Source organism: Lederbergia lenta NBRC 16444, assembly GCF_001591545.1.
Classification (GTDB): Bacteria; Bacillota; Bacilli; order Bacillales; family Bacillaceae_C; genus Lederbergia; species Lederbergia lenta.
The window spans coordinates 576,712-634,382 of sequence record NZ_BCVC01000001.1 but is presented as its reverse complement, the minus strand read 5'-3'; the positions used below and the strand labels follow the sequence as shown (position 1 = coordinate 634,382).

The following is a 57,671-nucleotide window of genomic DNA, read 5'->3' as shown; positions in this document are numbered from 1 at the left end:
TCTCTTGAATACTTTCATTAAATACACTATTATCAATCTCAGCCAAAAGCACTCCTTTGCTATTAGCAACTTCTCTTCCTAAAAACACAGCATGCCCTGTCTCACTTTCTTCATTTGGTATGGATAGCCAAACAACAGTACCCTTAGCAGTATGTATTTGATCCAACATTTCTTTCATTTCTGGTGATTCAGTATTGATACTAAATTCATTCTTCTCACCATATATTTCTTTTTCGGAAACAATTATTAAACTCTTAATATCATTACTCGTAACAGATTGATGTCCTAAATATTGATCTAGTGTATTTTTTTGTAAAATATATTCGTAGGAACCTTCTTCACTTCCAAACGTATCTAATCCATCACTAACATTTTTAGATGTAGCGATATTTAAAGTGATTCTCTCCATTTCAGCTACTTTTTGTTCATAATTTCTCGCTACTTGAGTAATCAATTCCTGTGTAACATCACTTACTTTGTCACGAATAAGCGATGATGACACCTCATAAGAAAAAAAGCCAATGAAAATAATTGGAATCATTGAAAATAATAACAGATTAACAAGTAATCGCTTTCCAATTGATGGACGCAAAAATACATTTCTAAAGTTTATTCTACTTCTCATACCTAACCATCCTTTAATATAAAATATGCTAAATAATAATTGTGGTTCTTATGTTGTCCCCTATAAGTAAATTTCCTTTTAACCAATCATATTAATTTTCCATATACATAAACTCCATTCTTCTTTCATACAACGCTTACATTTTTCGGTATTAAAATATCCATAAATCTCATACTTGATTTGAAGCATTATGGTTAGTGAATTTTCAGAATATTTTTCGGATTATATCTTTGAAATTAATTTTCCTGTACTTTTATCCATACTTTCCAAAATCTAAGAAAACAACACTTAAAATCCATTTTACTAGTAAGATATCACAAATACAAGTACTATTGTCACAGGTATTAAGAATCAGCCGTTTTTGATGATTATTGTTTAAATTTTGTCTTTACTCTAACTATTTTCTTAATCATATAAATCATTCTTCACACAAAAAGACTGCCGTAACTTTTCACGACAGTCTGACTGCTCCCTTATAGAAGAGCTATTCTTTATTAAAATAAACCTTGCGTATCCATAGCTACAGGTCTTTCACAAGTGCTTTCCATTGTATAAACTTTTTTTTCTTTTGAGGAGAGTAAGAATCCATACATTGATTCCAATACATGATAACCAATCTTTCCATTTGCTCTATTTTGTCGTTTATCACGGATTGCATGAGCTAATTCTGCCACTCCTAATCCTCTTCCCGAATCCGCATATGGATGAGAGTGTGGTACTTCCTTCCATTCAGGATTATCTTTTCGACTTAGTTGAACATAACCGTCAAAATAATTTGGATCGGGAACACGAATCGTACCTTCACTTCCGTAAATTTCTATATTCGGTAAATGGTGACCGCCAAATACATCAAAACTCATAACCATCGTTGCTAGTGCTCCATTTAAGAATTGTAAATTACCTGCAATATGAGTTGGTGTTTCTACATTAATTTCTGTACCATATTTAGGTTTGCTCGTAATTAATCTTTTTTCAAAGCCCTTCTTAGCCGTTGCAGTAATTGATTCAATTGGCCCAAGTAATTGAATTAAAGATGTTATGTAATATGGACCCATGTCAAATAGGGGGCCGGCTCCTTCTTTATAGAAAAAATCAGGATCTGGATGCCATGATTCTGGACCTTTCCCCATCATAAATGCAGTAGCTGATAACGGTGTTCCAATCCATCCATCGTCAATTAATTTTCTAGCTGTTTGAACCCCTGCTCCTAAAACTGTGTCAGGAGCACAACCAACATACAATCCTTTTCTATTCGCAACATCAAGTACTTTTTTTGCATCTTGCATACCAATTGCTAGTGGTTTTTCTACATAAACGTGCTTTCCATGTTCCAATGCTAAAATACTAACATCTGCATGTGCAGCAGGAATAGTTAAATTAATAATGATATCTATCTGCGGATCAGCTAATATTTGTTCAACAGTGAGCGCTTTCGGAATAGAGTACTCCTCTGCTCTAGCTTTAGCCTTTTCGATATCAATATCTGAACAAGCTACAACATCTAGAATATTGAATGTTTGGCAATACTTTAAATATTGACTGCTAATATTACCACAGCCTATTATACCAATTCCTATCTTTTCAGACATAATAAACCTCCATACTCTTCTATTCTTTAGAAAATAAACGTTTACCAATACTATCAATATTATTATATCTTATTCTAGTTATATTTTTAAAGTTTGTATTGTTTAACTTAATTTATCCCTTTACCGCTCCCCCGGTAAGTCCCTTCACCACTTTTTCTTGAGAAAATAGATATATTACTAGTAATGGGAGACTTGCTAATGTTAAAGCTGCCATAAGGCCTGGTACATTTACTGAGAACTCTCCTTTAAATGCTTGTAGACCAAGAGGTAGTGTCATACTTTCTGGGCTTGATATTAGCACAAGTGCAAATATAAATTCATTCCATAAAGATATTGCATTATAAATAATTACTGCCATCAAAGCTGGCGTTAGCATGGGTAAAATGACATGTCGAAAAATTCCTAAATGGTTACAGCCATCAATTTTAGCCGCTTCTTCTAATGATTTTGGAATATCTCTCATGAACTGGGTTAAAATAAAGATAGAAATTGGTAAACTAAAAGCAATATAGGGTCCGATCAAAGCAAGTAGGGTATCATAGACTCCCATACTCTCAGATAGTTTGAAAATCGGGATAAGGGTAGCATGAATAGGAAGCATCATTCCTGAGATAAACAATAGAAATAAGGCTCTGTTAAATCGAAAGTTCATTCTACTTATTGGATAACTTGCTAATGCAGCAACTATTACGACTGTTCCGACCGATATAACTGTTACTACAATACTATTAGAAAAATATTTAGTTAATCCTAATTGAAAAACGTTCACGAAGTTCTCTATATTAAAGGAAGTAAACATGGAAAAGGGCTTTTCAAAAAAATCACTTTGAGTTTTTAGTGCAGTAGATATCATATATATAAAAGGGTACCCAGAAATAATTAGTAACAGTAGTCCTACTAAATAAAGTGGTGTCTTTTTTACTGTATTCATTTAAATCATCTCCCCTTTCTTTTGTCTGAAATAATCTAGTAGTTGGATCAAAATCGTAACTACTAAAGCGATTAAAAACATGATGAACGCTATTGCACTTGCGTAACCCATATTAAAGTTAACAAAAGCTTGCTTAAACATGTAAGTTCCCATTAATTCAGTAGCATGATTCGGTCCTCCACCAGTCATCACATAAAAAATATCAAATGCTTTTAGAGATCCTACAATCGCCAAAATAGAAGAGGTTACGATTGTTGGAAATAAAAGTGGCAAAGTAATATGAACAAATCTATGAAGCGGATTTGCTCCATCTATTTTTGCAGCTTCATATAATTCTTCAGGTATGCCTACAATGGCAGCACGAAATAAAATCATATAAAACGGTGCAAAGTTCCACACTATTACCAACAAAACAGCAATCATTGCTGTGCCTTTTTCACTAAGCCAAGCGATATTTTCAAAGCCTAGTAAATTAAGCAATTGATTAATCGAACCATTAATTGGATCGTACATATATACCCATAAAATTCCGATTGCTACGGTTGACATTAAATAAGGAAAAAAATAGACACTACTCATTAATCGAATTCCTCTGATTGGTGCAAACAACATTAAAGCCATAATTAAGCCTATAGGAATTTGTACGAATACCGAAGTTATAGTAATCCAAATATTATTCTTTAAAGCGGCCCAAAAAGTTGGATCTTGAAAAAGTCTGAAATAATTTTGCAGACCAACAAAAGTACTTTCGGCCCCGCCCCGCCAATCAAAAAGACTATAATTCAAAGTAGCAATAATCGGATAAATAACATATAACGCATAAATAAATAAAGCTGGGGAAACAAAGAGTGCAATCGTTAAGACATCTTTCATTTTGTTTTTATCGACAATTGTTTTTACATTCAGCATTGTTCTCGATTCCGTTTTCGATGTGCTTACGTCCTGCATAGTAGTTCCTCCTCTATATAAAGGAGGGGAGTCTCCCCTCCCTACTATCTATTACTCTAATGTTTCTTTAGCCATTTTCTCCATTTGTTCGGCTGCTTCTTCTGGTGTAATAGTAAGTCCAAATATAGCCTGAGTAGTATCTTTATGTAACTCAGCTAATTCGGCCGGAAGTGTCTGATCATAAGGCATTTGCAAGTAATTGGCATCTTGAGCCACTTTATATATTCTACTAATCAATTCATCTTCCGGTTCAACACCATTTATCGCTGATAAGGAACCAGTCTTATGCGTATATGCTTGAGCTGTTTCCACGCTTGTTAACTCTTTAATAAGCTCTGTGGCTAAATCTGGATTTTTACTTTTGGCTGACACTGACCAGACAGGCGCCGTTGAAGCTCCATGATCCTCTAGACTGCCAGCCCCTCCATCAATTTTAGGAAAAACAAAGAAATCTAGTTTTTTCTCAAAATCAGGTGCTTCTGTTTTTGTATTGTTAACAAGAGAAACAGACATATCCATCATGGCGGCCTGTCCTGAATATAATAACTGTCTACCTTGTCCCTCATCATAAGGCACACCATTAAAACCATGGTTGAAAGCTTCCATTTCTACTAATTCCTGAATATATTTACCTGCCTCTATATACGCCTCATCATCAAAGCCTCTCCCATCACGAGCGAATGCTTCATTAAATAATTCAGGTCCCCCGATGCGGCTTGCAAAATTCATTAGGTAGTAAGCTCCCGGCCATTTTGTCTGGTTTGCTAAAGCAATTGGAATCACATCATTTTCCTTTAATGTTTTAATGATTTCTACCCATTCTTTATATGTTTCTGGAGCAGTAAGTCCATATTCGTTAAAAATTTCCTTGTTGTAAAATAGTAAATCTAGAGATATCCCTAGAGGAAGCCCATAAACCTTATCTTCAAATGTACTATTATTTAAAGCTAGTTCATTAAAATGTTCCTTGTCAGTTTTACTTGTTACATCCAATACTTGATTCTGATCAACAAATTCTTTTAGCCATCCGCCTCCCCAGCTATGGAAAACATCAGGTGGCGTACCTCCGGACATCGCAACAACAAGTTTTTGTTTATAGGCATCATTTGCTGTTCGAAGCATTTTCACTTCCACATCAGGATTTTTTTCTTCAAACCTCTTAACAGCTTCCTGATAAACAACTTCTTTTTCACCCGGATCAATGTACCAAAATTCTAAAGTTTGTTTGTCGGGCGTTAATTTCCCTTTAGATTTAGCCTCACCTGATGAGGAATTACCTCCTGGTGCACAACCACCAATTATCAAAGCAAACAAAAATATACAAAGCAACAACGGTCGTTTCATAAATTTTTCCCACCTTTTTAATATGTTAGTTATCTAATTTCTTAGGAATTTTTATAATCCCTTTTAAGTATCCATTTTAAATGTAATCGTTTACATTATTTTCGAACTTATTACTTCTTTGCCCCACACGATTCTCTAATAATTAAATTAGTTTGCAACATTATCCTCTCTTTTCGATATTCTGTTCCTTTCATACTTTTAAGTAGTAATTCCATCGCTTTATTGCCCATCTCAGTCATTGGCTGGGCAATGGTTGTGATCCCAGGATCAAAAACGGAAGAAAAACCAATATTATCAAATCCTACTACTGCTAAATCTTCTGGAACTCTTACACCATACACTTTTGCAGCCTTGATTGCCCCAATTGCCATTACGTCGTTTGCCGCAAATAAAGCAGAAAAAGGTTTATTTGAATTCAACAAAGCAATTGTTTGATCGAATCCTGATTCTAAAGTAAAGGCTCCCTCTTTAATTAAATCACTGTCTACTTCTAATCCTTGTTGAATGATGGCTTGCTTATATCCTTTAAAACGATCTTTACTCAGATAGTTACTAAGTGGACCGGATATATGTGCAACTTGCTTATGACCTAATCTAAGCAAATGCCTTGTTGCCATTATTCCACTCTTAATATTATCGATTGTTACCATAGCTGCATTTACGGACTCTTTGTATTCAGATGCAATTACTACCGAATATTCTTTTACAAGTTCGTTCAAAGTGTCACTATCCATTTGGGCAGATAATAAAATCATTCCATCTACTTGTCTTTGTTTTAGGACATTTAAAAAGTCATATTCCTTATTAATATCTTTGTTTGAATTGCCTAATATAACACGAAAATTATTTTTACTAGCAGTGTGTTCTATTCCCCCCACAATATGCGAAAAGACAGTATTTAATATATTTGGAACGACTACTAGGATTGTATTTGTCTTATTTTTTCTAAGATGTCTAGCCAACACATTTGGCTGATAATTTAACTGCTTAATACTACTTAAAACTCTTTTTCTAGTTTCTTCTTTCACTTCTTCAGGATTCTGTAATACTCTTGAAACAGTTGCTGTCGATACATTAGCTAATTGAGCTACATCTATCATTTTAACGATAGTATCTTCCTCCCTCCTAACCTTAATTTGTAATCGGTTACATTCAGTATACAAAGGTCCCTTCGCAATTGCAACACTATTTCGATTTGTTTGAATTTATTATTTTGACTTTATACAATATGATTAAATATAAATTCATTTTCATATGGGAAAGCCGGATTCCCCTTGGAAGCCGGCTTTTATATCAATTAAATTAAAATCAATGTTCTCTCTCTTGCAATTAGCACATTCCAATCAGTCTCATAGCTAATCCAACCAAACTTTCTGGCAGCCTCCTTAACCCCTTTTTCGTTTCTACCACAGATAGCTTGTCTTATCTGTTTTACTTCTAAATCAAAAAAGAAGGGAGCATCTCGGTATGCATGAAATTGAGCCATTCCCATAAATTTATAACCAACCATCCCTAAACTAAGTTCTTTTTTATGCCCACCATAAATCCTTTGCTCCATCTTCAATAAGAATATCTTTTAAAAATGAAACTGCCTTTGTAAAGCCTTCATTCACTCCCATTAAACCATCTTCATGTTCGATACTTACAGCGCCTTGATATTCGATTGTTTGAAGAGCACTAATAATATCTCTCCATACATCTTCCCCATGACCATACCCTACAGTTCTAAATACCCATGACCGATTTGCAATGTCACGATATGACTTCGTATCAAGCACACCATTAAGAGAGTTATTCTGAGAATCAATTCTAGTATCTTTTGCGTGAAAATGGAATAATGCATCCCCTAGAGCTCTAATGCTATTTACTGGATCCATCCCTTGCCAAAAGTAATGACTTGGGTCAAAGTTTGCCCCAATTTTTTCTCCACATTCACTTCTCAAGCGTAGAATAGTTTCTGTATTATAAACAACAAAACCTGGGTGTGGCTCAATTGCAGCTCTTACATTATATTCATCTAATAGTTCTGTTTGTTTCTTCCAATAAGGAATTACTTTATTTTCCCATTGCCACTCTACTACGGTTGAAAAGTCATCTGGCCACGGGCATGTTATCCAGACTGGATGTTTAGAATAGTCGGATTCGCCAGGACAACCCGAAAATGTAACTACATTTTCAACACCTAATTTTGCTGCAAGCTTAACTGTATTTACAAAAGCTTCATGATGTTCTGTGGCAATTTCTTCATTAGGATGTAGTGAATTACCATGACAACTTAATGCACTAATTTCAATCCCTCTAGATTCAAAAGCCTGCATAAATTTTTCTAATTTACTTTCATCTGCTAACAACTCTTTTGGATCACAGTGTGCATTACCAACGTAGCCCCCCGTGCCAATTTCTATCGTATTTAACCCACTTTTCTTTACATAGTCCAACATTTCTTCTAACGACATTTTTGAAAATAATACTGCGAATACACCTAGTTTCATTCTCCATCTCTCCCATTCTATTATTTTTCTGAACCTGCTGTAATTCCACTTACGATATATTTTTGAAGCAATAAGAATATAATAATAATCGGCGCTGCTGCAATTGTAGAAACTGACATTAAGTTATCCCATTGCGTGCCGTATTGCCCTATGAACTTCGTCAAGCCCATCGTTAATGGTCTAATTTTTTCTTCGGTCGCCAACGTTAGGGCAAAGATCAAATCTCCCCATGCAAATAGGAAACTAAATGTACCAACAGTTAAAACAGTTGGCTTTGTCAACGGTAAAATTATTCTAATAAAAGCTGTAAAAGCATTACATCCATCTACTACAGCCGCGTCTTCCAAACCTTTTGGAATAGATAAAAAGAATGGCCTCATAACTACAATTGCAAACGGAAGTGCAGTTGTCGTATTTCCTATAATTAATGCTAGATAACTATTTAACAGCTCTAACTTACTAAATAATATAAATAGTGGCATTGCCATCATAATTCCTGGAATCATCTGTGTGATCAATAAGATCAATATTAAAATCGATGCTCCTTTAAGACGAAATCTTGCTAAGGCATAGGCACAAGGAAGCGCAATCACCAAAGTGAATATCGCTGTTCCCGTTGCAATAATAAACGAGTTTTTCAAGTATGGCAGTAGACTTTGATCTTCAATTAAATTTTTTGCATAGGCATCAAATTGAATACTCTCTGGAATAATCATCGGTGGTGTTGCAAAAACGTCTTGTATTGGTTTAATCGAAGTTGTAATCATCCAATATATAGGAAATAAAAATACAATGGTAAATACGATAGCAACTAGGAGTAGCATGTACTGTTTAGCTGAATATTTCCTCATGCCGACTCCTCCTTTTTAATCATATAAAGATATACAAGTGAAATACACATTAAGATTAATAGGATGATTGTTGCTACCGCACCACTCGTTCCAAAGTTAAAATTAACAAATGCTTGTTCATATCCAAAGAAAGGAAGCACTTGCGTCGCATTAACTGGACCACCACCAGTCATAATTAAAATAATATCGAATACTTTAAATGTATAAATTATCCCTAATACTAAGATGACAAATAGTGTTGGTTTCATAAGTGGCATTGTAATCTTTGTAAAAGTCTGAAGCTTATTTGCTCCGTCAATTTTGGCAGCTTCATATACTTCACCTGGCAACGCTTGAAGTGCAGATAAGATTAAAATCATATTAAATGGAATACCTACCCATATATTCGTAATAATAACTGCTGCCAAAGCCGTACTCTCCTGTCCAAGCCAGTTTATTGGATTGTCAATAACATGAATATTCATTAGAATATAATTGATCACACCATAGTCAACATCAAATAACCATTTAAATAATGTTCCTGTGATCACGAGAGGCGTCATCCACGCCAACAAAAGTATAGAACGGAAAAAATTTCTAAATGGAAAATCTTGATTAAAAAACAATGCCAATAAATAACCAATTACAACTTGAAAAAAAATACATGTAATTGTATATATAAAAGTGTTTTTAAAGGCAACAAGAAACTTTTCAGATTGAAAGATTTCTATATAATTCTGTAAACCGATAAACGGGCCACCACTATTTAAATTACTAATCTTTAAATCTTGAAAACTAACAACTATATTATAAATGATGGGATAGATCATAAAACATATTACAAAAAGGACTGCGGGTAGCACAAAAAGATAGAGTGGTAAGCTTTTCTTCGGTGAATCATACATATTAAAAACCTCCTTTATAGAAAAGCGTAGTCGCCCGCTAATCTACGTACTTCCTAACGGGGTTCTAATAACGCAAAGGATACACCGTAAGCCGACAAGGTAAGCTGATGTTTACTTTTATCGTTATAAGAAACCTGAAGTTTGCTGAGCGACAGAGTTTTTATAAATAACTCTTTTAAAAATCGGACCATAAATACCTTTAATTTCTGGTGATCTTTTTAAATAGGAGAGAAAATCTCTCCTATTATTACGGCAATAAGGGCTCAATCTTTTTAGCTGCATCATCCATTACTTTATCAACTTCCTCGCCAGTTATCGCACGTTGTATTGCCTCTTGCACATTGCTAGAAATTTCCGGATATTTTGTACCATAAGCTCGAGGTTTAGCGGATTTTAATTGCTCCATAAAGACACTTACGTTTTCATCTTTTTGCCAAATATATTGCGAATCTGAACCAAGGTCTTCTCTACTTGGCAACCTCCCGCCGAGTTCGTGCATTGGCCCTAGAATATCCGGTTTCTGTGTCCATTTTAAGAAATCCCATGCTTCTTTTTTATTTTCTGAGTCGGCTGTGATTGCCCAGTTTTCGCCGCCTAAAACGGAAGCAGCATTTTTATCTTGAGGCATTAAGAACACGCCCCAATCCAAATCTGGAGAATCTTTTTCTAAAATCGGAATTTGCCAAGGTCCATTCTCCATCATAGCGGCTTTTTGTGTTTGAAATTGTACTAATACGTCCGATTGATCCCAGTTAATCATGTTTTTTGATAATGATCCTTCATTAACAAGATTTTGAATCAATTTCAAAGCCTTTTTAGCTTCAGAACTATCGAATGAATCTAAATCAGCTCCAGACTGCCATATGTAAGGCAAAAATTGAAAAGTACTTTCTTCACTTTTTTTCCCTGCCATTGCAAATCCTTTCACATCTCCATCCGTTAATTTCTTTGCTGTTTCAGCAAACTCATCCCAATTTTGAGGTGTTTTTGTAATACTAGCTTGTTCGAACATTTTTTTGTTATAATATATCGCTAATGCATTACTGTTATTTGGAATTCCGTAATATTTCCCCTCAAGCTTCGCAGAATCCATTGCCCCTGGATAATATTTATCGGCTTGTCCCCATTCTTCCACTTCTTTCGTAATATCAGCAAATACTCCCGCTTCGATAAAAGATTGGTGATCTGGATTATCAATAACCACAATATCTGGAAGGGAATTTCCAGCTATCCCTTGAAGTAGTTTTGTCTTTAAATCTGCAAATGGGATATAGGTTCTTTCAAACTTAATGTTAGGGTTTTCACTTTCATACTGTTTAATTAGAGCCTTTTGTTCTTCATCAGATGAAGAATCTGGTGCTAAATAATCCCAAATTGTAATCACAACTTGCCCATCTGCATTTTTATTATCAGTCGATTTTTCTGAATCTGAATTATTGCATGCTGCCAGAAAAACTAAACAAAGCACACTTACTAAAATCAACAGTCTTTTTTTCATATTTGACTAACCCCTTCCCTTTAGCACAGATGTTATTTCTATTTCTTTTTCCTGTTTAATTGATTCTAGAGCAGCGCCTACAATTGCAAAACTATTAATATTGTCTGCTATGTCGGTTATCGGTTTTCTATTCTCTTTAATTGCTTCTGTCATTTCATACAGAGAATACTCTCTGTCTTCAAATTCCATTGGAACTGGCAATAGCTCTTTAAACATACCATCTGCGAATGTAATGGAAGGACAATCATCATTTAATTCGATAACTCCCTTTTCCCCTACTAGTTTAAACTCTCCATTCCAAGGTGTTTCTTTCCCTCTTGTTACCCAACTCCCAAAGTAATTAATAAGTACGTTTTCAAAATTCATGATGACAGTGGCTGTACTTTTTCCATTAAACCAACTCCAAGATGGCTTCATGCTCTTTGCAAAAACCGTCGATGGTTCAACTCCCAGAATATGACGCATAAGATCAAAATGGTGGATACTCATATCTTCAATCAAAATTTCCTCATATTGATCTCTCCATCCACCAAACTTTGTAGCCCGCCTAAAGTTCCATTCAACATATTCAATCTTTCCGATCTTTTCTTTTTGAACTGCCTGTTTAACTGCTTCTATTTCAGGTCTCCAGCGATAGTTTTGACTTATCATCACAAATTTCCGGTACTGTTTTGACTTTTCCAGTAATTCTAATGCGTCTTCCAAAGTATGTGCTATGGGTTTTTCCATAAAAACATTTAAATTATTTTCTAAAGCATCTAATGCTAATCTTTTATGTGTTTGTGGGGGAGTGATGATGACCGCTATATCTGCCTTTATTTTTGAAAAGGCTTCTAAATGATCCGTAAAATATTCGACTTTATTATTTTTAATAAATTCTTTAGCGTTTAGGAGATTTTTATGATTTACATCTACAACTCCGACTAATTCTATGGCTTCAAAATTATCGATTATTTCTAACCAAGATGTCCCAAACCCCCCCGTTCCTACTTGAATCACTTTTAGTTTACTCATAATAAATCCCCTTTCTGACTCTTCAAAATATTGATGTACGTATGTCATTTCTCCTTAAAAAAATAAGAAAACCTCTTTTTTACTCTTTTCAGATAAGTAAGCGCTTTACTTTTATAGCTTAATAGATTTCTTGATGTACGTCAATCATTTTTCTTTTTTTAAAAATTTATTGATGAATATAATAACTTGCATTTGACGGTGTAACGATTTCAAGTTTAATAATTGTTTCTAGTATTTCACTTCTTTCTCCTAGTAATAGATAGTTATAGACATTCTTTACAGTAATCATAGCTTGACTAGATGGATCTTGACATATGGTAGATTTAATTATTTTCTGCTGTAGATATTTATTAATCTTTTCACTCATGTCATGACCAATTAATATTTTGTAATCCTCATATTTTTCTTCGTGTATGTGTTCAGCTATATCACCTAGAATACCGTTGGCAACGTATATTGCGTTGCTATACTTTAATGCAACCCTTTTCCATTCCTTGTCTAACTGGATATTATCACTTTTAACAGGTAATGTATGGATGTTTACATCGATTTCATTCATTTGGAAATAGGCTCTGAATCCTTTTTCTTTATTAATCATTTGAAATGTATCTTCATCTTCTCTAATAATCACTACATCTTTCAATTCTTTTGAGAACAAATGAACTAATTCAGCTGCCAAAAAGCCCGCACGGTAATAATCTCCTCCTACAAATGAAATTCGATTACTTAAAGGCACATCATTATTTAATGTGAAAATAGGAATACCTTTTCTTACTCCTTCGTTTATCACATCGGTATAAGGATCTGAATCATGAGGGGATATAACTATAGCATCATATGTATTGTGATCAATAATATTTTGTAGAAACAGAATTTGTTTTTCTTTTGGGATCGTGTCAACTCTAAATACATGAACCTCAAAGCCAAAATTTTCATATACCTGTGCTGCTTTCTTTATTTCGGATTCCATCTCATCCCAAAAATAGTTTGGCACAATAGGTAATATAAAGGCAACATTGGTTTTCTTTTGAGTTGCTAAAAACTTTGCAGCAGTATTTGGTTTATAGCCTAATTCTTCCGCTTTTCTTTTGACTCTCCTAATCGTTTTTTCACTAACGCCTTTTCTATTATTTAAGACGCGATCGACCGTTGCCGTAGATACTCCTAGTTCTTCCGCTATCATTTTTGCTGTTATTTTCACTTTACTCACCTACACTGTATTTTTCAGAAATATATTCTCGATGCTTACACATAAAGTCTTGAATTTTATTAGGAAACTCCGTTCAAATTTCCTCTTCCAAAGCAAACACTTCGGAAGAGGACTTTTCATGGTAATTCGTTATCAAGCATAGTACTAATTTGATTGCAAATCTGCAGAATCTGGATAGATCATTACTTTTATGCTCTTTTCCTTTTCAGTCATGGCTACTTCTATAGCCTTTTGAATGTCATCAAGTGGATACTGATCCGTAATCACTTTTTTTAAATCTACTAAAGGATGATCTAAACTCTTTATAGCATCCGCGTATGTATTGACATATCTAAAAACACCTAGCATATCAATCTCTGCATCGATCATTGAAGTTATATCTATTGGAATACTATCAGCTGTTGGTAGACCAACATACACAACCCTACCTCCACGCTTTACCAAATTAATCGTATCACTGACAGCATGGGCATTTCCAGAAGTTTCTATCAATACATCTATAGCTTTGTCACCAGTGGCTTCTTTCAGTTGATCTTGTACAGAGCCTTTTGATGGATCAATCACACCTTTTGCACCCATTTCTAAAGCAAGATCTCTTCTAAAAGCAACCACATCACTTCCATAAATCTCGGATATACCAAACATCTTTGCTGCTTCAATCGTTAATAAGCCTATTGGTCCTAATCCAGTAACTAATAAAGTATCTCCTGGTCCTACTTTTCCTCTTCTCATAGCATGAAAGCCGACTGATAGAGGTTCAATAAGTGCACCTTCTTCAAAACTTACATGATCTGGGAGTTTAAATAAAAAGTCGCTTTTAACTGTAACATATTCTGACCATGCTCCATCAAACGGCGGTGTAGCCATAAATTCTACATCTGCACATAGATTGTATCTCCCGGATCGACAATAATCACAATCTCCACAAGGTATTCCAGGCTCTACTGCCACTCGATCCCCTACATTAAGGTTCTTCACGTCTTTTCCTACTTTTACTACTGTACCTGATACTTCATGTCCTAATATGATTGGTTTTTCTACTACATATCTCCCAATTCTCCCATGCTCATAATAATGAACATCTGAACCGCATATACCGATACAATGGACTTTTAACAAAGCTTCATTATTTTTAGGCTCCGGTATTGGAATTTCTTTTATTTCAATCGATTTTGGTTTATTAAGTATTGCCGCCTTCATTTCGGTATTCATCTTTTTTTCCTCCTCATTATGTGTATTTTCAAGGGATCTGCAAGTAATCTTCTCAAACTATTATGTTAGAAAGTTATGCTCAATCTAATTTAATAAACTAGATCTCAATCATTCGGTTATGTAGTAACCCCTTTCACTTCCTTTTAGCTATTTTCAATTATAGCATGGAAATTTAGTTAATAGTTCTCTCTAATTAGAACGCTTTCTATATATCATTCTATGTACGATTAATAAAAAATAAAGCCGACTCCCTTATGGACAGCCGACTTTGCATATATAGCTTTATTAGTATTAAGTAAAATTAACGTTATTTCAGATGAATATCATCAACACAACATTAATGTGTCCCTTTCACACTTAGGTGTACATCCGCATTCGATGATTTTCCGTAACTAGATTGCTGCATTTTCTCTTGCAATTTTTCATAGTAAAGATCCTCATCTATCGGCATATCTACCCAATCATCTATCCAACTAGATAAATAAACGGCATTAGAAATGGCTAAGCCCTTTATTCCCTCTCCTCCAGGAGCAAGCAACTCTGCTTCATTTAAAATTGCATCTACCCAATTATTCAAAATCCCAAGATGCCCTGTTGACTTACCACGTACAGGTATATCGATTTTCCAACATTCTGGTTCACCAAAACCACCCCGGTATTCCTGATTGAATTGTCGTTCCGATTGTCTAAGTCTCCAAAATGTTAATTGATTATCCTCCACAACCAACTTACCACGATCACCGGCAACTTCAAATCGATTCGTGCCTGGCGCTTCACCCGTTGATGTAACAAAGAGACCAGTTGCTCCATTTTCATATTCTACATAAGCTGTCACATCATCTTCGACTTCAATATCATGATATTTTCCAAAACCGCTAAATGCTCTTACCCGTTTTGGCATTAGGCCTGTTGTCCACTGCCAGAGATCAAGTTGGTGGGGACATTGATTGAGCATTACTCCGCCTCCTTCACCAGCCCATGTCGCACGCCAACCACCTGAGTCATAATAACTTTGAGAGCGATACCAATCTGTAATAATCCAATTTGTACGCTTAATCTCACCTAGTTCCCCAGACAAAATAAGCTCTCGTACCTTTTGATATAGTGGGTTTGTCCGTTGATTAAACATCATGCTAAACTTTTTCCCACTTTTTTCAGCGGATTCATTCATTTGACGTACATTTTTTGTATACACACCCGCTGGTTTCTCGCAAAGCACATCTAGGCCTCTTTCAAAGGCTTTAATAGCAAGTGCTGGATGATCAAAATGGGGTGTAGCAATAATAACACCGCTAATATTTGCATGTGCGAAAAAATCATCGATAGAAGTAAATGTTTGTACTTTATCCCCAAATGTTTCTTGCGCCCACGCTAATCTATCAGGTCGAGCATCACATATAGCAGTTAAGACCGCCCCTCTTACTCTTCCTTCAAAAATACTTGTAGCGTGACTTGTCCCCATATTCCCTATCCCAATAATGCCAACCTTCACTTCGATCATTCCCATTCCCCCATGTCCATTATTGTTATATCTGATCTTTTAGATGCATTAAATTATCAAGACTAATTCTTAAGCTATCCATTGGATTACCCGGGCATATATCTTGCTCAACTGCATACCATTCAACACCAGATTTCTCTCCCCATTGTAAAATAGGAACAAAATCAATCTTACCAGTTCCAACCTCAGCAAATATCTCTTTTTCATCATTAGACATATCTTTAAGATGGATGATCGGCATTCTCTTTGCATACGGTTGGATAAAAGAAACTGGATTTCTTCCTCCTTTTTTCACCCAATACACATCTATTTCCGCTAGAATCAAATTATCCTCCGTTGGGGCTAGAAGATATTCCAATGCCGATACACCATCGATTTCCGTTTCGAACTCAAACGCATGATTATGATAACTAATTCGATAATTAGGTACATTACTAGCAATTTCATTTAATTTTTCTTTCAACTTTTTATACCCTTCCACATTCTGATAATCTTGTGGAAGAAAAGGGCATATAATATCTCTTGTTCCATACAGATCCGCTTCTTTTATCACATTTTCCAAATCATTTTCAAGACGATCTAAAGATATATGCATTCCTGCTGTACCTAATCCCGTCTCTCTCAATGCATCAGCTACTTCTTCGGGGTTATGATTAGCGGGGAGAGCTGAGATTTGGACACCTGCCCACCCCATTTCCTTTAATTCTCGAAATACTGGTGCAATCCCTTTAGTCAGCTCTTCACGTAGCGTAAATAATTGTGCCGCAAACTTTTGTTCCATTTTTTTCTCTCCTTTTTTATTCCTTAGGTAAATTCCTTTTAATAGCTAGTTAGTGTGAATATAAATGAGATTTCTAGATATGGGTTACAGATTTCACTTGCTCCCTATTGTTTATTTATTCACCAAAGAATATTAATATTGATAATAAATCTTTCACACTTAATGATTAACAATACAATCGGCAAACTATTAAAAGGGGCTTAAATTATATCCTCTACTTTTATATTAAAAGCACAGCATAGGTGTGATATTCAGCATTCATTTAGTTATCGGTTTTTTACCCAATCAGTACTTTCTGCTTGAGCTCTGTCTAACGCTTCTTGAGCACTTCGTTTACCAGTTAAAGCTGACTCGATTTCTGCCTGTAATATAAATCTAGGTTGCGATGATCCCCACGGATATCTAGGTGTCAAAGGTGTACTCATCGCTTTAAAAATTGGATTCATCAAATGGTCCACTTCTTTAACACTGTCCCATTCAAATGCTGACTTTACAGCAGGCATTAAGCCTTGCTCTTCATAGATGAATTTTTGTACGAAATCACCAGTAGCAAATTTCATCCATTCCCATGCCAACTCTTTGTTCTTACTATTCTTAGCTATTGCAATTGGGCTACCAGCGAACAACCCACCTTTACCTTCATCATTTTTAAATTCTTGGGAGAGAGCAATACGATCCTCTAATCCTTGGGCGTAAGTTTGCTTTACAAGATCACCAGGTCCCATATTTAATGAGATAGCAATATTATTATCTTTTGTTAACCACTTTTCATTTCCTTGATTACTCATAATACCCTCTGGTGCATATTCCTTCATTTCAAGTAACCAATTTAATCCTTTTAGCATCTCAGGCGAATTGAAATTAAATTTCACTTCATCCCATGCAAAGCCTTCTCCCCAATTTCCATTCTGACCTTCGGCAGCATTCACCAAAGTAAAAGCACTAGACCAATCTCCTCGAAAGTAAACACCATAGTTTCTCTCTCCAGTTTCAGGATTAGTACCTGTCATCTTTTGAGCCTTCTCCATTACCTCCTCCATCGTTGGATTATCAGATAAATATTCTACACCCCATTGATCAAACAGAAGCTTATCATAAGCAATAAATCGTGCATCCCCTAGAAAAGGAAGACCAAAAATTTGCAGATCAGTTTCATCTGGTCCTAATGCTTTCCAGCCATCGACTTGATTATCTATAAAGCTATCTAGATCAAAATCACTATCTTTGTCGATGTAAGATTGTAGCGGCTCCATAACACCTTGTGCCGCAAAGTCAGCTATGCCAGGCATTTGATACACATCTGCCTCACCTGAAGTTAGCATGGCTTGAGTTTTTTCAACATATCCTTCCCAAGGCATAATTATAAATTGTACAGTTGCTCCAGGATAATTTTTCTCAAATTCTTTCTTTAATACATCTATTCCTTTCACTTTCTCACCCGTAATTGGATCAGTTCCAGACTCCATACTAAAATTACCAATCATCTGAACCTTAAGTGTTTGTCCTTTCCATTCGCCACTTGCAGTCTCAGAATTATTACCACCTGACTCAGATTTATTACACCCTACTAGTCCACCCATTAAAACCAATATACAAACTAATATTAAATAAGTGTTCTTATGCATAAGCCTCTTAATCATCATTTTCCCCCCTTATAGATAACGCCTTCAAATAAAGTTCTGACTTTCTAATTCATTTCAACTCTACATATTTTGATTGATTCTAACTACTCCCCCTTTACTCCACTTAACGCAATACTTTGTATAATATATCTTTGTAAAAATAAATACACAATAATAATAGGTACAATACTAACTGTTGCTAATGCCATTGTTAATCCCCCTAGATTGGTACCATTTTCAAGCGAAAAACTTGCTAAATAGAGGGGCACAGTGTGCAATGCCTGATTATTAAGAACTACTAGTGGCCACAAAAAATCATTCCAACTCCAAATAAAAGACAAAATTACCATCGTCGCAGCAATTGGTCCAGCCAACGGAAAATAAACCTTAAAGAATATTTTGAATTCCCCAGCGCCATCTATTTGTGCTGCTTCACGTAAGGTATCCGGTAGCTGATCAAAAAACTGTTTGCATAGAAATAATAAGAATCCATTTACTAATGAAGGTAAAATTAATGGCCAAAAAGTATTTAATAAACCTATACTATTAAACAACTTATATAACGGAATTAAACGCGGCTCAATAGGAATCATTAAAGTTGCTAATACTATTAGAAAAAGTAATTTCTTTCCTTTAAACTTACCTTTCGAAAACGCGTATCCTCCTAAAAGTGCAGATGATACAGTTATTAAAACAGAGCTAATCGTTACAATACCAGAATTTAAATATGCTTTAAAAATCCTCCCGTTTTCAAATATAATTCCATAATTAAAAGAAGACACATTCTCTGGTATTAATCTTGGTGGAAATGGCATTGTAACATTTGCTGTTCGGTCAAACCCCACACTTATCATCCATGCAAACGGAGTCATAAGTATACATCCGAAGATTAATAGTATGATAAGTATAATGGCGTTTGATAAACGCTGTGATTGTTTCATTGTCATGGATCTTGCCATCGTATACCTACTCCCTATTTTATATTTTCATCTTCGAAATTTTTAGATTAATAAACGTAAAAACAAGAATGATCATAAACATAATATACGTTGCTGCAGACGCAATCCCAAATTCAAAACCAGTAAATCCTCGTTCATAGATGAAAGCTCCCATTGTTTGTATAGAGCGGGCAGGACTTCCACTAGGACCTCCTAATACGTAAACTTCGTTGAATCTTTGTAAAGCACCTATCCATCCGGTAATAAGCAAAAAGGCAAATGTTCCCGACATGTTTGGAATTGTAATAAACATCCATTGTTGAATACCACTTGCTCCATCGATTTTTGCCGCTTCATACATTTCAGAGGATATCGATTGTAAGTTGGCTAAACAAATAATAATAACAAAGCCAATCCAATGCCAAATTGATAATAAAATTACGGCCCACTTTGCTGTCGACGGGTCTGATAACCATGTAGATGTTGGCAGACCTAACTTAGCAAGCACAAAGTTCATAATACCCATTTCTGGATGAAGAACAAAAGCAAATATCATTGATGCAGCAACAATCGATGTTACATTTGGCAAAAAGTAAATTACCTTTAAAATGTTTTGCCCCTTCGACACTAAATTAATCAAAGATGCAAAAATAAAACCTAAAGGAACAGTGATACAAATTTGAAATATGCCAATATAAAAGGTATTCCATACTGAGTTCCAAAAGTCGCCTGATGTTAGTACTCTTTTAAAATTATTAAGTCCAGTAAAGGTTTCTATTGTTCCATTAGAGTTATAGAAGCTTAATCTTAAAGATTCAAAAATGGGATATACCATAAAAAGTAAGATTCCTAATAAGGTCGGAAGTAAAAAAATATACCAAATATACTGTGATTTATTACGTTGTTTCTTTACATTCCTTTCTACTTTTAAATTAAGTTGTGCCTGCATTGCTGTATTCCCCTCTCTCTTTAAAATCTCCCCTTATTGAAAGCGCTTAATCTTATTAACAAAAAAATTTGTTCCTTGTTAAACACTTATTAATTATAATACTATACCAATATTTCGAATTTTCTATATGACTGGTCTTGCTGAATTATATGTTTTCCTTTACTCTAATTGCTCTTTGTTATTCTAATGTTCATTAAACTTTATAAACCTCCGATACAATTTTAGGGAACTATACCATCTACGGGATATCTTGTATAAAAATTTCTAGTAACAACCATACTTTTTCATATCATTCATTTTTATTCATATTCCCGTTGCACCGTATGGGAGCTGAAACATGCCTTAAGATACTCTCTTGCGCCAGTTAATTCATTTTGAAAATCATTCCACTTACACTCAATTGAAACACGACCACTGTAGTTCGCTCGTTTTAAATCATCAACAAAGCGTTCATACGGGTAGTTACCTGTCCCGGGCGCCAAGCGTCCAGTATCCGCTACATGAACATGTTTCAAATACTTTTGCGCTAAAACCATATTTTCTAACGATTCATTTTCCTCATCCATATGATAAAAGTCTGCTAACACTTGAATAGATTTACGATTTATTAACTCTGCGAAATCCTGTGCTTCACGCACACTGTTGATCATATTACTCTCTTTTTTATTTAAAGGTTCAATCACAATTGTAAGATCTAATGGTTCTGCGTAATCAGCAACCAAATTTAGAAACTGTAACATTTGATCTTCCGCTCTATTGTGAGAAAAACCACTTGGAATCGTTCGAGCCCCACCACTTCCAAATACAATCGTATCAGCTCCAATTTGTTTAACCCGAGCTAGTGCCTTTTCTATATATGTTTTTATCCTGTTATGATTGACGGTTTCGCCAACAATTTTCATGTCTCCTGGTAAAAAAACATTACATACTTCAATTGGAAGGGGGGTGTTTTGATATCTATTTAATACTGATCCGAATTCATTATCACTTTTTTCAGGTTCTAAAGATATCACCGTACATTCTATAAAATCAAATCCTGCTGCATGTATATTTTCAGCTTGGTCAATATTTGCACAACATCCAAATTTCATATCTCACCTATCCTTTTTTTATTTTTAATCATGGCAGTCATCCATATATGTTTATTATGAACTCCCCTATGTATCTATTTTAGATAGACGCATAAATAAATTATGCGTCTACTACATACAACTAATTTATTTCAGCAGAAGCAAAAACCTGTGCGAACGCCTTCCCAGACTTTTCTGCTAAAACTTTGTTCGATTCTCTTAAAGGTTCTTTTGTTAGAATTTCCTGCACAACCGGTCCTTTATAACCAATTTTATTCAGCGCTTTCAAAAAGCCCACTAAATCAATCACACCTTCACCTGGATATAAGCGATCATTATCTAATACATCTTCGATTGGTATATCTTTTGCATCGTTGAGATGAACATGTGTAATTTGTGATGGTTGTAAAGCAATAAGATCCTCGTATGTTTCCTCAGCTGTATACCAATGATAGCTATCTAGTAATAAACCAACATTCGGCTCACCAATTGCCTCTATCCAATCAAGAGTAGAGTGCAGATCCCAAATGAATGGGTTTTTCCAAGTTGTTCTTAAGTGGTGAGGTCCAACATATTCAAGACCAAGATTCACTCCATATTCTTTTAATATTTGTGCACATAATCTTAAGCGTTTCGTCGCTAAAGCCATAAAATGTGCTGCATTATAATCTGTAGCTGGAAGAACATATGTACAGCAGCTTGTACATCCAAACTCAGCAGCTGTTTTTGCATCTTCTACCAACGTCCCTAAACCCTCTCTAAACTGTTCTTCTGTTTGTCTCCACTCAACAGCTAACCCAATCGAACCAATTTTCACTTGATGCTTTTGTAAAAACGCTTTCGCTTCCTCTAACCCTTTTTCTCCAATAAAATCTCTTAATTCCTGCCCTGATGAATCAATGACACCAAACCCATTATCTGAAGCAAGAAGTACAAGTTCCTCTACATTTTTCACTTCGCCAATCCCTGCTGTGCTTAATCCTTTAATCATTTTGCAAATTTCCCCCTATAATAAAGTCCAACTCTCTCTTCCTTTTCGATAAAACTATCTAAAATCCTTCTTCTTATTTCATATAAACCTTCATTAAATATTTACAGAATAATTCTGATACACTTTTTTCGACCCATAACTATGAATTACGTATTAATATGTCCTATTATCAGGATCGGCGCCAATCCGCCTATTTCGATTTAATCCATTAATCCTGTTCACATCTTCAGTAGTTAATTCAAAATCAAAGATATCAGCATTTTCGACGATTCGGTGCTCCTTAACAGATTTTGGAATCGTTACAACTTGATTTTGTATATTCCATCGAAGAATTATTTGAGCAGGTGTTTTGTTATATTTATCTCCAATTTCAATCAATAACTGATTATCCAAAAGTTTTCCTTGCATAAGGGGAGACCATGACTCTATTTGTATCCCATTCTTTTTACAATAGGAGCGTAAGTCTATTTGTGATAATAACGGATGAAATTCTATCTGATTAACCATTGGCTTTATTTCCGCATCTTTCAATGAATCTAGATGGTGAACATGGAAATTACTTACTCCGATAGCTCTAACTTTCCCATCTTTATAAAGCTTTTCCAACGCTCTCCACGTATCTGTATACTTCCCTGGCACTGGCCAATGAACTAAGTAGAGATCAAGATAATCTAAACCAAGTCTATTCAAACTCTCATCACAAGCCTGTAAAGTTGATTCATATCCTTGGTCATCATTTGCCACTTTAGAAGTAATAAAAATCATTTCACGTGACAGCCCAGAATCTCTAATTCCTTTACCGACACCTTCTTCATTCCTATATGCCGCTGCGGTATCAATACTGCGATATCCATAATTAAGGGCTGTTTTTACGGCATTCATTACTTCGTTACCATCTTCCACTTTCCATACACCAAGACCGAACCATGGCATTTCTACTCCATTGTGTAGAACTGTTGTATCTTGTAAATTTTTTATCATTCTGTAATCTCCCCTTCTTTATTCTATATATAACTTTATATCATAGCGCTTGCTCGATTTTCTCTGATTTACCCCTCTTTACTTATGATCAATGGATTTCATTTATAAGAAAATATATTTATACTATTTCAATTGAGCGACTAAATCAAACTTGATTTACCACTCTTTAATGGTTCATAGCCTGCAGCTTCATAGATCATTTCTGTTAGCTTGACTACTTCCTTAGCAAATTGGCCTGGTACCATGACTTCGTGTTTACCAAGGATCGCATCAATAAAGCTTTTATCTTGATTCGTTGTCTGCTCCGGAAGCTTTGGTATAATTGGTTCTTCACCTAGTCTGCGGATAGTGACTTTTCCATTGTCGTAGAAAATACCTCCGTTATCCCCACAGAATATATATGTTTCATGCCAACATGGGGCGTAACCAACAATATTTAAACCGGCGACAACATTATTCTCAAATCTTATGGATGTAAAAGAATCTAGTTCAACAGGTGAATGGTGTTGTTGCATTTGAGTCGTCACTTTTTCTGGAGATAATCCAGTCGTCCATAAAAGCACGTCCACTATATGACTCCCTGAATCCATTAACATTCCGCCCCCAGATAAAGCTGGTTTTTGACGCCATGATCCTGTTGTTCCTTGTCCCCATTCTTGATAAAGTGAGGCGGTTACGGAAGTTAACTTTCCAATCTCTCCACTAGCAATCGCATCGCGGATAAATAAAAACTCAGGTTGAAAATGACGTTGATAGGAAACTTGAAGAACTTTTTTCAACTTTTCCGCAGTGTCGATTAATTTTTGTGCCTCCTCTTCGGAACAGGCCATCGGCTTTTCAAGCAAAACATGGCAACCACTAGACATCGCATCCATCGCTTGCTGAAAATGAAGTGTATGTGGTGAACAGATGACTACAGCATCAAGTTCTGTATTTTCTAGCATTTCCCTATGTTCCACAAACTGTCTAACTCCATCTAAGTGATAGTCTGAAATGATACTCTCTCTATTATCTGTACTTGGATCTGTAATCGCACAAATTTCCACATAATCTAACTCCGTTAATTGCCTTGCATGCCAATGAGCAATTCCTCCAGTTCCAATTATTCCTATACGAATCTTGTCCACAACTCTCCACCCCTAAATAATCCTACTTTCAATAGAATTATATATTTATACAGCATTCACCATTTCAAAGTATATGCAAGACTTTCCTTTATATGCTTTAAATTAGTAAAACAGCAACAAGAGACAATATGGGCAATAAACATATTAATAGGGATTTTATTAGTAATTCTTTGATTGAATATCGTTTGTATAAACGTCTTCCTTTAAGAAATCTGTTAAGAGTCACTTTGTTTTTCAGGTAATTCAGTGAGTACAAAAGAATTAATAACCTGCTATTATTTTCTAGACTTATTGGAGATTCACTGGGATAAGGAATTGTTATTAAGCTTTATACTACTGTTTGGCAGCCACTTGTATGCTAAAATAGATCCAATAAAACTTAATCCACCAATCATAATAAAACCTGTTGAAAGACTTACCCACTCTCCAATCCACCCTGCGATAAAAGGTCCTCCAAACATCCCAAGTGAATATAATGACTGAAAAAAACCCATAGCGGAGGCCCTTCTTTCTTCATTTACTGATTGAATGGCTAGCCCCATCAGCACAGGCATCATTAATCCTTGCGCAAAACCATTAAATGCCTGAGTAATTATTAGTAAAGTAAAGCTAGTTGTAAAAGGCAGAATGATCGTGCAAGTCGCAGCAACTAAAAACCCAAGCAAAACAGTTTGCCTTTCACCAATTCTTCGAACAAAGAAACTTCCACTCATGTACCCAGCTATTGCATTTGGCAAGGTAGATAATAAAGTTAAAATACTTAAACCAGCATTGGACGCTCCTAAGGCTACTGCATGTAGCGGTGTAAAACCAAACATAGTTGTAAACGTGATACATTGGACGATAATAGCTAGTAATGAAACTGATAATAATAACTTTTCCCCGCCCATTTTCATAAGCTCTTTCACTTCAACGGGTTTCTTTTTAACCTCGGTCTGCTTCTCCACAAGTTTCAAAGCAAGAATTAAACCTATGAGTCCAACCAGAGCTCCCATATAAAACGGAGCACTCCAACTAATATAATCAGCTAAAAATCCACCAATTGTCGTAGCAGCCATCTGCCCAATACTTGTATAGAAACTAATGATTCCCATTGCTTTTGGTGCCTCATCAGGCTCAAAATAACTTGCGAATAAAACTGTAAATGCCACCCAGCTTGCAGCAGCTATACCAGCAAGTGAACGAAAACCAAAAATCATCCAAATATTTTCGGTCCATGCTAAACCTAAACTGCTTAATACCGCACAAGCAATTCCTGTAATAATGAATATCCTGCGCTTACTAATCCGGTCTGACCAAATTCCTAACGGAATACGAACAAGAAGCTGAGTAAAACCGTAGCTCCCAACTACTAGACCGATCATAAAAATAGATCCACCAAGATGTTCTACATATAGGGAGAGTATTGGGACATAGGTATACATCGAAAACCAATACATCATTGTCACTGCATAAAACAATACTTTTCCAGATGTTTTCATAGAAACACTCCTACAACTTTACAAATCCCTATCTTAAACAATAAAAGAAGAAAGCTAATTCCAAATTCGGAAAGCTTTCCTTATATTTTTAACAAACCTTACATAATTGTGTAAAACCTTAATCGATTTACCTCTTTACTGCACCCTCAATAAGACCAACAGCGGAAATTTATTGTGATGTTTCATTTGAACCAATAACAAACATCTTATATATTGGAATTACAGAAAAGATAGTAATCATAAATGAGAGCGATAAAGTTAATAACCCTTATAGGTAGCGCTTACATTAAATTGTGACGTCTCTTGAAATTTTATACTTTTATAAGAATTGCTTGCTCCTTAGAATAGATACATTTCTGATAGTATGTACACGCGTACATCTTCTCAAATATTTTTATAACTGTCAACCTATTCTGATTAATTTATTTCCAAAAAATACACTTCTGAAGTGAGCCCTTTTATTATTCTTCCTTTTTTGTATAAGCAGAAATTAAAAACTATCAATAACTCTTGCAGACTTTATTCCGACTACGGTGGGCTATGAAGCTTATTAAATATTGTTCAATATTTCCTTTTTTTTGCATTACACATTTACACTTAACAACTATTCATATGTTTAAATACATTCAGTATTGGATATTAGTATTATGTTAGTGAAGGAGGATTAGAAAGCTTATATGAAGCAACTTACAAATAAAGAATTATTACATACATATGAGAAAGCAAAGAGATTGAAAATTGATCAAGATTTTTTACTGATCTTAGAAGGTGAATTAAAAAGGCGGGATTTATTAACAGTAAAAAACGATTAAAAGCCTAATTAGCCAGGCTTTTAATCGTCAGAGTTTATAATTACATTCAACAACGAAATTGTCTATATCTTATTAAATCGGTTGCTTCACCTTACTGTACTTCTTTCCTGGGTGATGTGCTGGCAGCTGATCACCTTTTGCAAATAAGTTATCTCTTAAAGTGGTCCCTTCATACTCTTTAGGTACACGACCTCTTTCTTGCAAAACTGGAACGACATATTCTGCAAAATCTTTAAATGTGCCTGGTGATATTGCATAAGCAATGTTAAAGCCGTCGACACCTGCTTCTTCTATCCATTCTTCAAGAGAATCAGCTATTTGTTCCGGTGTGCCGACCACGGCTGTTCCCATTCCACCAACTCCGATTGACTTAGCAATCTCTTCCACTGTCCACTTTTTATCCGGATCTGTTTTTGTAAAACTTTCTAAAGTCGACCGAATCGCATTGTTTTCTACATATTCAAGACTCTCATTAAGATCATAGCCAGCTAAATCTACGCCCGTCCATCCTCCAAATAGAGCAAGTGCCCCTTCATAACTAATATGTTTTTGATATTCTTTATATTTTGCCAGTGCTTCTTCTTCTGTTCTACCAATTACCGGAGTTACCATGGTAAGAATTTTTATTTCGTCCGGATTACGACCTGCTTTTGCTGCATCCTCACGTAACTTTTTTACCGTATGTTTAGCCGCATTAATTGTTGGTGCTCCGATAAACACTAATTCAGCATTTCCAACTGCAAAACTTCTCCCTTTCTTTGAGGCACCAGCTTGGAATAACACCGGCGTACGCTGTGGGGAGGGCTCTGATAAATGTGCACCAGGAATTTTATAATATTTCCCTTCGTGGTTAATGTCATGTACTTTCTTAGGGTCAGTATAAATACCATTTTCTTTATCCACCTTAACTGCATCATCCTCCCAACTGCCTTCCCAAAGCTTATAACAAACATCTAAATATTCGGATGCAATATCGTAACGTTCATCGTGACTAATTTGTTTCTCCTGCCCAATATTTAAGGCAGCACTTTTTAGATAAGAGGTAACGATATTCCAGCCAACTCTTCCTTTTGTTAAGTGATCAAGCGTAGACATTCTACGTGCGAAAGTATAAGGATGTTCATGACTGACTGATGCCGTTACACCAAAACCAAGATGTTTAGTTACTGCCGACATAAGCGGTACAACAAGTAGCGGGTCATTCACCGGTGATTGTGCTCCTTGCCGAATAGCAGCATCTCTTGATCCATTATATACATCGTAAGTCCCCAATACATCAGCAAGAAATACCGCATCAAAACGTCCTTTTTCTAAAATTCTAGCTAACTCAATCCAGTATTCACTATCTTTGTATTGGTGGGACCGGTCTTCTGGATGCGTCCATAGGCCAGGTGATTGATGACCAACACAATTCATTTCAAATGCGTTTAGATATATTCTCTTTTTCCCCATAATACTCATTCCCCCTAATATAAAGTTCTCTGCATTTTCCCTTGCTTAAATTGTATAATGCGTCGGGATCGATCTGTTTTGCATATGAATAAATTCAATAAAGTAATCTAGCTGTTTTAGCGTTCTTTGCAATGTATTTTCATCTAAAATGGGAATCTCCTTCTCTTTGTCAATCTGGCTATCTATTAAATATACTCCTTTTAAATTATGACTTTTTAACGTTGCAAGTAATGGTTTAAATGCATATTCTAGTGCTAATAAATGAGAGCTACTTCCACCGGTCATTAATGGAAATACAGGCTTTCCTTCTAATACATCCTGTGGAAGGATATCAATTAACGTTTTTAATACACCGGAATAAGCAGCTTTATATACTGGAGATCCGATAATAACACCTTTTGCATTTCTAATAAGAGATGCAATATTTTCAACTATTGGGCTATCAAACTTTGCGAAAAATAAATCTTCGTGTGGCACATCGCGAACTGAAATATGTGAAACCCGGATGTCTCTTTCCTCTAATAATGTTCCTAAATATTTCATAATGCTTTCCGAACTGGAGTTTTCGAATGGACTTCCTGACAGAATTATAATTTCACTCATAATCATCCTCTTCCCTTTTTAATAAGTGTTCATATTTTTTTGGAAATTACTTCAAATAAATTATTTCTATAAGTTTAGTTGGATTTAAACAAAGCATATTGCCTATTATTCCCTGAAAATGAAAAGCCCCCCGATCAACACAAGATGAGAGGAGGGCTAAATTAAAGATTTTTAGCATTTTCATAAACTCATCTTTAGAATACAAATGTATCCTTCTGAAATTAGCACCGTGCAAATAATTGCTGGTTGCTGAGGTTTCAAACGGGTCAGTCCCTACACCTCTCTTGATAAGAAAAAATATTTAATTATTTTTATGATTGTAATTATATCAATAACAGTCAAATAGTCAATATATTTCGTGAAATGTTTTTATACAATACCTCAAGAAGAGCTCCTTTTAGATTTTTGTGTTTCTCTCCTTTTCCATCCTACTCGTGGCTTCTATCTCATACTAAATACCTTTGTACTCTCACTCGTTATTGTGGATAATAGATATAAACATATTTCATCAGTTTTCAATGCAGATATCACAATGACTAGTCACAATACATATATCTTCTTATTCTTCCTATGAAACAATTAATATTCATAGAAATGATTTTAAAATCTAGGGGGTTAACAATGTCCATCACACATGTATCTCGATTTTTCTTAATAATTATTAGTCTATTTCTATTTTCTGCATGTGAAAAGGCTCCACTTTCTACGAAAACGAGTGAACAAACGGAAGAGCAAAAACAAGAGAATAAATACGAATTGGCAGTCAAAGAAAAGAATGCAGAATTAGAGCTCAAACCGCTTGAATTAACAACCTATGGTGAGGAAGTTGGCGCCAGCTTAAAAAACCCAACACACCAAAAATTTGCTGTTAGTGAAACGGTATTAATAGAAGGTAATATAGAAAAGCATGATCAACTAAGAGGGGATTTTGCATGGATAAAAATTCATTTTGTTGGGAATGCCTCGACTAGTGACTCTCTCGAATACTATGCGCCAATAGAAGATGGAAAGTTTAAACAAAAGGTGATACTTTATAATGGAGAAGGAGAATATCGTATAAACGTACTTCTACCTAGTAAAGATAAAGACAATTATTATTATGATCTCGCAAAAATCAACGTTATTAACGTCAATCCAACAATACACCGTGATATTACATATAGTCCATTTGCACAAGAAGCTGAGCTCAACATTGAAGCTCCAAGTAGTGGTTTTATAGAAGGCAATGAGGTCTTCACTTTAAAAGGGGAAACCAATCTGACTGATGGTAACAATGAATTAATGATTGAGTTAAAAAAGGATGGGGAAACCTGGAAACATATGCTCCCTATAAAAGATAAAAAATTTACTTATGATATCCCACTTTTTTACGGAAAAGGCGTTCATCAATTAAAAGTCTATGTTCCCGACAAAGAAAAAACAAACTATTTTCAGGAAGCAACGACACTTTACATAGAGAATGAATCCGATCTTGTTACTGAACCCATTACTTATTTTACAGAATACGATGAGAGAGGCGTTACACTTTCCTCCCCTTCCTTTGGAGGCGAAGAAACAGAACTAACCTATCGGATACAGGGATCGATTGACGAAGATGCACCATTCGCAAAAGAAACGACACATCTTTATATTACAACTAAAAAAGATGGCGAAGAAGCGTTGGATGTCATTCCAGTAAACGACTTTACATTCGATGACTCATTCTATCTGCGATTTGGTCCCGGAAAATATGAAATAGTAGTCAGTGTTCCGGAAATTAAAGAAGAAAACAGCAGTCATTTTAAATTTTTTGGGGTAGCTAAGTTCCATGTGGAAAATACAGCGACTGAGGGTAATCCTGATCTATTACCTTCAAGAGGTATCCAATCAGATTCACCAGAAATCATTGCGATTGCGAATGACTTGACGAAAGATAAAAAGACAGATAGAGAAATAGCAAAAGCTATTTATGAGTATAGTGCGAAAACAATATCCTATGATGTCGCAAAGTTAAAAAATGATGAGTTCGCTTGGGATGACAGTGCATTAAAAGTACTCGATTTAAAAACCGGAGTTTGCCAAGACTATTCCTATCTCGCTATTGCCTTACTACGTGCCAGTGGTAAGGAAGCTAGATTTGTCACTGGCCATGCAGGCTCTGGATTCAACCGGGCACGCCATGCTTGGGTAGAAGTAAAAGTAGATGGTGAGTGGCTAATAATGGATCCAACATGGGGTTCTGGATATGTCGACAAAGACAAGTTTGTAGCAAAATACACGGAAGATTATTTTGATCCAGATGAAGAAGCTTTCGCTAAAACACATTTTCGCGCTAAAGTTGAATATTAATTTTAGGCCGCTATAATTGCGTTAAATAAAAGCTACCTACTCCTGTTTAATATGACGCTTCTTTTATGAATAGATTTTCCAAAAATCCCCCTGAATAGTAGATTCGTTTCAGGGGGATTTTTTTATAGGTATTATTAGTTTGGTAAATTAAAAGTAGCTTTTTTTCCTTTAGAAATATCTTTTGCCTCGGTATTTCTAATTGGACCAATTTCAAATTCAAAGGCTTTGTCTTTCCAAATCTTCTCATATTGTTCTTGATCTAGGACGAAGATTTGTAATAACTCACCCGATTCGCCAGTTTTAACGATATCATCATTACGATAATTAAGTAACATACCTTCATTAAGTAAGTATTGAGCACCATCATTGACCGTTAATTTAGAACTCATGGATGACAAACCAATATCGTCTGTTCCTTTGTTATCTAATTTCAACTTAATTGTTAGTAAAGTAATTCCATTCGTAAAGGATGAAAAGCGTGGCGCCTCCTCCGCATTTGGCGTGAATTCAGTAAATTGATATCCATCCAAAGTAACCGTAACATCACCTAATGTTTCACTTTTATTGATGCCATCCTTTTCCTTTACCATCTTCTTATCGCCCATATCTTCCCTTGTCGCCCGATCTTGATAAAATGCTTCATTGTCTGCTATTTTGGCGGCGCCATCCGCATTCAGACTTAATGTAAATTTCCCTTCTTTACCAAAATTCGAATTGACATCTCCTTTTTCAGCATGTGGTTTAGGAACCTCTACGACTACAGTTGACAATTCTAGAATTGTCGCTAAGTCATCTTTGCTAAATGGGTACGCATAATAACCTGTTATTGTTTCCCCTGCCTTGATTAAATAATCATTTGGAGGTGATATTTTTTCTGGTAATTGATCTTCTCTAGGAAGTAAATCGCGATAATTATTATATGCTTTTGGAGCGCCAGTAAAGGATAAATAGAGCGCAGGCATAAAGTATGCATCCTTATCTAGCTCATTCTTCACTGTATAGTGAGCAAGAATAACTCCTCCATCTGTTTGGTCATTGAACGGAATATTAAAGTCCGTGTGAAAATCGTTTAATTCTACCAATACGTATGAATCTAATGAAATAGAAACACCGTCTGCATTATGTACTTGCGGCTCATTGTTTTCATATAGTACTTTTGTTGTTCCTTCTGTTTCTTCTTCCATATAAGTAATCATTTCTGCGAAATCCTTGGAAGTTGTGTTATCCGCAGTATTGCCTTCTTTCTCACTCTCATCATCTACATCTTCTTCAGTCTCTTTATCTTTGTCTTTATCCTTTTCCTCTTCAGCTTTTACTTTTTCAGCTACCTTATTATCCGTTTTATCTTCGGATTCTTCCTTTTTTACTTCCTTACTTCCACATGCACTAATAACTAATGCAGCTAGCAACATTGTGGTGAATAACATGATTAATCTTTTTGTCATTTTTGCAACCCCCGATTTCATCAAACTCACCCTATATTAACATAATTTACTAATTATTAAATCAGCATAAAGACGTATCATACCTCTTCATTATGCATAATTAGCACGTAAAAACGTCAGGTCATTAGACCTATATAGTCTGTAAGTAAAGGGATGCTCGTTACTTTATTAAATATTTAAAAGGAAAAAGACAAAACAGTTAAAAAACATGGAAATTTATTAGGCATTTTGACACCGCCATTTTTATTAATATACCTCCATATGTTATTATCATTTTGGTTATTTTTAATTTAGGTATCAAAGACAAAACCGGCTCCCAATCGGACAGCCGGCTTTGATTTTATAACTTTAATTCTCCCATGCGCAGTAATTCAACAACAGCTTGAGATCGCCCTTTGACCCCCAACTTTTGCATGGCGTTCGATATATGATTTCGAACTGTCTTTTCACTAATAAACAGTTCTTGAGCAATATCTTTCGTTGTTTTGTCCTGTACTAACAGTTCAAATACTTCTTTTTCTCTTTTTGTGAGCAGCGGTTTGTGAGTGTATTCATTCTCCTTCAACTATTATAACCCTCCTTGCCTTCGCCAGCTTTAAACCGCGGGATGGGTATTTTGATTGTCACCCTATCATATGTAAAACAAATAATGTAAGTGACATGAAGAAGGAGGGAATTGATTAAATAGGCAATAAAAAGTTGAAAATTTTTAGAGTTGCGATAGTAATTTTGCTTTCATTTCCTCTGTCCAAGGCTCACCTTTACCGCTTTTTTTAGAGTATTGAACCATTCTTCCTCTTCCGGAAAAACAAATCGATCCATCTTCCTTTTCACCGAAATAATGGAGTTCAACGGAAGAGGTACCTACTTCTGAAGATTTCACATATATTTTTAATTTTTCCCCAAAATAAACTTGCCTAAAAAAATCACATTGTAGATCTGCAACAACAGGCATCGTTTCATTATCCGGCTTTAACCAATTATTCATAAAGCCAAGTTTTTTGAAATACTCGATTCTTGCCTCTTCAAAATATACGAATGGTACGGTATTATTCATATGTCCAAACATATCTGTTTCAGAAAAGCGAACTATTATCTCATGAAAAAATGTAAATTCCTTTTTCCACGACTCCATATCTTTAATATATGTTGCTTTCTTCAATTTCTTTCCCCCATTCTCGATATATTACTTAAACAAAACAGGATCTGCCTTAAGGACAGATCCTGTTTTCATCCATGCCACAGGGAGATTGATTCCCTTAGTAAGATGTTAGTCTACCATATGATCGCTTCCGAAGAAGTTTTTAAACATTTGAATATTTGTTGCACGGTTCATTGATGCAATGGAAGTTGTAAGCGGAATACCTTTTGGACAAACTTCCACACAGTTTTGTGAGTTTCCGCAATTAGAAATACCGCCATCCCCCATCAATGCTTCTAAACGTTCATCCTTATTCATAGCACCCGTTGGGTGCGCATTATATAAACGAACAAGTGATAAGAATGCTGGTCCGATAAATTCAGATTGGCTATTTACGTTTGGACATGCTTCAAGACAAACACCACATGTCATACATTTAGATAGTTCGTAAGCCCATTGACGTTTTCTCTCAGGCATACGTGGTCCCGGTCCAAGATCGTAAGTACCGTCAATAGGAATCCATGCCTTAATACGTTTCAAGGAATCAAACATTCTACTTCTATCAATTACAAGATCGCGTACGACTGGAAATGTAGCCATCGGAGCCAGACGAATTGGCTGTTCTAATTTATCGACAAGGGCTGTACAAGATTGTCGAGGTTTCCCGTTAATGTTCATTGAACATGCTCCACATACTTCCTCAAGACAGTTCATATCCCAATTAACCGGAGTTGTTTTTTTCCCTTCTGCATTTACGGGATTACGACGGATTTCCATCAGCGCTGATATGACATTCATGTTAGGACGATAGTCCAGCTCAAATTTCTCTTCATATGGCTGTGAATCAGGATTATCTTGACGAGTTATGATAAAGGTAATCTTTTTATTTTCACTCATCCTTATTTCTCCTCTTTCTGTTTAGAATAGTCGCGTTTACGAGGCTTAATAAGGGATACATCCACCTCTTCATAACTGAATTCCGGAGAATTCGTTTCTGGATTGTATGTCGCCATCGTTGTTTTTAGAAATTCTTCATCATTACGGTCTGGGAAATCTGGCTTATAGTGTGCTCCCCGACTTTCATTTCTGTTTAGAGCGCCAATTGTGATGACACGTCCCAATTGAAGCATATGCCATAATTGCCTTGTAAATGCAGCTCCTTGGTTACTCCAATTCGCTGTATCATTAATATTAATATTTTTATATCGTTCCATTAACTCTACTATTTTATCATCTGTTTGTTGTAATTTATCGTTGTAACGAACAACCGTAACGTTATTTGTCATCCATTCGCCTAACTCTTTATGGAGAACATAAGCATTTTCTGTACCATCAAGCGATAAGATGTCGTTCCACTTTTCTTGTTCTTGTTTAGCGGCGTTATCAAACAATGAGGATGGTAAAGCGTCAGAGCTTCTCTCTAGACCATCGATATATTTTGCAGCTTCAGGTCCTGCAACCATTCCACCATATATAGCTGAAAGTAATGAGTTGGCACCTAAGCGGTTCGCTCCATGTTGTGAATAATCACATTCTCCAGCAGCAAACAGCCCTGGAATACTCGTATGTTGCTCATAGTCAACCCATAGACCGCCCATAGAATAATGGACAGCTGGAAAGATTTTCATGGGAACTTTACGAGGGTCATCACCTGTAAATTTCTCATAGATTTCGATAATCCCACCAAGTTTAACATCAAGTTCATGTGGATCTTTATGAGATAAATCTAGGTAAACCATGTTTTCTCCATTGATACCAAGCTTCATATTAACACATACATCAAAGATTTCTCTTGTTGCAATGTCACGAGGTACTAGGTTTCCGTAAGCAGGATATTTTTCCTCAAGGAAGTACCAAGGTTTCCCGTCTTTATAAGTCCATACTCGTCCACCTTCACCACGAGCAGATTCACTCATCAAGCGAAGTTTATCGTCTCCTGGGATAGCAGTCGGATGGATCTGAATAAACTCCCCATTTGCATATGCTGCGCCTTGTTGGTATACGATAGATGCTGCTGCACCCGTATTAATAACAGAGTTTGTTGATTTTCCAAAAATGATTCCTGGCCCACCTGATGCCATGATAACAGCGTCGGCAGGAAATGATTGGATTTCCATTGAAGTTAGATTTTGCGCAACGATTCCGCGACAATTTCCTTCATCATCTTTAATAATACCGAGAAATTCCCAGCCTTCGTACTTGCTAACAAGTCCTGCAACCTCATGACGGCGAACTTGTTCGTCAAGTGCATATAAAAGCTGTTGTCCTGTTGTTGCTCCAGCAAAGGCTGTTCTATGATGCTGTGTTCCACCAAAACGACGGAAATCTAGTAATCCTTCAGGTGTTCTATTAAACATAACACCCATCCGATCTAGCAAGTTGATAATTCCAGGTGCTGCTTCACACATTGCTTTCACAGGTGGTTGGTTTGCTAAAAAGTCGCCACCATATACTGTGTCATCAAAATGGATAAGAGGAGAATCTCCTTCTCCTTTTGTATTTACAGCCCCATTAATTCCTCCCTGTGCACAAACAGAGTGGGATCGTTTTACTGGTACTAATGAAAAGAGGTCAACCTCTTTTCCTTCTTCTGCAATTTTAATTGTAGCCATCAAGCCAGCTAACCCACCGCCGACCACGATGATTTTACCCTTGCTCATCGTGTGATTCACTCCTTTTTTTTACCTTTTGCACTCTCATGTTTTCAAATTATTAAGTCATTATCAGACGAATAGCTCTGGGTATACGAAAGCAAATGCTGCACGAACACCGATAATAGAAAGTACTACAAATACTCCAGTCATTATCCATGAAGAAATACGTTGGGAGCTAGGAGATTGTGTAATACCCCATCTTACCAAGAATGACCATAGGCCATTAGATAAATGGAATGTAGCTGATAGAATACCAATTAGATATAAAATTAATACCACTGGATTTGATAAAACATTTTCCATCATCTCGAAATTTACATCTACACCAAAGAAAGCCTTCTGAATCCGCGTGTCCCATACATGCCAAGCGATAAATGCTAATAAGAGGACACCCGTAATTCTTTGGATCGTAAACATCCAATTTCTAAAATAGCTTAACTTAACCGGATTGTTCTTTGCAGTAAACGCGATATAAATTCCAAGAATTCCATGAAACAAGATTGGTATGTATATAACTGCAAATTCTAGGAAAATAACAAAAGGAAGATTTCCCATAAATGCTGAGGCTTTATTAAATGCCTCTTCACCCTGCGTAGCAAAGTGGTTAATTATTAAGTGTTGTACCACAAAAAGGCCCACTGGAATAACACCCAATAATGAGTGTAATCTGCGCCAATAAAACTCGCTTTTTCCTGCCACAATTTACCCCCCTCATTTGTTAAGCCTCTATTTTGCTGAAAATTGCTGAAAAATACCGCATGGGATATTCGCTCATTCAACAACATAGAGTTTTTTAATCGATTATGTGACATATCCATTCTACTCCTCACTATCAGAAGCGTCAAGGCAACGGTTACATATTTCAATGAGTTCTGAATAAAAAATTTTATTATTTATTGCCATCTTTTTTTCCATTTGGTCTTTTTTTGTATATAATAGGTGCATAAAGAAAGAGGGGAATTAATTGAAATCTTCATTAAATAAAAATCCTGAAACGCAAAGTGATATAAATGAAAACTATTCTGTCCCAATTTTCGGCTATGAATTACTTCGTGATATTCTTATTCCTGATTTATTAGGTAAGGAAACCTCTGAAATTACTTATTGGGCCGGTAAACACCTAGCACGTAAATTTTCAGTTGATTCTCTAGAAGACAGTGAATCCTTTTTTCTAGATGCTGGTTGGGGCCAATTAGATTTGATCAACGAAGCGAAAAATGAAATGAAGCTCGAATTGACTGGTGACATCGTAAAGAGAAGATTCCAAATGTTAGCTGATCCATGCTTTCGACTAGAAGCAGGATTCATCGCTCAACAAGTTCAATCCCAAAAACAAGCAGTGACCGAAGCTTTTGAAGAAATATCAAAAAAGCAAAATAAAGTTATATTTACTGTAAGATGGGACTTAAAAGATCCTATAATAAAATAATTATGTGATTGGTCCACAAATAAAAGAGGTTGCCTTAAAACATAAAATTTAAGGCAACCTCTTTTACTTACTGCGTTATTTTACTTCTTCTGCTACTGCACCAAGATCAAACGCTTCATGTAATGTTTGAGCTGCTGCATGCATTTTTGCTTCCTCTACTACAGCGGAAACTTTTATTTCTGATGTACTGACCATTTTAATTTGAATGTCTTTATCCGCTAATACTTGGAACATTTGGGCGGCAACACCAGGATTAGACACCATACCAGACCCTACAATCGATACCTTTGCTAGCCCTGCTTCATATTCAATACTTTCGAATCCAAGTGTCTCTTTTTGACTTTCAAGTACATTAACAGCAGCTTGGCGATCTTTATTTTTTATTGAAAAAGATAAATTAGTTTTATTTCCATCTGTTTGACTCTGGATAATAATATCTACGTCTATTTCACTCTTAGCAAGCTCTGAAAATATGGAAGACAAGCCAGTTATTTCGTTTTTCAAACCAAAAACAGTTAATCTTGTCATATCTTTCTCAAAAGCAACGCCTCTTACAATTAAATTATTCTCCATGGATACTTCCTCCTCAATTACAGTGCCTTCTTCATCCTCTGTGCTCGAGCGCACTTCAAGCGAAACTTTATGATTTTTTGCAAATTCAACTGCACGTGGATGTAATACACCCGCTCCTAGATTAGCTAGTTCGAGCATTTCATCATATGAAATAGCTGGGAGCTTCCGAGCTTGTGGTACATACCGTGGATCTGAAGTGTATACGCCTGTCACATCTGTGCAAATAAGACATCTCTCAGCACCTAAAGCCGCTGCTAAAGCAACTGCGGTAGTATCAGATCCTCCCCTACCTAGCGTTGTGATTTCCCCATCTTCTGTCACTCCTTGAAATCCTGCGGCAACGATTATTTTTCCTTCTGATAGTTTTCTCTCGATCGGGTCTATTTTCACATCCACAATTCTTGCATTTGAATGAACTTTTTCTGTCACGATTCCAGCTTGCCAACCAGTAAATGACACAGCAGGCATCCCCATTTCAGTAAGTGCCATAGATAAGAGCGAAATAGATACTTGCTCTCCTGTAGCCAAAAGCATGTCCATTTCTCTTTTAGCCGGATTCTCCGTAATCTGCTCTGCAAGTTGAAGTAACTGATCTGTCGTTTTCCCCATTGCTGAAACAACAACGACAACTTTTTTTCCTTTTTCTTTGTAATTTGCGATCCGTTTCGCCGCTTGTTTAATTTTATCTGTTGTACTGAGCGATGAACCACCAAATTTGATAACAATAGTTCCCATTATTCTGCCTACTTTCTAAATTGATATAAAAAAGGCAATGAGAGGTTAATCTCATTGCCCGTGAATCGCAAGAATACATTTTTCATTCACTAACATCATGAGATAGCTCTCCAAAACAGTGTCTCCTGTTTTGACAATCCTGCATTTCTTAAACCCAGGACCAGCAGAGATTATTATAGGTTCTTCTCCACTTCGGCAAACCATCCCTTTCAAAATCTATCGTCGAAGCCTATACTTCTTCAGATTTCTACTCTTGAAGGTTTGCACCTCTATCTTTATTATTAATTTTCCCTATTATAGCACCTAGCCTTTTTTTTCTCAACTAATTATTCTAAATTTTCCTTCAGTGCCTCTGCAATTTTAATTGGCAAGCCTAGCTCAGTGAATTCCTCAACGCTTGCTTCCTTCATTTTTTTCAGAGACCCAAAATGACGGAGTAATTTTTTCTTTCTAACTGGACCTATTCCTTCTATATCATCTAATGCCGACTGAAATGCAGACTTCCCACGCAATTGTCGATGAAAAGTAATCGCAAAACGATGCACCTCATCTTGAATTCTTTGTAATAAATAAAATTCCTGACTATTACGGGCCAATGGGATTATTTCTAGTGGCGAGCCGAAAAGCAACTGTGATGTACGATGTTTATCATCTTTTGCCAACCCGGCAACTGGAATGTTTAAGCCAAGCTCATCCTCAATAATTTCTTTTACTGTGTCAATTTGACCTTTCCCACCATCAATTAAAATTAAATCAGGAAATGGAAGCTTATCACGTAACACCCTTGTGTACCTTCTCCTTACCACTTCTCTCATTGATTCATAATCATCGGGCCCTTTTACCGTTTTAATTTTATATTTACGATATTCCTTTTTTTCTGGCTTACCGTTTATAAATACAACAAGGGCGGAAACTGGATCAGCCCCTTGAATATTGGAGTTATCAAATGCTTCAATTCTATACGGAGGATAAATATTCATTGCTTTGCCTAGTTTGTCTATGGCGTTAACAGTTCGTTCTTCATCACGTTCAATCAGCGCAAATTTTTCATTTAGTGAAATTTGCGCATTTTTATTGGCTAATTTTACTAAGTCTTTCTTTTGACCCCTTTTTGGTTTTAATACTTTTATGTTTAATAATTGTTCCGCTAAATTTTCATCGGCAGATTCAGGTATCAAAATCTCTTTAGGCTTAAAATTTTCCGGAAGTGAATAAAACTGTCCCAAATATGTGAGAAATTCCTCCTCTTTTTCACCGTAAACAGGGAATAGTGATACGTCACGTTCGATTAATTTTCCTTGTCTAATGAAGAATACTTGAACACACATCCACCCTTTATCAATTGCATAACCAAATACATCACGATCTGTAAAATCAGATGTCATCATTTTCTGTTTTTCCATCGTTGCTTCAATATTGGCAATCTGATCTCGATATTCTGATGCTCTTTCAAATTCAAGTCCTTCAGCAGCTTCATGCATCTTTTTCTGCAAATCAGCTTTGATATTTGTATAACCCCCGTTTAAAAAACGAGTAATTTCATCAGTCATTTCTTTATATGTTTCTGTTTTCACTTCATTAACACACGGGGCAAGACATTGCCCCAAGTGATAATAAAGACATACTTTATCTGGTAACTTCTGACACTTTCTCAATGGATAAAGACGATCAAGCAGTTTTTTCGTTTCATTTGCCGCCTGTGCATTCGGATATGGTCCAAAATATTTACCTTTATCTTTTTTCACTTTACGTGTCGTAATTAATTTTGGATGCCGTTCATTCGTCAGTTTTATATATGGATAGCTCTTATCATCTTTAAGCATAATATTATATTTAGGGTCATGTTTCTTTATTAAATTCATTTCTAATATAAGCGCTTCAATATCGGAAGATGTAACAATATATTCAAAATCTACAATTTCACTAACAAGCCTCTGTGTTTTTGTATCATGTGAACCTGTAAAATAAGATCGCACCCGGTTTTTCAGGACTTTCGCCTTTCCAACATATATAATTGTATCTTGCCGATCCTTCATTAAATAACAACCGGGCTGATCCGGCAAAATGGCTAGTTTATGACCAATTCTTTCATTCATTTTTTCACCCGCTTGATACCTTTATTATTAAAGAAAAGCACAAGACGCCCGTTTAGTGACGTACAAACGGGAGAAATTCTAACAAGATAAAGGAAACACGGTAAGCCAAAATGGCGGGCCGTTGTTGACTTATCGTAGGTAGAACTTAAAGTTTGCTGGTCGCTGGGCGCCTGGAGCTAGACATTGGAAGTCATTATTTAAAAAGAAAACTATATATTTTTATACTCTCTTATCTTTTGAAAAAATCCGAGCAATCGCCCGGATTTTTGATTCATCTTACATATGTTTATTAAGTAACTCCGCTAACTGCTCTTTTGATTGGAAGCCAACTGTTTTGTCGACTTGCTCACCATCTTTGAAAACAAGTAGAGTTGGAATACTCATAATACCATATTGGCTTGCTGTTTCCTGATTATCGTCTACGTCAACTTTTACAATTTTTGCTTTTTCGCCTAATTCAGCGTCAAGTTCCTCAAGAACTGGAGCAATCATTTTACAAGGTCCACACCATGGAGCCCAAAAGTCTACTAATACGACACCTTCACCAATTTCAGCAGCAAAGTTTTGGTCTGTTGCATGTGTAATAGCCATTTACATTACCTCCTAAATATACAATCTGAAGCTAACGACAGTATATCATCCGGTTATAAATCACGCTAATTATTTGCTTCATGAATAATATACCCGGTGTAAAAATATATAATCCCTTTTATTTAGGAAGATACAGCTTTGATTTTGCGAAATTCCTCCGTTAATAGAGGAACTACCTCAAATAGGTCTCCAACTATCCCATAGTCTGCAACATTAAATATAGATGCTTCAGGGTCTTTATTGATGGCTACTATTACTTTAGAGTTTGACATACCAGCCATATGCTGTATCGCACCTGAAATCCCACATGCAATATAGAGATCTGGTGTAACGACTTTACCCGTTTGACCAATTTGTAATGAGTAATCACAATAATCTGCATCACACGCCCCTCGCGAAGCGCCGACAGCCCCACCAAGTAGATCAGCTAGCTCTTGAAGTGGTTTGAATCCCTCTGCGCTTTTCACCCCACGACCGCCTGCAATGATTACTTTTGCTTCCGATAAATCAACGCCATCACTTGTTTTTCTCACAACATCTTGAATAATCGTCCTTAAATCTTTAATATCCACTGCAATAGATTTCACATCACCTTTACGGAACTCATCTTTTTCTAACATATCAATATTATTAGGTCTAATTGTGATAAAAATTGGACCCTCTACTATTTCTTTTTTTTCAAAAGCTTTTCCTGAGAAAATAGGCCTAATAAATGTTACATTATCGCTACCTTCTTCTATTTTAGTCACATCAGAAATAAGACCTGCATTTAATTTATTTGCTATTTTGGGCGAAAGATCCTTCCCAAGCGCAGTATGTCCGATTACAATACCATCTGGCTTTTCCTGTGCTTCTACCGATAGAAATGCTTGCGAAAATCCATCAGACGTATAATGACCTAATTTCTCATTCTCCACTATAATTACTCGATCTGCTCCGAATTGAATCATTAATTGAGCCTGTGTCTGAACGGAGTCACCAAGTAAAACGGCAACTACTTCCCCATCACCCGCAAGTTTTTTCCCTGCAGCGATTGCTTCAAATGAGACATTTCTTAACGCTCCATCTCGTAATTCTCCTAAAACCAATATTTTTTTCCCCATGTGAATACCTCCTCCTTTATGAAGTTTATATTACCTTCGTTAATAAACCTGCTAGTTCTTTCACTTGAGCTTCTATCTCGCCTTCGAGAATTCTACCAGTTTCTTTTGTAGGAGGTAGGAAAATATCATTCGTTTTAGTTTTTGCTTCCACATCTTCTTCATCTAAATCTAAGTCATCTAACTCCAATTCTTCTAGCGGCTTCTTTTTCGCTTTCATAATTCCAGGAAGCGAAGGATAACGTGGATCATTTAATCCTTGCTGTGCTGTTACGAGTAACGGAAGTGCTGTTTTGATAATTTCAGAATCCCCTTCTACGTCGCGGGTGACTGTTACTGCTCCCCCTGAAATATCTAACTTTGTGATGGTTGTAATATAATTAATATTTAGTATATCGGCTACTCTAGGACCGATTTGTCCTGAACCACCATCTATCGCCACGTTACCAGCAAGAATTAAATCAACTTTTTGCCCCTTTAAGTATTCACCTAGAATGGCTGCAACAGTATATTGATCGGTTTCTTCTATATCATCCTCAATATTTATTAATACTGCTTTGTCTGCGCCCATCGCAAGCGCTGTTCGAAGTTGTTTTTCAGCATCTTCATCACCAACCGTTACTATTGTTACCTCACCGCTATGCTCATCGCGCACTCGAATCGCTTCTTCAATTGCATATTCATCATAAGGATTAATAATGAATTCAGCACCGTCTTCGTCAATTTTACCATTTGAGATAGAGATCTTTTCTTCCGTATCAAAAGTTCTTTTCATTATTACGTAGATATTCATAGATTCATCCTCCTAATATCTAAAGTGAAATATCTGAAAATAGATTTTGAACTTAGTAGTCTACCATTAATGGGAAAGTCATTTACCTTTAAATAATGGTTTTCTTTTTTCAATGAAAGCTTGAATTCCCTCTTTACCATCTTCAGAATCAAAAACAAACCCAAATTTTTCTGCTTCTTGTCTTACACCTTCATAAAATTGTTCATGCTTACTATAGTGAAGCAATTCAATTATAGCTCTTACGGATGCAGGACTTTTGCTAGCTATTTTCCTAACCATCTCTTTTGCCTTTATTAATAGTTGATCTTCTGGAAAAGCCTTATTAGCAAGGCCATAATAAACCGCTTCTTCGCCAGTAATCGGATCACTCGTTAATAATAATTCAGCCGCCTTTGCTGCACCAACAAGTCGAGGAAGTCGTTGTGTCCCTGCAAAGCCCGGGATTAATCCTAGTTGTAATTCTGGTAAACCCAGTTTGGCATTTTCACTTACTAGTCTTATGTGACATGCCATCGCTAACTCTAATCCCCCTCCTAAGGCAGCACCATGTATCGCTGCCACAATTGGCTTTGGAAAATTCTCAATTCTTTCAAATACCTCCTGCCCCTTCGTTGCTAGCTTTGAAAACTCTATTCCACTTTTAACAGAGGTGAACTCTTTAATATCAGCCCCTGCAGAGAAAAATCTTCCTTCCCCGTGAATGAGAATGGCTCTAACTTGCTCCTCATTTTCCAAATCATCCATCACTTCTGAAATAGCGTGAATTAACTCTGAGGAAAGCGCATTTGCTGGAGGTCGTTGAATCGTAATGACCGCAAAATTATCTTCTTTAGAAATCGATAAAAACTCCATTTAGATCCTCCTATTCTGATGCTTCATTCTTATCTGGATCTGGATCCACAGCCATTTAGCATAAGTTTGAATACTGCTGGAGCCAAACTTACTAAATCATATTTCTGTTCATTCATCACCCACGATGTCGCAGTTTCGTCCATCGTTCCAAAAATCATTTGTCTTCCAAGACGTATATCTAAATCCGGTGCAAATTCATTATTTTCCTTTCCATCCAGAAGTATCTCATCGATCAATTGTGAGTAGTCTTTTAGAACTTCATTAATTTTATGTCTCAACTCTTTGTTAGATTGTCTCAATTCCAATTGGGTTACAATTGCTAAGTGGTGATCCTCAGATAAAATTTGAAAATGCCTTTCCACCATCACAAATAATTTATCTACTGCTGAATCCTTTTCCGCTATCATTTCTTGGATTTTCTCTACAAACATTCCCATTTTCTCTCGAAAAACTGATATTAAAATATCTTCTTTATTTTCAAAGTAAAGATAAATGGTTCCATCAGCTACCCCAGCTTGTTTGGCAATTTTTGAAACCTGTGCTTGATGGTAACCATTTTCAGCGATTACAATCACAGCGGCATCTATAATTTGTTTATACTTTGGTTTATTTCTTTTCAACGATCTTCACCTTCTAGTTTAATATGAAAACATGAATGACTATTCATTCATGTTTTCATATTAAATGACAAATAGCAAGTCTGTCAAGTAAAGATTACTAAAAAAGAAGAGAGCCCATTTCGGCTCTAGAAATTTATCCGAGCTTTTCATCGTCCTTCCGTTTACTTCTCTCCTCATCCACAAGCGCGCGTCTTAATATCTTACCTACCGCAGTCTTTGGCAACTCTGTACGGAATTCATATACTCTTGGCACCTTATAGGCCGCCAAATATTTTCTGGCATATTCATCTAGCTCTTGTTCCGTCGCTGTCATTCCTTCCTTAAGGACGATGTATGCTTTCACCGTTTCTCCCCGGTATGGGTCCGGTACTCCTGCAACAACCATTTCTTGAATGGCTGGATGTTCATAAAGGACATCCTCTATTTCACGTGGGTAAATATTATATCCACCCGCAATGATTATATCTTTCTTTCGGTCTACAATATAAAAGAAACCATCTTTGTCCATATAACCCATATCACCTGTCAACAACCAGCCATCTTTAAAAGTTGCTGCGGTATCCTCGGCTCGATTCCAGTATCCCTGCATAATCTGCGGGCCTTTTACTGCAATTTCTCCTATTTCTCCAGGTAGTGCAGCTTCTCCAGTTTCAGCAGAAAGGATGATTGATTCAGTATCTGGCCATGGTACCCCAATACTTCCTTTCACTCTATTTTCTTCCCATAGAAAATTTGCATGAGTAACCGGGGATGATTCAGTTAAGCCATACCCTTCAACTAGTTTCCCACCTGTAATCTTCTCAAACTTCTGTTGAATCTCATAAGGAAGAGGCGCTGACCCGCTTAGACATGATTTAATAGATGTTAAATCATATTTATCTATATTAGGACTATTTAATAATCCAATATAAATCGTTGGAGCCCCCGGAAATATCGTCGGGCGTAACTTATGAATTGTCTTTAACGTTGTTTCCACATCAAATTTCGGTAACAGAATCATTTTATATCCTTGCATAACTGCCAAAATTAATACGGTAGTCATTCCGTATACATGGAAAAATGGCAACACTCCAAGTATTTTCTCTTCCCCTTTTCTTGCCTTATATAGCCATGCATCACAAGCCGTAGCATTAGAAATCAAATTTTTATGGGTTAGCATAACACCTTTAGGATAACCGGTGGTACCACCGGTGTACTGTAACAGTGCAAGATCTTTTTCAAAATCAAACTCGTTTTCCAGCGGTGCTACTTTTCCTGCAGACATAATTTTTTTAAATAAATGTTGGTTTCCTTCATGTTTTACATTAACGACAATTCCAGATTGCCTTTTTTGAATAAATGGATATACAATATTCTTTGGAAATGGCAAATAATCCTTGATGGCGGTTACAATTATGTGCTTTAATTGTGTGTTTTTCATTATTTTAGAAATACGAGGATATAGAAGATCGAGCCCAATGATCACTTCCGCTGCCGAGTCTTTCATCTGGTACTCTAATTCTCGTTCCGTATAGAGCGGATTTGTTTGTACAACGATACCCCCCGCATACAAAACACCATAGTAACTGATCACACTCTGAGGACAATTTGGCAGCATAATGGCAACGCGGTCGCCTTTTTTGATCCCAATATCCCGCAAATAATTGCCCATCCTTAATGCACATTCATACACTTCCTTAAAGGTTATTTCTTTGCCCATAAAATGCACTGCTGCTTTTTCAGGATAATTTTCCGCTGCTTCTGTCAAATAAGATTGAACTGGTTTACGTTTATAGTCCAGTGTTGTTGGTATGGTGTCTGGATATAGGTCGAGCCATGGCTTTGCCTCCATACAATCCCCCTTTTCTTATTAGAAAATTGCAACTTCTCTATTCATTATAGTACATTGACTTACTTCACACAATTCAATTCACCCATTTTTATGTCAGACTCTTTTCGTATAGATTATTATTTAACCCATCGGAAAAATACATTTCAAACTTCTTTAGATAGCTTCTCTCAAACCGAGCCTATATGGCATCTCTCACAGAATCCATTTTTAAACTGACCTCTCCGTGCTTGCAAATGTTTTCCACTTTGCATAAAGAAACTAACTTTTAGAAAACATCTTTATGTACAAAAAAGACTGACCATATTTATATTTATTTTGGTCAGTCACTTGGCTTTTATATGCGTACTAAATAAATGATTCCTACTAGAATAAAGATGCCACAAACCACTAATAAGACTTTTGCTAATTTTTCCACTGTATCCTCCCTAATTAATTCCCGAGCCAATCACATAGGACAATCCTACAGAGATGATCATCGATAGAAAACCTACAGCACGGTTATCTTTTTCAATTTCCTTATCAACATTAAATTTAGGTGTTAAAAATTCAAACATAAAATAGCCAGTTAGAAGAAGGAAAAAACCATACACTCCCCATCCGATCATAATGAATAAGCCATCATGATGTAGAATGGAATGCCTAAAAACATTGGCAATCCCAAATATTTTTCCCCCAGTCGCCATTGCAACGGCGAGGTTTCCATTTTTTATCTCTTCCCAATTATCATACTTTGTAACAATTTCAAAGATAAATAAAAACAACACGATACAAAGAACTGTTACGCTATAATAGCCTGCAGTCTGCACAACTGAATTCTCCCAAAAAGAGCTCATATTCATATCAATCTCCTTTGTCTAACGACCAAGTAAGGATTATTTAAACTCCACTATTGTAACACCGCTACCGCCTTCTCCTGTTTCACCCAATCTGATGCGTTTGACAGACCGATGTTGTTTCAAATATTCCGTGACTCCCGTTCGAAGTGCACCAGTCCCTTTTCCATGGATAATAGAAACACGCGGATAATTAGCTAGTAAAGCATCATCTATATACTTCTCTACTTTAGCTAAAGCTGCTTCGTATCGCTCTCCACGTAGATCCAGTTCCAGACTAACATGATAATCTCTACCTTTTATCGTTGCAAGAGGTTTCGTTTCTTTTTTCTGCTCAGATTTAATAAATTCTAGATCTTTCTCATTTACTTTCATTTTCATAATACCAATCTGTACTTGCCAATCTTGCCCACCGATATTTTCAACGAGATGTCCCTTTTGCCCAAAGGTCGTTACTTTTACCTCATCACCTGGCTTATACATGCGCTTTTGTTTATTATTTACTGCTTTAGCTATACCTTTTTCTTGTTTGGGAAGAGCTGTGTCCAACCGTCTTCTTGCTTCAATTAACTTATGCTCTTTTACTTGGGCTCCATTATCAAAGCGCAATTGACGAAGTTCTTTCATTACTTCTTCGGCTTCAGTTTTTGCCTTCTCTATTAGCTTTGCAGCTTTTTCTTTCGCTTTCTCATATAACTCTTCTTTACGTTCATTAAATTCGATCAATTGTTGTTGCAAATCTTTTTGTAGCTTTTCGGTGTTTTCTAAGTTTTCTTGTGCCTCTTCATAATCCCGTTCCGCTTTACGTCGGCTTTCCTCTAATGATGCAATCATCTGTTCCACTTCATTACTTTCTGAATCAATCATTGACTTTGCATGTGTAATAACACTATCTGACAAACCGAGGCGACGGGAAATTTCAAATGCATTGCTTCGTCCAGGTACACCAATTAATAGTTTATACGTTGGGCGTAATGTTTCAATATCAAATTCCACACTTGCATTTGTGACACCAGGTCGATTATATCCATATGCTTTCAGTTCTGGGTAATGCGTAGTTGCTATCATTCGTGCACCGCGCTGATACACATCATCAAGGATAGAAATCGCAAGTGCAGCTCCTTCTTGCGGGTCTGTTCCTGATCCAAGTTCATCAAATAACACAAGACTCTCGTGATCCACTTTTTGTAAAATATCGACAATGTTCACCATATGAGATGAGAATGTACTTAAGCTTTGTTCAATCGACTGCTCATCACCAATATCAGCGAATACTTCCTTAAATACGGCAATTTCTGAATCTTCCATAGCAGGAATATGCAATCCCGCTTGCCCCATCAATGTACATAAACCAACCGTTTTAAGTGCAATTGTTTTTCCTCCAGTATTCGGACCTGTAATAACAATCGTCGAAAAATCAGTTCCAAGTATGACATCATTGGCTACTACCTCATCAATTGGAAGAAGCGGGTGACGTGCTTTATTAAGACGGATCACACCATCTTGATTGATCTTTGGACTTGAACCTTTCATTACTTTACCGTATCGTGCTTTTGCAAATATAAAATCAAGTTCAGCCATTATATGAACAATTATAAGTAATTCTTCCGATCCAAGCGCCACTTCTGCTGAAAGCTCAGCCAATATGCGATCAATTTCTTGTTTTTCTTTCATTTGTAATTCTTTTAACTCATTGTTTAACTCTACGACTGCTTGTGGCTCAATAAATAGCGTTTGTCCTGATGATGATTGATCATGAACAATTCCATTGTAATGTGAACGGTATTCCTGTTTTACTGGGATGACATACCGATCATTCCTAATCGTTACAATGGCATCTGACAGCATTTTTTGTGCGTTTCTGGATCGTATAAGACTTTCTAATTTTTCTCTAATTCTACTTTCATTTCTTCTCCTGCTCTGACGAATATTTCGAAGCATGTCACTCGCTGAGTCGAGCACATCTCCATTCTCATCCACAGCATGTTTGATTTGTCGTTCCAGAGGTGAAAGATCAGCCATTGAGGTCGCTTTCTTTTCTAAAACTGGGATATCCACTTCATTTTCCAGCAAATCATCGATGAAATTTTTCATCATACGACTTGCATGGATTGTACTTGCTGTTTGCACTAATTCCACAGCATTCAATACTCCGCCAATTTGTGCCCTTTTAATATGAGGTTTTATATCAAATATACCACTTAAAGGCGCATGTCCTTTTAATCTAAGCACATTGGCAGCCTCATCTGTTTCTTCTTGCCTTTTCACTACTTCTTCAAAATTTGCAGATGGTTTTAATGCCTTTACTTTATTAACACCAAGACTAGATGAAGCATAAGCTTCCATCTCCGCGATAATTTTATCAAATTCTAGTGTTTTTAAAATTTTATCATTCATGGAGTAACCCTCCATCCCCTTTCATCTGAATAGCAAAAGACGCAGTAATTTGTATAACCACGCCTATAGCTAGGCCATGCTTTCTTCTCACTATTCATTTCTTCCTAAAAAAGCCAACAGTGCTTCTGTATCCATCGTATTGATAACGGAGGAAGCACGGAGCCAGCCTTTTCTAGCTGTCGAAACACCTAGATTCATAAATTCCAAAGATTTTATATTATGTGCATCAGTATTAATAGCAATGTATACACCAGCTTCTTGAGCTTTCCTTAGATTCTCCGCTGAAAGATCAAATCTTTCTGGGTTTGCATTCAATTCGAGTGCCGTATTCGTCGTTTTTGCCATTTGAATTAATTGATCGATATCGACATCATAACCATCACGCCTGCCTATTAGTCTTCCGGTTGGGTGGGCAATAATATCTACATGCGGATTTTCGAATGCTGTTTTTAATCGTTCCATTATTTTCTTCTGTGGCTGTGAAAAACTTGAATGAATAGACGCAATTACAATATCTAATTCGGCTAATAGCTCATCTTCAAAATCTAATGTACCATCAGGTAATATATCCATTTCAATTCCGGATAAGATTAATATATCGTTGTATTTTTCATTCAGCTCACGAATCTCTTCATTTTGTTTCTTCAAACGATCAACTGTCAAACCATTTGCAACTCGTAGAAATTTGGAGTGATCAGTGATCGCCATATATTGATAGCCTTTTCTACGACACGCTTCAACCATTTCATCAAGTGAATAAGCACCATCTGACCATGTAGTATGCATATGAAGATCGCCTTTTATATCTTGATTAGAAATAAGTACTTCATCACCTTTATAACGATCTACCTCAGAACCGTCTTCTCTGATTTCTGGTGGAATAAAAGGCAATCCAAAATGATTGTAAAATTTCGATTCTGTTTTGAACGTGAGGATTTCACCAGTTTTCGTATTTTCCACCCCATACTCACTGATTTTTTCCCCTTGCTCTTTAGCAAGCTGACGCATACGAATATTATGGTCTTTTGAGCCGGTAAAATGATGCAATGCAGTTGCAAATTCAACAGGTTGGACCAATCGAAAATCTACTGAAACCTTAAATCTTCCTTCATGCATCACTGTAATCTTCGTGTCTCCACTCACTGTTGCCTCACCAAACCCCTCAAGCGTTAATAATTGTTCCTTTACAATTGAGGGTTCATCTGTTGCAATCATGAAATCCAAATCTTTAATTGTTTCTCTCAACCGGCGTAAACTTCCGGCGCGAGAAAAGTTATTAATTTCTTTTATTGCACTAAGCTGCGATTCAATTTGTTCAGCAATTGGTAATAAGTATGCAATTGGCAACCGTTCAGGCTGTGTGCCTGCATGAATAATAGACTCAAGTATATTTTCCTGCGTTTTCTTGCCAAAGCCCTTTAATTGTGCCACTTTTCCACTTTCACAAGCTTCTTTTAACGACTCCACATCTTCTACGCCTAAATCCTTATACAGGCGTGCAATCTTCTTACCTCCCACACCTGGGAGTTGCAATAGCGGAATCAGACCTTTCGGAACTTCCTCTTGTAATTCTTTTAATACTGTTGAAAACCCTTCCTGAATATACTCTTCTATGACAGACGCTGTTCCCTTTCCGATCCCTGGGATGTTAGTAAATACGGAGATTTCAGATAAACTTCTATCATCTGCTTCTAATCCACCGGCAGCTTTTCTAAATGCTGCAGTTTTAAATGGATTCTCTCCTTTTAACTCCATATATATTGCTATTTTTTCTAGTAAACGAATGATATCTTTTTTATTGATTTTCATATATACCCACCAACCAATCTCTCTATATTCCTCACTTTTTATCAAATTGGGCTTTTAAAAGAAAAACTTCTCTTAACATAAAGAGAAGTTACTTTTGTATATAGTCAATCCACATTTTTTTAACTTCTGATGAAAAGTATGGTGTATTTTTCAATATCCCTTCTGCAATAATAGAATTATTTAATGCAGTTTGGATTTCATCTATAGGCAGTAACACAGCTATATATATAATAACAAACAAGATGAGATAAATTTCTAAAAAACCAAGTATTCCGCCCGCCCATATGTTCAATGTTCTTAAAATCGGTAAACTTGCTACGATGTCAAGGGCAGATCCGATGATCGCAAGCACGATTCTTACAGCAAAAAAGATAATAGCGAATGCAATTGCCCGATAAAAAGCTTCATCAAAACTTACTCCATCAAGTACCATCTGTATTGCACCAGTAGCATTAATATCTGGATATGGTATCCAAAGTCGAAGCTTCGGGGCTAGGTCATCATAATACAAATAAGCGGCAATAAATGCGATAATTAAACCAATCATATGTATAAGTTGAAGAATGAACCCTCTCTTTAATCCGATGAGGAAACCAAATATTAAAATAATCACTACAGCCAAGTCTAACATAAGTATTTCAGTCCTTTAAACTTTGGAATTCTTGCTCAAGTCGAGCATATTGCTCTTGCAATTTTATAAGATCATGAACAGCATTAACAGCAGTAAGTACTGCTAATTTATTCGTATCTAAATAAGGATTTCTTGCGTTTATTTCACTCATTTTGGCATCAACTTGCTTTGCCACTTTTTCCACATGCTCTGTCGGCTCTGTTCCTGTAATGGTATAATGTTGTCCATGAATCATAACTTGCGTCCGCATCTTCTGACCATTACTCAATCCCATTGCCTCCATTTCCATAGAATCCTAAGCTATATCATATCATGAATGAAAACGGATGGGAATGTTTTGTCTTAATCTAGGAAGTGAAATAGAATTGCTAATTGTTACAATCTTTTTCCCGTTTGTGTAATGTCTCTACACATATTAGTTTTATCTAAGAAAGGAAGTTATCCATTGGCCAATATTGTTATTCAAGTCTCTAAATCTGATATCACAAAAATGAAGGAATATTATCAACCATTTAATACGGGGAAAACCCCTCCAGGTAGTGTCTTTGTAGCAAAAAAAGATAATTGTACAATCACAGCATATCGCTCAGGAAAAATAATGTTTCAGGGAGCAGGAAATGAAGCCGAGGCAAAGCAATGGGGGACTCCTACTGCAAATACTGCAAAAACAACTAAATCAAAAACGTCTGGTCCTCCGCTTCCATCCAATATATCGTCAATGTCTGTTATTGGTTCCGATGAAGTTGGAAAAGGCGATTATTTTGGACCGATGACTGTGGTTGCATCTTACGTAAACAAGGAGCAAATCCCTTTATTACAAGAATTGGGTGTGAAAGACTCAAAAAATCTTACAGACCCTCAAATTATAAAAATTGCGAAAGACTTGCTTACTTTTCTCCCCTATAGTTTATTAACGTTGCCTAATGAAAAATATAATCAGCTTCAAGCATCAGGTATGACACAAGGTAAAATAACTGCAATCCTTCACAACCAGGCTTTGAATCACTTGCTAGATAAACTCGCTCCCGAAAAACCGGAAGCCATTCTTGTCGATCAATTTGCGGAAGCTGCTATCTATTACCGTCATTTACAAGGACAAAAAGTTATTTGCCGCGAGAATGTTTTTTTTAGCACAAAAGCGGAAGGCATTCATCTCGCTGTTGCTGCTGCGTCTATTTTAGCAAGATATGCTTTCTTGAAAGCATTTGATGAATTAAGTGTAAAAGCAGGCTTTACGCTTCCAAAGGGTGCTGGAGTGAAAGTTGATCAAGCTGCAGCAAGGCTCATAAAACAAAAAGGTGTTGGTGCCTTGAATGAATTTACTAAAGAACATTTTGCTAATACTGGAAAAGCAAAAAAAATGGCTAATCTTTCTTAGTTCGAGGATTGTCTTAAATCATTTATTTGATTTTAAGACAATCCTTTTTGCTAAAATTGAAAAGCTTTAACTCAACTTCATTATACCTCTCTCCTCCCAACTTCATTAGATTGATGAAGAATACATGAGTAATCATGAGATTTATATGCTTTATTACATATAACCTTCATCTCATGGAATGTAGGTAGCCTATTACTACTTAATATGACATTTGTGTTACAAATTTTCTATCACTATAGTTATATGAGTCGTTAGCTTTTTGAAAATATAAAAAAGGAGATGCAGAATACTTGAATAATAGTAAGAGAAATAAAAGATTAAAAGGTTATTAGCTTCTATTAAAACTCTCCACATTAAACAAGAGTGAAATGGAACGGTTTTATCCATACTCTTCGTTAAAGGGTCAACCATCCCCCTTTAAGCAATTTATACATACTAACCTATCTATTAACTTCATGCTAAATCAGTATTACCTAAATAATCGAGGAGGAATAAAGAAATGACACTTTATAAAAAAATAACTGGACTTGGAATAGTAACCCTTTTGGCCCTAGGTCTCGCTGCGTGCGGCAGTGAAGAAACAAAAAATAATCACGCGGAAGCGACTGGAACAAATACATCGGTCGGAAAATCCTTAGACCATACGATTGTAGGAATTGATCCAGGATCAGGTCATATGGAAGCAACAGCAAAAGCTTTAGATGAATATGAACTAACCGATTGGAATGTAATTTCAGGCTCAGGTGCTTCGATGACTGCTGCTTTAAAAAGAGCGTATGATAAAGAAGAACCGATTATTATTACTGCCTGGAGTCCACATTGGAAATTTTCTACGTTCGATTTGAAATATTTAGATGACCCTAAGCTGATTTACGGTGATTCTGAAGAAATTCATTCGGTAGGGCGACTAGGATTAAAGGAAGATTTGCCTGAAGCCTATGCTATATTCCAACGGTTCAAGTGGAATATAGATGATATGAGTGAAATCATGGTTGCGATCGAAGATGGAACAGAACCAGATGTAGCTGCACAAAATTGGATTGACAACAATCAGGACAAGGTTGCCGAATGGACAGATGGCATATCAAACGTCGATGGAGATCAAATTAAACTGGTATATGCGCCATGGGATAGTGAACTTGCAAGCCACAATATGATGAAACTCGTTCTTGAAGATATCGGCTATGATGTAACACTGTCAGTCGTTGAACCAGGGCCAATGTTCTCAGCAATCGCAGATGGAAGTGCCGATGCTACTTTTGCCGCTTGGTTGCCTATCACACATAAAACATATGTCGACAAATTTGAAGGTAAATTAGACGATATCGCCGTTAATATGGTAGATGTGAAGCAAGGACTAGCGGTTCCCACCTATATGAAGGACGTTAACTCTATTGAAGATTTGAAAAACTAATAACAAAAAAACAGCCCAATGCTAAAAGTATCGGGCTGTTTTCTTAACATTAACCTCTTAATTCTGCTCCTGCTTTTTCTCTTACAGCAGCAAGTACTTTATCGTGCGCTCGCACGACTTCTTCGTCTGTCAGCGTTTTTTCTGGATCTAAGTATGTCAATGAGAATGCAATCGATTTTTTGCCTTCTTCCATGCGTTCTCCTTCATATAGATCAAAAACATGTACTTTCTTCAACAATTTCCCACCCGCGTCATTAATAATCGTTTCAAGCGAGCCTGCGTTTATTTCTTTATCGACAACAAGAGCGATGTCACGAGTAATCGCTGGGAAACGGGGAATTGGAATATATTGCAGTTCAGGCTGTTCAAAATTAAACAACGCGCTTGCTTTCACTTCAAATACATACGTATTTTTTAGATCTAATTCTTTTTGTACTTGTGGATGTACTTGACCAATGAAGCCGATCACCTCACCGGAAAGAATAATTTCTGCTGTCCGTCCGGGATGCATACCATCTTGTTTAGCAGCTTGCCATTCGATTGCCTCTTCAACGCCAAGTTTTTCAAATAATCCTTCCAAAATTCCCTTAGCTACGTAGAAATCGACTGGCTTTTTCTCTCCTTGCCATTCATTCTCAACCCATAAACCAGTGATTGCTCCTGCAATATGCTCGCGTTCCTCAGGCTGCACATCTTTTCCTTGACTGAGGAATACAGAGCCAATCTCATATAATGCAACCGAATCATGCCGACGTGCCACATTATATGATAATACTTCAAGCAATTGCGGAATAATGCTTAGTCTTAAATGGCTACGCTCTTCACTCATCGGCATCGCAAGTTTAACAGGTTCCCGTGTCTCTATTGCAAAGCTTATTGCTTTCTTTGCTGATGTGAGTGAATAGGTTGTCGCCTGGTACAATCCCGTTCCTTCCAAAAAGGATCTCGTTGTGCGGCGTTTTTCCTGTGTCTTATTTAATCCGCCTGCTGTTGCAGCTCCCTTAGGCAATGTTTTCGGGATATTATCATAACCATACAAACGTGCCACTTCTTCGAGCAAATCTTCTTCAATCGTAATATCACCGCGACGTGTCGGAACAGTTACCGTAAAGGTTTCATCTTCCACTGTAACCGCAAATTTCAAACGATCGAAAATGTCCAAAATTTCTTGTTCACTAATATGTGTACCAAGTACACGATTGATTTTCTCAAGTGTCACAGAAACAACAGCAGGTTCTAGGGTAAGATGATCCGCTTCAATAAGGCCTTCAAGCACCTCTCCACCCGCAAGCTCTGCTATTAATTGTGCTGCACGCTCAGCTGCTGGTCGAACACGAGCTGGGTCAACTCCTTTTTCGTAGCGGCTACTAGCTTCACTTCGAAGGCTGTGATATTTGGACGTACTGCGGATCGATGCTCCAGTAAAATAAGCCGACTCAAGCAGAATCGTCGTTGTATCACTGCCTACCTCAGAGTCAGCTCCACCCATGACTCCTGCTAAAGCGACTGGTATTGTTCCATTCGTGATGACCAATTGTTCTGTTGTCAGTTTTCGCTCTGCATCATCAAGTGTGGTTAGTGTTTCTCCTTCATGAGCGTGACGGATCACGACTTCTTTTGATCCGAAGCGATCATAGTCAAACGCATGAAGGGGCTGACCATATTCAAGCAAAATATAATTTGTAATGTCGACAACATTATTATGTGGACGAATCCCACTAGACATCAGTCGTGTTTGCATCCAAAGTGGTGACGGACCAATTTTTACGTTTTTAATCACTTTAGCGGTATAAAGCGGATTATCCTCTGGTGCATCTATTTTTATAGAAATATTGTCTGCGGCTTTTTCTAATGAAGCTTTTGCTGTAATTTCTGGTAACTTTACTTCTTGCCTAAGGATAGCAGCTGTTTCGTATGCCATTCCTAGCATGCTGAGTGCATCTGCACGATTCGGCGTTAGATCAAGCTCAAGCACTTCATCATCCAAATTTAAAAGTGTGATAGCCTCCGCTCCGACTTCAGTATCTCCTGGAAAAACATAAATTCCCTCAGCGAACTCTTTCGCAACAAGCTTTCCTTCAATGCCAAGTTCTTGAAGCGAGCAAATCATACCAT

The 57,671-nt window shown here is 36.4% G+C and carries 51 protein-coding genes and 2 riboswitches (2 of these 53 only partly in view); of the genes, 5 read left to right on the top strand and 46 right to left on the bottom strand.

Translation table 11 applies throughout. The annotated features are described in order from the left end of the window. From BLE01S_RS02800 to BLE01S_RS02685, 24 genes are all read right to left on the bottom strand, one after another. Positions 1-625, bottom strand: the 5' portion of a protein-coding gene (locus BLE01S_RS02800) for a methyl-accepting chemotaxis protein (RefSeq protein ID WP_066137082.1). Its footprint begins 1,415 nt before the window's first position; only the first 625 of its 2,040 coding nucleotides appear in the window; the start codon lies at positions 623-625; the stop codon falls past the left edge of the window. Between the two features lie 494 nt (positions 626-1,119). Continuing rightward, on the bottom strand, positions 1,120-2,214 hold the full coding sequence (locus BLE01S_RS02795) for a Gfo/Idh/MocA family protein (RefSeq protein ID WP_066137080.1): 1,095 nt from the start codon (positions 2,212-2,214) through the stop codon (positions 1,120-1,122). A 112-nt stretch (positions 2,215-2,326) separates the two neighbouring features. Further along, complete coding sequence (locus BLE01S_RS02790) at positions 2,327-3,145, bottom strand: carbohydrate ABC transporter permease (RefSeq protein WP_066137078.1); 819 nt, start codon at positions 3,143-3,145, stop codon at positions 2,327-2,329. Next, on the bottom strand, positions 3,146-4,093 hold the full coding sequence (locus BLE01S_RS02785; protein ID WP_082788556.1) for a carbohydrate ABC transporter permease: 948 nt from the start codon (positions 4,091-4,093) through the stop codon (positions 3,146-3,148). It lies immediately after the preceding gene. Between the two features lie 51 nt (positions 4,094-4,144). Beyond that, complete coding sequence (locus BLE01S_RS02780) at positions 4,145-5,437, bottom strand: extracellular solute-binding protein (protein WP_066137076.1); 1,293 nt, start codon at positions 5,435-5,437, stop codon at positions 4,145-4,147. 110 nt (positions 5,438-5,547) lie between these two features. Further along, on the bottom strand, positions 5,548-6,537 hold the full coding sequence (locus BLE01S_RS02775) for a LacI family DNA-binding transcriptional regulator (protein WP_066137074.1): 990 nt from the start codon (positions 6,535-6,537) through the stop codon (positions 5,548-5,550). Between the two features lie 197 nt (positions 6,538-6,734). Next, positions 6,735-6,995, bottom strand: coding sequence for a Gfo/Idh/MocA family oxidoreductase (locus BLE01S_RS02770; RefSeq protein WP_066137072.1), 261 nt, complete (start codon positions 6,993-6,995; stop codon positions 6,735-6,737). Next, complete coding sequence (locus BLE01S_RS02765) at positions 6,967-7,929, bottom strand: sugar phosphate isomerase/epimerase family protein (protein WP_066137070.1); 963 nt, start codon at positions 7,927-7,929, stop codon at positions 6,967-6,969. Before BLE01S_RS02765 ends, BLE01S_RS02770 begins: the two co-directional genes overlap by 29 nt. Positions 7,930-7,949: 20 nt before the next feature. Next, positions 7,950-8,780, bottom strand: a complete 831-nt coding sequence (locus BLE01S_RS02760; protein ID WP_066137068.1) for a carbohydrate ABC transporter permease — start codon at positions 8,778-8,780, stop codon at positions 7,950-7,952. Then, positions 8,777-9,664 (bottom strand): carbohydrate ABC transporter permease, encoded by an 888-nt coding sequence (locus BLE01S_RS02755; RefSeq protein WP_066137066.1) that lies wholly within the window; start codon positions 9,662-9,664, stop codon positions 8,777-8,779. The genes BLE01S_RS02760 and BLE01S_RS02755 overlap by 4 nt, the downstream gene beginning before the upstream one ends. A gap of 247 nt (positions 9,665-9,911) precedes the next feature. Continuing rightward, positions 9,912-11,162, bottom strand: a complete 1,251-nt coding sequence (locus tag BLE01S_RS02750; protein WP_066137064.1) for an ABC transporter substrate-binding protein — start codon at positions 11,160-11,162, stop codon at positions 9,912-9,914. A 6-nt stretch (positions 11,163-11,168) separates the two neighbouring features. Further along, complete coding sequence (locus BLE01S_RS02745; protein ID WP_066137062.1) at positions 11,169-12,176, bottom strand: Gfo/Idh/MocA family protein; 1,008 nt, start codon at positions 12,174-12,176, stop codon at positions 11,169-11,171. 166 nt (positions 12,177-12,342) lie between these two features. Then, a complete protein-coding gene (locus tag BLE01S_RS02740) occupies positions 12,343-13,377 on the bottom strand; it encodes a LacI family DNA-binding transcriptional regulator (RefSeq protein ID WP_066137060.1) in 1,035 nt (344 codons plus the stop codon). A gap of 153 nt (positions 13,378-13,530) precedes the next feature. Further along, entirely contained in the window at positions 13,531-14,598 is a 1,068-nt protein-coding gene (locus BLE01S_RS02735) for an NAD(P)-dependent alcohol dehydrogenase (RefSeq protein WP_066137058.1), read from the bottom strand. Between the two features lie 337 nt (positions 14,599-14,935). Next, positions 14,936-16,099 carry a Gfo/Idh/MocA family protein gene (locus BLE01S_RS02730; protein WP_066137057.1) on the bottom strand — a complete coding sequence of 388 codons (1,164 nt, stop codon included), beginning with the start codon at positions 16,097-16,099 and terminating at the stop codon, positions 14,936-14,938. 25 nt (positions 16,100-16,124) lie between these two features. Continuing rightward, positions 16,125-16,880, bottom strand: coding sequence for a sugar phosphate isomerase/epimerase family protein (locus BLE01S_RS02725; protein WP_066137055.1), 756 nt, complete (start codon positions 16,878-16,880; stop codon positions 16,125-16,127). Between the two features lie 266 nt (positions 16,881-17,146). Then, entirely contained in the window at positions 17,147-18,523 is a 1,377-nt protein-coding gene (locus BLE01S_RS02720; RefSeq protein ID WP_231955905.1) for an extracellular solute-binding protein, read from the bottom strand. An 83-nt stretch (positions 18,524-18,606) separates the two neighbouring features. After that, on the bottom strand, positions 18,607-19,461 hold the full coding sequence (locus BLE01S_RS02715; RefSeq protein WP_111703428.1) for a carbohydrate ABC transporter permease: 855 nt from the start codon (positions 19,459-19,461) through the stop codon (positions 18,607-18,609). Between the two features lie 19 nt (positions 19,462-19,480). Then, entirely contained in the window at positions 19,481-20,389 is a 909-nt protein-coding gene (locus tag BLE01S_RS02710) for a carbohydrate ABC transporter permease (RefSeq protein ID WP_066137051.1), read from the bottom strand. Positions 20,390-20,688: 299 nt separating this feature from the next. Further along, positions 20,689-21,480 (bottom strand): sugar phosphate isomerase/epimerase family protein, encoded by a 792-nt coding sequence (locus tag BLE01S_RS02705; RefSeq protein ID WP_066137049.1) that lies wholly within the window; start codon positions 21,478-21,480, stop codon positions 20,689-20,691. 121 nt (positions 21,481-21,601) lie between these two features. Continuing rightward, complete coding sequence (locus BLE01S_RS02700) at positions 21,602-22,450, bottom strand: sugar phosphate isomerase/epimerase family protein (RefSeq protein WP_066137047.1); 849 nt, start codon at positions 22,448-22,450, stop codon at positions 21,602-21,604. A 153-nt stretch (positions 22,451-22,603) separates the two neighbouring features. After that, on the bottom strand, positions 22,604-23,431 hold the full coding sequence (locus BLE01S_RS02695) for an aldo/keto reductase (RefSeq protein ID WP_066137045.1): 828 nt from the start codon (positions 23,429-23,431) through the stop codon (positions 22,604-22,606). 140 nt (positions 23,432-23,571) lie between these two features. Continuing rightward, positions 23,572-24,558 (bottom strand): Gfo/Idh/MocA family protein, encoded by a 987-nt coding sequence (locus BLE01S_RS02690; protein WP_066137043.1) that lies wholly within the window; start codon positions 24,556-24,558, stop codon positions 23,572-23,574. A 299-nt stretch (positions 24,559-24,857) separates the two neighbouring features. Next, a complete protein-coding gene (locus tag BLE01S_RS02685; protein ID WP_066137040.1) occupies positions 24,858-26,039 on the bottom strand; it encodes an MFS transporter in 1,182 nt (393 codons plus the stop codon). Positions 26,040-26,716: 677 nt separating this feature from the next. On the opposite strand from BLE01S_RS02685, the gene sda reads away from it, so the two are divergent. Further along, on the top strand, positions 26,717-26,851 hold the full coding sequence (sda, locus tag BLE01S_RS20290; protein WP_082788554.1) for a sporulation histidine kinase inhibitor Sda: 135 nt from the start codon (positions 26,717-26,719) through the stop codon (positions 26,849-26,851). A gap of 72 nt (positions 26,852-26,923) precedes the next feature. Here the strand turns inward: sda and BLE01S_RS02680 are convergent, their stop codons facing one another. Next, positions 26,924-28,303, bottom strand: a complete 1,380-nt coding sequence (locus BLE01S_RS02680; protein WP_066137038.1) for an LLM class flavin-dependent oxidoreductase — start codon at positions 28,301-28,303, stop codon at positions 26,924-26,926. Between the two features lie 45 nt (positions 28,304-28,348). After that, a complete protein-coding gene (gene ssuE / locus BLE01S_RS02675) occupies positions 28,349-28,906 on the bottom strand; it encodes an NADPH-dependent FMN reductase (RefSeq protein WP_066137036.1) in 558 nt (185 codons plus the stop codon). A gap of 185 nt (positions 28,907-29,091) precedes the next feature. After that, positions 29,092-29,200: riboswitch (SAM riboswitch) on the bottom strand. A gap of 327 nt (positions 29,201-29,527) precedes the next feature. Here ssuE and BLE01S_RS02670 point away from each other — a divergent pair. Further along, positions 29,528-31,234, top strand: a complete 1,707-nt coding sequence (locus tag BLE01S_RS02670; protein ID WP_111703426.1) for a transglutaminase domain-containing protein — start codon at positions 29,528-29,530, stop codon at positions 31,232-31,234. A 134-nt stretch (positions 31,235-31,368) separates the two neighbouring features. On the opposite strand, the gene BLE01S_RS02665 is transcribed toward BLE01S_RS02670, so the two are convergent. From BLE01S_RS02665 to BLE01S_RS02640, 6 genes are all read right to left on the bottom strand, one after another. After that, positions 31,369-32,679, bottom strand: coding sequence for a DUF5068 domain-containing protein (locus tag BLE01S_RS02665; RefSeq protein ID WP_066140789.1), 1,311 nt, complete (start codon positions 32,677-32,679; stop codon positions 31,369-31,371). A 340-nt stretch (positions 32,680-33,019) separates the two neighbouring features. Then, complete coding sequence (locus BLE01S_RS02660; protein WP_066137030.1) at positions 33,020-33,244, bottom strand: helix-turn-helix domain-containing protein; 225 nt, start codon at positions 33,242-33,244, stop codon at positions 33,020-33,022. Between the two features lie 144 nt (positions 33,245-33,388). Next, a complete protein-coding gene (locus BLE01S_RS02655) occupies positions 33,389-33,841 on the bottom strand; it encodes an acyl-CoA thioesterase (RefSeq protein WP_066137029.1) in 453 nt (150 codons plus the stop codon). Between the two features lie 108 nt (positions 33,842-33,949). Then, positions 33,950-34,717 carry a succinate dehydrogenase iron-sulfur subunit gene (gene sdhB / locus BLE01S_RS02650; RefSeq protein WP_066137027.1) on the bottom strand — a complete coding sequence of 256 codons (768 nt, stop codon included), beginning with the start codon at positions 34,715-34,717 and terminating at the stop codon, positions 33,950-33,952. A 2-nt stretch (positions 34,718-34,719) separates the two neighbouring features. After that, positions 34,720-36,480 (bottom strand): succinate dehydrogenase flavoprotein subunit, encoded by a 1,761-nt coding sequence (gene sdhA / locus BLE01S_RS02645; protein WP_066137025.1) that lies wholly within the window; start codon positions 36,478-36,480, stop codon positions 34,720-34,722. A 63-nt stretch (positions 36,481-36,543) separates the two neighbouring features. Continuing rightward, positions 36,544-37,173 carry a succinate dehydrogenase cytochrome b558 subunit gene (locus BLE01S_RS02640; protein ID WP_066137023.1) on the bottom strand — a complete coding sequence of 210 codons (630 nt, stop codon included), beginning with the start codon at positions 37,171-37,173 and terminating at the stop codon, positions 36,544-36,546. A 265-nt stretch (positions 37,174-37,438) separates the two neighbouring features. On the opposite strand from BLE01S_RS02640, the gene BLE01S_RS02635 reads away from it, so the two are divergent. Next, positions 37,439-37,903 (top strand): YslB family protein, encoded by a 465-nt coding sequence (locus tag BLE01S_RS02635; RefSeq protein WP_066137021.1) that lies wholly within the window; start codon positions 37,439-37,441, stop codon positions 37,901-37,903. A 75-nt stretch (positions 37,904-37,978) separates the two neighbouring features. Here BLE01S_RS02635 and BLE01S_RS02630 read toward each other — a convergent pair whose 3' ends face one another. The 13 genes from BLE01S_RS02630 to zapA form a co-directional block, all read right to left on the bottom strand. After that, positions 37,979-39,211, bottom strand: coding sequence for an aspartate kinase (locus BLE01S_RS02630; RefSeq protein WP_066137019.1), 1,233 nt, complete (start codon positions 39,209-39,211; stop codon positions 37,979-37,981). A 95-nt stretch (positions 39,212-39,306) separates the two neighbouring features. Then, positions 39,307-39,491: riboswitch (Lysine riboswitch) on the bottom strand. A 46-nt stretch (positions 39,492-39,537) separates the two neighbouring features. Then, complete coding sequence (gene uvrC / locus BLE01S_RS02625; RefSeq protein WP_066137016.1) at positions 39,538-41,307, bottom strand: excinuclease ABC subunit UvrC; 1,770 nt, start codon at positions 41,305-41,307, stop codon at positions 39,538-39,540. Positions 41,308-41,583: 276 nt separating this feature from the next. After that, entirely contained in the window at positions 41,584-41,898 is a 315-nt protein-coding gene (gene trxA / locus BLE01S_RS02620; protein ID WP_066137014.1) for a thioredoxin, read from the bottom strand. 122 nt (positions 41,899-42,020) lie between these two features. Continuing rightward, positions 42,021-43,001, bottom strand: coding sequence for an electron transfer flavoprotein subunit alpha/FixB family protein (locus BLE01S_RS02615; protein WP_066137012.1), 981 nt, complete (start codon positions 42,999-43,001; stop codon positions 42,021-42,023). A 25-nt stretch (positions 43,002-43,026) separates the two neighbouring features. After that, entirely contained in the window at positions 43,027-43,791 is a 765-nt protein-coding gene (locus BLE01S_RS02610) for an electron transfer flavoprotein subunit beta/FixA family protein (RefSeq protein WP_066137010.1), read from the bottom strand. 78 nt (positions 43,792-43,869) lie between these two features. Beyond that, positions 43,870-44,643 (bottom strand): enoyl-CoA hydratase, encoded by a 774-nt coding sequence (locus BLE01S_RS02605; protein WP_066137008.1) that lies wholly within the window; start codon positions 44,641-44,643, stop codon positions 43,870-43,872. 29 nt (positions 44,644-44,672) lie between these two features. Beyond that, complete coding sequence (fadR, locus tag BLE01S_RS02600) at positions 44,673-45,263, bottom strand: fatty acid metabolism transcriptional regulator FadR (protein WP_066137007.1); 591 nt, start codon at positions 45,261-45,263, stop codon at positions 44,673-44,675. Between the two features lie 133 nt (positions 45,264-45,396). Beyond that, positions 45,397-47,094 carry an AMP-binding protein gene (locus tag BLE01S_RS02595; RefSeq protein ID WP_066137005.1) on the bottom strand — a complete coding sequence of 566 codons (1,698 nt, stop codon included), beginning with the start codon at positions 47,092-47,094 and terminating at the stop codon, positions 45,397-45,399. 425 nt (positions 47,095-47,519) lie between these two features. After that, positions 47,520-47,927 carry a DUF350 domain-containing protein gene (locus BLE01S_RS02590; protein ID WP_066140786.1) on the bottom strand — a complete coding sequence of 136 codons (408 nt, stop codon included), beginning with the start codon at positions 47,925-47,927 and terminating at the stop codon, positions 47,520-47,522. Positions 47,928-47,966: 39 nt separating this feature from the next. Next, the gene (locus BLE01S_RS02585; protein ID WP_066137003.1) at positions 47,967-50,324 is read right to left on the bottom strand and encodes an endonuclease MutS2; all 2,358 of its coding nucleotides are present in this window, start codon (positions 50,322-50,324) and stop codon (positions 47,967-47,969) included. A gap of 90 nt (positions 50,325-50,414) precedes the next feature. Beyond that, positions 50,415-52,133, bottom strand: a complete 1,719-nt coding sequence (gene polX, locus BLE01S_RS02580; protein ID WP_066137001.1) for a DNA polymerase/3'-5' exonuclease PolX — start codon at positions 52,131-52,133, stop codon at positions 50,415-50,417. Between the two features lie 88 nt (positions 52,134-52,221). Further along, on the bottom strand, positions 52,222-52,764 hold the full coding sequence (locus BLE01S_RS02575; RefSeq protein ID WP_066137000.1) for a CvpA family protein: 543 nt from the start codon (positions 52,762-52,764) through the stop codon (positions 52,222-52,224). A 7-nt stretch (positions 52,765-52,771) separates the two neighbouring features. After that, positions 52,772-53,032 (bottom strand): cell division protein ZapA, encoded by a 261-nt coding sequence (gene zapA / locus BLE01S_RS02570; protein WP_066136998.1) that lies wholly within the window; start codon positions 53,030-53,032, stop codon positions 52,772-52,774. Positions 53,033-53,209: 177 nt separating this feature from the next. Between zapA and rnhC the strand changes: the two genes are divergently transcribed. Together rnhC and BLE01S_RS02560 are read left to right on the top strand one after the other, a co-directional pair. Next, positions 53,210-54,142 carry a ribonuclease HIII gene (gene rnhC, locus BLE01S_RS02565; protein ID WP_066136996.1) on the top strand — a complete coding sequence of 311 codons (933 nt, stop codon included), beginning with the start codon at positions 53,210-53,212 and terminating at the stop codon, positions 54,140-54,142. A gap of 499 nt (positions 54,143-54,641) precedes the next feature. Next, the gene (locus tag BLE01S_RS02560; protein ID WP_066136994.1) at positions 54,642-55,556 is read left to right on the top strand and encodes a glycine betaine ABC transporter substrate-binding protein; all 915 of its coding nucleotides are present in this window, start codon (positions 54,642-54,644) and stop codon (positions 55,554-55,556) included. 49 nt (positions 55,557-55,605) lie between these two features. Here the strand turns inward: BLE01S_RS02560 and pheT are convergent, their stop codons facing one another. Beyond that, positions 55,606-57,671, bottom strand: partial view of a phenylalanine--tRNA ligase subunit beta gene (gene pheT / locus BLE01S_RS02555; RefSeq protein ID WP_066136991.1) — the 3' portion only. Its footprint extends 349 nt past the window's final position; 2,066 of the gene's 2,415 nt are visible here — the last part of the coding sequence; the start codon falls outside the window, past its right edge — the gene reads right to left on this strand; the stop codon is at positions 55,606-55,608.

Excerpts from the sequence above, each read along its gene's own strand:
- BLE01S_RS02795 (WP_066137080.1), bottom strand. The coding sequence starts at position 2,214 with ATGTCTGAAAAGATAGGAATTGGTATAATAGGCTGTGGTAATATTAGC.
- BLE01S_RS02790 (WP_066137078.1), bottom strand. The coding sequence starts at position 3,145 with ATGAATACAGTAAAAAAGACACCACTTTATTTAGTAGGACTACTGTTA.
- BLE01S_RS02785 (WP_082788556.1), bottom strand. The coding sequence starts at position 4,093 with ATGCAGGACGTAAGCACATCGAAAACGGAATCGAGAACAATGCTGAAT.
- BLE01S_RS02780 (WP_066137076.1), bottom strand. The coding sequence starts at position 5,437 with ATGAAACGACCGTTGTTGCTTTGTATATTTTTGTTTGCTTTGATAATT.
- BLE01S_RS02775 (WP_066137074.1), bottom strand. The coding sequence starts at position 6,537 with ATGATAGATGTAGCTCAATTAGCTAATGTATCGACAGCAACTGTTTCA.
- BLE01S_RS02770 (WP_066137072.1), bottom strand. The coding sequence starts at position 6,995 with ATGGAGCAAAGGATTTATGGTGGGCATAAAAAAGAACTTAGTTTAGGG.
- BLE01S_RS02765 (WP_066137070.1), bottom strand. The coding sequence starts at position 7,929 with ATGAAACTAGGTGTATTCGCAGTATTATTTTCAAAAATGTCGTTAGAA.
- BLE01S_RS02760 (WP_066137068.1), bottom strand. The coding sequence starts at position 8,780 with ATGAGGAAATATTCAGCTAAACAGTACATGCTACTCCTAGTTGCTATC.
- BLE01S_RS02755 (WP_066137066.1), bottom strand. The coding sequence starts at position 9,664 with ATGTATGATTCACCGAAGAAAAGCTTACCACTCTATCTTTTTGTGCTA.
- BLE01S_RS02750 (WP_066137064.1), bottom strand. The coding sequence starts at position 11,162 with ATGAAAAAAAGACTGTTGATTTTAGTAAGTGTGCTTTGTTTAGTTTTT.
- BLE01S_RS02745 (WP_066137062.1), bottom strand. The coding sequence starts at position 12,176 with ATGAGTAAACTAAAAGTGATTCAAGTAGGAACGGGGGGGTTTGGGACA.
- BLE01S_RS02735 (WP_066137058.1), bottom strand. The coding sequence starts at position 14,598 with ATGAATACCGAAATGAAGGCGGCAATACTTAATAAACCAAAATCGATT.
- BLE01S_RS02730 (WP_066137057.1), bottom strand. The coding sequence starts at position 16,099 with ATGATCGAAGTGAAGGTTGGCATTATTGGGATAGGGAATATGGGGACA.
- BLE01S_RS02725 (WP_066137055.1), bottom strand. The coding sequence starts at position 16,880 with ATGGAACAAAAGTTTGCGGCACAATTATTTACGCTACGTGAAGAGCTG.
- BLE01S_RS02720 (WP_231955905.1), bottom strand. The coding sequence starts at position 18,523 with ATGATGATTAAGAGGCTTATGCATAAGAACACTTATTTAATATTAGTT.
- BLE01S_RS02715 (WP_111703428.1), bottom strand. The coding sequence starts at position 19,461 with ATGGCAAGATCCATGACAATGAAACAATCACAGCGTTTATCAAACGCC.
- BLE01S_RS02710 (WP_066137051.1), bottom strand. The coding sequence starts at position 20,389 with ATGCAGGCACAACTTAATTTAAAAGTAGAAAGGAATGTAAAGAAACAA.
- BLE01S_RS02705 (WP_066137049.1), bottom strand. The coding sequence starts at position 21,480 with ATGAAATTTGGATGTTGTGCAAATATTGACCAAGCTGAAAATATACAT.
- BLE01S_RS02700 (WP_066137047.1), bottom strand. The coding sequence starts at position 22,450 with ATGATTAAAGGATTAAGCACAGCAGGGATTGGCGAAGTGAAAAATGTA.
- BLE01S_RS02695 (WP_066137045.1), bottom strand. The coding sequence starts at position 23,431 with ATGATAAAAAATTTACAAGATACAACAGTTCTACACAATGGAGTAGAA.
- BLE01S_RS02685 (WP_066137040.1), bottom strand. The coding sequence starts at position 26,039 with ATGAAAACATCTGGAAAAGTATTGTTTTATGCAGTGACAATGATGTAT.
- sda (WP_082788554.1), top strand. The coding sequence starts at position 26,717 with ATGAAGCAACTTACAAATAAAGAATTATTACATACATATGAGAAAGCA.
- BLE01S_RS02680 (WP_066137038.1), bottom strand. The coding sequence starts at position 28,303 with ATGGGGAAAAAGAGAATATATCTAAACGCATTTGAAATGAATTGTGTT.
- ssuE (WP_066137036.1), bottom strand. The coding sequence starts at position 28,906 with ATGAGTGAAATTATAATTCTGTCAGGAAGTCCATTCGAAAACTCCAGT.
- BLE01S_RS02670 (WP_111703426.1), top strand. The coding sequence starts at position 29,528 with ATGTCCATCACACATGTATCTCGATTTTTCTTAATAATTATTAGTCTA.
- BLE01S_RS02665 (WP_066140789.1), bottom strand. The coding sequence starts at position 32,679 with ATGACAAAAAGATTAATCATGTTATTCACCACAATGTTGCTAGCTGCA.
- sdhB (WP_066137027.1), bottom strand. The coding sequence starts at position 34,717 with ATGAGTGAAAATAAAAAGATTACCTTTATCATAACTCGTCAAGATAAT.
- sdhA (WP_066137025.1), bottom strand. The coding sequence starts at position 36,480 with ATGAGCAAGGGTAAAATCATCGTGGTCGGCGGTGGGTTAGCTGGCTTG.
- BLE01S_RS02630 (WP_066137019.1), bottom strand. The coding sequence starts at position 39,211 with ATGGGAACTATTGTTATCAAATTTGGTGGTTCATCGCTCAGTACAACA.
- uvrC (WP_066137016.1), bottom strand. The coding sequence starts at position 41,307 with ATGAATGAAAGAATTGGTCATAAACTAGCCATTTTGCCGGATCAGCCC.
- trxA (WP_066137014.1), bottom strand. The coding sequence starts at position 41,898 with ATGGCTATTACACATGCAACAGACCAAAACTTTGCTGCTGAAATTGGT.
- BLE01S_RS02615 (WP_066137012.1), bottom strand. The coding sequence starts at position 43,001 with ATGGGGAAAAAAATATTGGTTTTAGGAGAATTACGAGATGGAGCGTTA.
- BLE01S_RS02610 (WP_066137010.1), bottom strand. The coding sequence starts at position 43,791 with ATGAATATCTACGTAATAATGAAAAGAACTTTTGATACGGAAGAAAAG.
- BLE01S_RS02605 (WP_066137008.1), bottom strand. The coding sequence starts at position 44,643 with ATGGAGTTTTTATCGATTTCTAAAGAAGATAATTTTGCGGTCATTACG.
- BLE01S_RS02595 (WP_066137005.1), bottom strand. The coding sequence starts at position 47,094 with ATGGAGGCAAAGCCATGGCTCGACCTATATCCAGACACCATACCAACA.
- BLE01S_RS02590 (WP_066140786.1), bottom strand. The coding sequence starts at position 47,927 with ATGAGCTCTTTTTGGGAGAATTCAGTTGTGCAGACTGCAGGCTATTAT.
- BLE01S_RS02585 (WP_066137003.1), bottom strand. The coding sequence starts at position 50,324 with ATGAATGATAAAATTTTAAAAACACTAGAATTTGATAAAATTATCGCG.
- polX (WP_066137001.1), bottom strand. The coding sequence starts at position 52,133 with ATGAAAATCAATAAAAAAGATATCATTCGTTTACTAGAAAAAATAGCA.
- BLE01S_RS02575 (WP_066137000.1), bottom strand. The coding sequence starts at position 52,764 with ATGTTAGACTTGGCTGTAGTGATTATTTTAATATTTGGTTTCCTCATC.
- BLE01S_RS02560 (WP_066136994.1), top strand. The coding sequence starts at position 54,642 with ATGACACTTTATAAAAAAATAACTGGACTTGGAATAGTAACCCTTTTG.